The organism is Streptomyces hygroscopicus subsp. hygroscopicus (genome assembly GCF_030269125.1).
Classification (GTDB): Bacteria; Actinomycetota; Actinomycetes; order Streptomycetales; family Streptomycetaceae; genus Streptomyces; species Streptomyces hygroscopicus_C.
The window spans coordinates 57,672-113,658 of the sequence record NZ_BSSM01000021.1; the positions used below are offsets into that span (position 1 = coordinate 57,672).

Below are 55,987 nucleotides of genomic sequence, written 5' to 3' on the forward strand. Positions count from 1 at the left end.
GGCTCGAACAGCGGGGGCTGGGCGCCCGGCTCGGCCGCCCGCTGCGGTGGATCGGGCGGTACGGGGCCGCCCCGGAGGCGGGCCAGGGCGGCGGCGGCCGAGCGTGGTTCGCCGTACCGCCCCTCGTGGCCCAGCAGCAGGGTCTCGGCGACCTCGATGTCGTAGCACCGCTCCACTCGCACCCCCGTGGCGAGCAGACGCGGGTAGACGTCGGCGGTCGACCGCCACACCCAGCGCGTCACCTCCGGGCGGCTCCGCACCGCCCCGGCGAGATCTCTCTCGCGCAGCACCGGCCCGGCGGGCAGCCCGTCCGGGCCGAGGGGGGCGACGTCCACGCCACCGTCCTCGGCCGCGGCGAGCGCCCACCGGTCGGTCATGGCTGCGAGTGTGGCAGGCGGCACTGACAATCGCTCTTACCTGCGAGTTCAGTCCTCGGTGGGGGTATTCGAGTGCTTCTCCAGGAGCAGCGCGAGGACCTTGTCCACGTACTCCTCGGCCGCGGCCTTGGTCACGCCGAGCCCGCTGAGGACGCCCGCGCCGTTCTCGTGCTCCAGCAGGGCCAGCAGGAGGTGTTCGGTGCCGATGTAGTTGTGCCCGAGCCGCAGGGCCTCGCGGAAGGTGAGTTCCAGCACCTTCTTGGCCTCGGGGCCATAGGGCACGAGGTCGGGGACCTGCTCGGCCGCGGGCGGCAGCGCGGCGGTCGCGGCCTGCCGTACGGCGTCCAGCGGGACGTCCTGCGCGGTGATCGCCTTCGCCGCGAGGCCCTCCGGCTCGGCCAGCAGGCCGAGGACCAGGTGCTCGGGGCGGCCCTCCGGGTTGCGGGCGGCCACCGCCTCGTTGTGCGCGGCCATGACCACGTTCCGCGCGCGGGGGGTGTAGCGGTTGAAGCCCTGGCTGGGGTCGAGGTCGGCGGATTCCTTCGGCACGAACCGCTTCTGTGCCGCCTGCCGGGTCACGCCCATGCTCTTGCCGATCTCGGTCCAGGACGCGCCCGAGCGGCGGGCCTGGTCCACGAAGTGACCGATCAGGTGGTCCGCCACGTCGCCGAGGTGATCGGCCGCGATCACCGCGTCCTGGAGCTGGTCGAGGGGTTCGGGATGAACCTTCTTGATCGCCTCGATGAGGTCGTCGAGGCGCACGGAAGCCGTGATGTTCGGGTTGGTCGCCATGTGTCAACCGTAGGTTGCACCCCTCTAGGTGTCAACCGATGGTTGACAGTAGACGGACGGGTGGCGGTTCGCGCGGTAAGGGGACGGACTGGGCGAATTCGGGGTGGGTGGGCCGAGCGCGTCGCGCAGGAGTTGTCCACAGGCTGTGGACGGTGTGCGGGCGCCGTCGGCGGGGCGTGGCACGATCGGCGGTGTGACCAGTTCCGCCAGCACGGTCGAGCGGGCCTTTCGGGCCGCGCTCTACGACCACACCGACACGGGCCTCGACGCGGGCGCCTCCCTGCTCGCGGCCGACCCCGCCGCCGACGCCGAACTCGCCCGGCGCGGCGAGGAGTTCACCGCGGCCGCGTGGCGGCGCGGCTGGCAGCCCGCCGACGTCGTACGGCTGGTGCGGCGCGAGCTGGAGCAGCCGCACGTACACCTGGCCGCCGCGCTGATCCGGGCGCAGGCCGGCCGGGACCGGCCGCGCGGGCGCCGCTGGGCCGCGCAGCTCGACGAACTGCCGGCGGGCCCCGCGCGCGGAGCCGACCGCTTCTCCCATGCCACCGTCGTCCTGGAGCTGTACCGCCTGCTGCTGCGCCTGCCGAACCTCGAACCCCTGGAGGAGGAGACCCGCCGCGCCCACGACCCCGCCGCCTCCCGGACGCTCGGCCGGATCCGCGCGCTGCTCGCCAAGGCGGAGGCGACCGGCTACCCGGAGGAGGCCGAGGCGCTGACCGCCAAGGCGCAGGAGCTGATGGCGCGGCACAGCGTCGACGAGGCGCTGCTCGCCGCGGCGGCGCCCGCGCCGGACACGCCCGGGGCCTGCCGGATGGGTGTCGAGCCGCCGTACGAGCAGGCCAAGGCCGTCCTGCTGGACGCCGTGGCCACCGCGAACCACTGCAGAGCGGTGTGGAACGAACCGTTCTGCTTCTCCACCGTCGTCGGCTTCGAGGGGGACCTGGAAGCGGTCGAACTGCTCTACACCTCACTCCTGGTGCAGGCCACGCACGCCATGACCAAGGCCGAGGCGGCCCAGCGGGCCGCCGGGCGCAAGCGCACCAAGACCTTCCGGCAGTCCTTCCTCGCCGCCTACGCCCACCGGGTCGGCGACCGGCTCGCGGCCGCCGCCGAGAGCCAGGTCACCCGGGATCTGCTGCCGGTGCTGGCCACGCGCGAGATGGCGGTCAGCGGCCGCCTGGAGCGGATGTTCCCGCGGACCACCACCACTCGGCTGCGCGGGGTGAGCGACGCGGCGGGCTGGACGGAGGGCGCGGCCGCCGCGGACCGCGCCCAGGTCAGGGCACGGCCGCGGCTGGAGTGAGATCGTCCTCGGGCAGGCCGCGGAGGCTCAGTCGCCGGCCTGCTGGAAGGCGCTGACGGAGGCGTTCGGCTTGGTCGAGGCGCCCTGGCCGGCGATCGGGCCGTACCGCCAGGGGAAGCTCTGCGCCGTGTCGTCGCCCGGCAGGGTGATCTTCAGCTCGGTGGCCGCGAGGCTGCCGGCGTCGCCGTCCTTGCCGCGGACGTAGGTGATGGTGAAGGCCGCGGCGTCGCCCTTGGCGAGCTTCAGCGTCTGCGCCTTGGCGCCCTTCTGGGCGGCCAGCTTCGCGCTCGTGCCGTCCTTGCGCAGGACGACGCCGGGGAAGTTCTCCAGCGTGCAGGTCTTGCTGTGGTTGGTGATGCTGACCGGCACCTCGCCGGTGTCACCCGCCGCGGGCGCCACGCTCGCCGCCCCGACTTCCAGGGACACCCCGCCGATCCGGCAGGCGGAACCGTTCTTGCCGCCGCTGCCGCTGCCCCCGCCGCCGTTGCAGGCGGTCAGCAGCAGGGCGGCGGCAACGGCGGTGACGGTGAGCGGAATGGCGCGCATGAGCAGTCCCATCGAGGTCGTGACGGTGCTCCAGCATCATCGCGCCTGGAGCGCGGCCCCGTTCGCGCACCCCTCGCATATCACCGCTTCAGGTGTTTCCCGGCGGGAGCCGCACCCTGGCGGAGGGAGCGTCACCGCGCCGCCGCGGTCGGCAGTCCGGAGGGCAGCTTGCCGCCCTCCGCCTTGGTGTACGTCTCCTGGCCGACCTTGCCCGACCAGGTCACCTTCATGGTCGTGCCGTCGACCGAGTCGACCATTCCGGTGGTGCGGTCCTTGTCGCCCTTGGCGCAGGTCAGGTGGATCATCTGCATTCCGGACTCGGTGCCCGCGGTGCCGCTGCACACCGTCCCGCCGGTCGCGAAGACGCCGGCCTGCTTGCCGTTGATCACCAGGGCCACGATGGTGCCGCCGTTGGTGGCCAGCCAGCTTCCCTGGAGCTTGCCGGAGGCGCCGCCCGCGCCGGAGCCGCCCGCGCTGGAGGACGGCGCGGGATCGGCGCTCGCCGTGTTCGACGGGGTCGTGGAGCGGTGGTCGCCGCCGCCGCCGCCACCGCACGCCGTCAGCGCCAGTGCGCCCACCAGCCCCGCGGCCAGGGCCGCGATCCGCACCCGTGTACTGGTCGAAGCAGTCGCCGAAGTCACGTCAGGCTCCCAAGCTGTAGCGTCCGCCGCCCTCGGCCGGACGGCCCGCAGCAAGCTATCAGCAGTCACTGCCGGGAAGTCCGTACACCGGGACTTCCGCCCGACGCTCGCCGGGGAGGAACAGGAAGGGCTTCGCAAGCGTCTCTTACCTGTGCACGACAAATTCGACCCGGTGGTCCGGCGCGGCCGACGGGCGTGGAAGATCATGGGCGGAGGATGGTGGGGGCATGTACTGCCCACTCCGGGGCAGACGCTGGAACAGCTTCGGTGAAACGGCGGCATAGGGCCGCACATCGTCAGGTAAAGCGCGCGTCAAGGCTGTAACCGAGAGAACACCCCTCGTGCACGTGCATCTGCTCGTGCAGATGCACGTGACGTGGGGGTTATGATCCAGGTCAGTTGACCACCGCATCTATGGCCTCACCAGCCAGTGCACCACCGGGGAGCGACCTGTGGACCGCGACGTTGACGGCGTGTTCGGGGGGTACGACGTGTACAACGGCATGGCTGCCACGCAGCTGGACGGAGTGGCCTGGCAGAAGAGCAGGCACAGCAACTCGCAGGGGTCGTGCGTGGAGTTCGCGCGGTTGCCGGGCGGTGAGGTGGCCGTCCGCAACTCACGCTTCCCGGACGGTCCTGCGCTGGTCTACACGCGGGCCGAGATAGAAGCGATGCTGTTGGGGGTCAAGGACGGGGAGTTCGACCACCTGATCTCCGCCTGAGGCGGCTGCGGGCGTTGTCTCCAGGGGCTTCTCCCGCGCGCCGGACCGCCCGCCGGCCCACGGGGCCCGGCCCGCGACCTTGACCGCCGCCCCGCCTGGCCGATCGGCACGCCGTCCGCAGAGGGCTTCGCTCCGGCCTCGCGTCCGCCCCGAGCCGGGGGCTGTCCGGCAGGCCGGCTCGCCGGCGGGTGTCTGCCGGTCCGTCCTCCGCCTCCGGCCCCACAGCGGATCGAGACGGGTGGCAGGAAGAGGGAGACCGCAGGACGCCCTGCCCTGCCCGGTCGGTGTCGGCCCGAGCGGGGCGCCCGCACTGCCCTCCGCCCCGGCTCCGCGGGCGATCGAGGCGGGCGGGGTGGGAGGTGGTCGGGGCCCGGAGCGGCCGCGTCATGCGCCGGGTGCAGGCCCGCTGTCCGGTGCGGGCGGTCTGTCGGCGGGTGACGTCCGAAGCGCCCGTCCCCGGCCTCGTGCCCCACCGGGTCCGGTGGGTGGGCGGGAGAGGCGGTCGTGGGCGGGGGCGGCCCGTGCGCCGAGCCCGGCTCGTGGTGCGGTGCGGGCGGTCCCTTGATGGACCTTCCCAGGCGCCTCTTCCCCCCGGGTCGTGCACCGACCGGAACGGGATGGGCGGGCCGGAGACCAGGGAGCGGTCACGACGCGCGTAGAGGCTCAGGCCGACCGTTCCACGTGGAACATCGCCCAGACGACCTTCCCCTCCAGGGGCCCCGCCAGCGGATGCCAGCCCCAGCTGTCCGCGAAGGAGTCGACCAGGAAGAGCCCCCGGCCCGACTCGGCCGAGAAGTCGTCGGAGTCCCCCGGTACCGGAGTCTCGTGGCTCGGGTCGCGTACCGCGCAGACCAGTCGCTCGGCCCACCGCATCAAATGCAGTCGCACCGAGGCGGTGTACTCGTCCGGACACCCGTACTCACTCGGCAGCGCGTGCCGCAACGCGTTGGTGACCAGTTCGGAGACGACCAGGCAGACATCGTCGAAGTGCTCCGCCGCGCCCCACTCTTCGAGGGTGTCCCGGGTGAACCGCCGTGCCTCGCGCACCGCTTCGTACCGCGCCGGCAGCGCGCAGGACGCGGCGCTGGACACGGCCGCGGGGTCCAGCGGCGGAAGGCCCTGCCGTAACGGCTTGAGCATGGTCGATCCATTCGTCCCCATGCGAGGCACTCCCGGGAATTCGCGGTCGTTGCGATGCAGCGGTGGCGCGGCACCATGGTTTCGGATGGGAAGAGCAGATGCAAGGGCAGATGCACGTGCACGCGACCGAAATGGACAGTCCCGTACCGCTTCTTGGCCATTTTTTCTGCCATCTTTGTGGCGACCTCCGCCAGTGGTCCCTACCTTCGCCCCTCCTGCCCGCCATGAACGGTCCCGTTCTTTCCGTTTCCGTAACCGTACGAGTACTGCGCGGAGCGTTTTAGTGGCAGACTTCGGGCCCTGAAGACGGTTGGGGAGGCTGGCGAACGTGAGCGCGGGAGAGCCCGGATCGGTGGTGCGGCGGATGCTGCTCGGCTCGCAACTCAGGCGGCTGCGTGAAGCACGGGGGATCACGCGCGAGGCGGCGGGGTATTCCATCCGGGCGTCCGAGTCGAAGATCAGCCGGATGGAGCTGGGCCGGGTGAGCTTCAAGACGAGGGACGTCGAGGACCTGCTGACGCTGTACGGCATCACGGATGAGGCGGAGCGTCAGTCGCTGCTGTCCCTGGCCCGCGAGGCCAACGTGGCGGGCTGGTGGCACAGCTACAGCGACGTCCTGCCCAACTGGTTCCCCACCTACGTGGGCCTGGAGGGTGCCGCCACCCTGATCCGCGCCTACGAGGTGCAGTTCGTGCACGGCCTGCTCCAGACCGAGGAGTACGCCCGCGCGGTCGTCCGGCGCGGCATGAAGGGCGCGAGCGCGGACGACGTGGAGCGCCGGGTCGCGCTGCGCCTGGAGCGCCAGAAGTACCTGCTCTCCGACAACGCCCCCGAGTTCCACATCGTCCTGGACGAGGCCGCCCTGCGCCGCCCCTACGGCGACCGCGAGGTGATGCGCGGCCAGCTCCAGCACCTCATCGACGTCTCCGAGCGGCCCAACGTGCGGCTCCAGGTGATGCCGTTCAGCTTCGGCGGCCACTCCGGCGAGAGCGGCGCCTTCACCATCCTCAGCTTCCCGGAGTCCGATCTCTCCGACGTCGTCTACCTGGAGCAGCTGACCAGCGCCCTGTACCTCGACAAGCGCGAGGACGTGGCCCAGTACGAGCAGGCGCTGAAAGAGTTGCAGCAGGACAGCCCGGGGCCGGACGAGAGCCGGGATCTTCTGAGAGGGCTGCTCCAACTCTCCTGACCCGCAAGTAGGATGACGCGTGATCAGACTCAGACCGTGGCCGGGACCCGGCTCCGCTAGTGATTGAGGGATCACATGTCGTCCTACTTCAGCGACCTGGCCCAGCAGTACATCGACGGTGAATGGCGACCGGGCAGCGGCTCCTGGGACGTCATCGACTTCAACCCGTACGACGACGAGAAGCTGGCCTCGATCACCGTGGCCACCGTCGACGAGGTCGACCAGGCCTACCGGGCCGCCGCACGTGCCCAGAAGGCATGGGCCGACACCAACCCGTACGCGCGGCGGGCGGTGTTCGAGCGGGCGCTGAGGCTCGTGGAGGACCGTGAGCAGGAGATAGCCGACCTGATCGTCGCGGAGCTGGGCGGCACCCGGGTGAAGGCCGGCTTCGAGCTGCACCTCGCCAAGGAGTTCCTGCGCGAGTCCATCCACCTGGCGCTGCGTCCCGAGGGCCGCATCCTGCCGTCCCCGGGCGAGGGCAAGGAGAACCGCGTCTACCGGGTGCCGGTCGGCGTCGTGGGCGTGATCAGCCCCTTCAACTTCCCCTTCCTGCTGTCGCTGAAGTCCGTGGCCCCGGCGCTCGCGCTCGGCAACGGCGTGGTGCTCAAGCCGCACCAGAACACCCCGATCGCCGGCGGCACGCTGATCGCCAAGCTGTTCGAGGAGGCCGGGCTCCCCGGCGGGCTGCTCAACGTCGTCGTCACCGACATCGCCGAGATCGGCGACGCGTTCATCGAGCACCCCGTCCCGAAGGTCATCTCCTTCACCGGCTCCGACCAGGTGGGCCGGCACGTGGCCACGGTCTGCGCCGCGAACTTCAAGCGCTCGGTGCTCGAACTCGGCGGCAACAGCGCGCTGGTGGTGCTGGACGACGCGGACCTCGACTACGCGGTGGACGCGGCGGTCTTCAGCCGGTTCGTGCACCAGGGGCAGGTCTGCATGGCCGCCAACCGGGTGCTCGTGGACCGCTCGGTCGCGCAGGAGTTCACCGAGAAGTTCGTCGCCAAGGTGCGCACCCTCAAGGTGGGGGACCCGCGCGACCCGGAGACCGTCATCGGCCCGGTGATCAACTCCACGCAGGCGAACGCCGTTTCGAGCGTGGTCGAGCAGGCGCTCGCGGAGGGCGCGACGGCGCTGGTGCACGGCGGCACGACCAACAACCTGGTCGAGCCCTCGGTGCTCACCGGCGTGCCCGCCGACTCCCCGCTGCTCCACCAGGAGGTGTTCGGGCCGGTCGTCTTCCTCGTGCCGTTCGACGGTGAGGAGGAGGCGGTGCGGATCGTCAACGACACGCCGTACGGCCTCAGCGGCGCCGTGCACACCGGGGACATCGAGCGGGGCGTCTCCTTCGCCAAGCGGATCGACACCGGCATGTTCCACGTGAACGACGGCACCGTGCACGACGAGCCGATCGTGCCCTTCGGCGGCGAGAAGCACTCCGGCGTCGGCCGGCTCAACGGCGAGACGACGATGGAGGCCTTCACCACGGTGAAGTGGATCTCGGTGCAGCACGGCCGCAGCGGCTTCCCGTTCTGATCTCTCCTCGGAGGTGCCGGGCCCTTCGGGACGGCCTTTAGGACAGGATCCGACCTAGAGGGCCCGTAGCTTCCTCGGTGTCGGGGCGAACGCTCCGGCGAACCGAGGAAAGGCGGCCGGTCATGGTCACGCATGTGTCCGCGGAGGCGAAGGGCGACGAGCGCGGAGCGCTGCTGGCGTTCATCGAGGAGCAGCGCGGGGGGATCCGCCGGGCGCTGCTCGGGCTGACCGAGGAGCAGGCCCGCACCCGGCCGAGCGCGAGCGAGCTGTCGCTGGGCGGGCTGCTCAAGCATGTCGCCGAGGTCGAGCAGATATGGCTCGCGCGGGCCGCGCAGGAGTCGCCGGCGGTCCGGCGGGACGCGTCCAACTGGCACGAGAGCTTCGAGCTGGTCGGCGAGGAGACGGTGGCCTCGCAGCTCGCCCACTGGGAGCAGGTCGCCGCCGCGACGGAGAAGTTCATCCGCTCCGCCCCCAGCCTGGACGACACCTTCCCCCTTCCGCCGGACCCATGGTTCCCGCCGGAGGGCCGCGTCTCCCTGCGCTGGCTCTGCCTCCATCTGATCCGCGAGACGGCCCGCCACGCCGGCCACGCCGACATCCTGCGCGAGTCCCTCGACGGGAAGACGGCGTTCGAGCTGGTGGCCATGGAGAAGGCGGAGGGCTGACCGAGGCCCGGCCCGCCCCGGGGGCCCGCCGCGGGGCGGCCTCGGGGCCGCCCCGCAGGACTCCGGCCTAGTGGTGGAAGCTCGTCGCCGCCGACTTGTCCCGGGTCAGCGGATGCGGCTGGCGGCGCAGTTCCGGCAGGAGGCGGCTCAGGTCGTCCAGGAAGAGGTCGGCCAGGTCGTGGGAGAAGCCGTTGCGGGCGACGACGCGGAGGACGGAGAGGTCCTCGCGGTGGGCGGGGAAGGTGTAGGCGGGGACCAGCCAGCCGCTCTCCCGCAGGCGGCGGGAGACGTCGAAGACGTCGTACGAGGTGACGGCGTCCGCCGTGGTGAAGGCGAAGACGGGGAGTTCGTCGCCGCGGGTGAGGAGGCGGAAGTCGCCGAGGCCCTCGATGCGGTCGGCGAGGGAGCGGGCCACATCGCGGGTCGACTGCTGCACCGCCCGGTAGCCCTCGCGGCCGAGGCGCAGGAAGTTGTAGTACTGCGCGACGACCTGCGCGCCGGGGCGGGAGAAGTTGAGGGCGAAGGTCGGCATGTCGCCGCCCAGGTAGTTGACCCGGAAGACCAGCTCCTCGGGCAGCGCCTCCGCGTCCCGCCACAGGGCCCAGCCGACACCGGGGTACACCAGCCCGTACTTGTGCCCCGAGGTGTTGATGGAGGCCACCCGTGGCAGCCGGAAGTCCCAGACCAGGTCCTCGTCCAGGAAGGGCGCCACCATCGCGCCGGACGCGCCGTCCACATGCACCGGGATGTCGAGCCCGGTGCGCTCCTGGAGGGCGTCCAGGGCGGCGCACAGGTCGGCGATCGGCTCGTAGGACCCGTCGAAGGTGGAGCCGAGGATGCCGACGACGCCGATGGTGTTCTCGTCGCACAGCTCGGCCGCCGCCTGCGGGTCCAGGTGGAAGCGGTCGCCCTCCATGGGCACCTGGCGGGCCTCCACCTCCCAGAAGTTGCAGAACTTCTCCCAGCACACCTGGACGTTGATCCCCATCACCAGGTTGGGCCGGGCGCCCGGGTACCGGTCGGCGTTGCGCTGCGCCCAGCGCCGCTTGAGCGCCATCCCGGCCAGCATGCACGCCTCGCTCGACCCCGTGGTCGAGCAGCCCACCGCGGCCGCCGGGTCCGGCGCGTTCCACAGATCCGCGAGCATCGCCACGCAGCGCCGCTCCAGTTCGGCGGTGCGCGGATACTCGTCCTTGTCGATCATGTTCTTGTCCCGGCATTCCCCCATCAGCACGCCGGCCTGCGGCTCCATCCAGGTGCTGACGAACGTGGCCAGGTTCAGCCGGGAGTTGCCGTCCAGCATCAGCTCGTCGTGCACCAGCTGGTACGCGGTCGTCGGCGGCATCGGGGCGTCCGGGAGCCGGTGCGTGGGCGGGGCCTCGGTCATACCGCCGACCGGGTTCGCCTCCCCGAAGAAGGGGTTGACGGACAACGCCCGCTCCTGGTGCTTCTGCGGACCTTTGTGCAGGGCCATGGCTGCCTCCTCGCCCGCCACCTTATGCAAGGCCGCACCACCCCGACATCCGGAACGCCCCGGACGCCTACCCTGATCCACCCGTCCCCGCACCAGGGGCACCCCGGACTTGCACCTCACGCCACGTGAGGCCGCAGGCTGACTCTCGCAACGACGAACGAGCGGAAGGAGGCGGACGGTTGAGCCACTCCGTGGGACAGGTCGCCGGGTTCGCCGGCGTCACGGTGCGCACCCTGCACCACTACGACGAGATCGGCCTGCTGGTGCCGGGCGGGCGCACCCACGCGGGGCACCGCCGCTACACCGACGCCGACCTCGACCGGCTCCAGCGGATCCTCTTCTACCGGGAGCTCGGCTTTCCGCTCGACGAGGTCGCCGTCCTGCTCGACGACCCGGACGCGGACCCGCGTGCGCACCTGCGCCGTCGGCACGCGCTGCTGACGGCCCGGATCGAGAAGCTGAGCCGGATGGCCGAGGCCGTGGAACACGCCATGGAGGCACGCAGGATGGGCATCGATCTGACACCCGAGGAACGGTTCGAGGTGTTCGGGGACAAGGACCCCGAGCAGTACGCGGAGGAGGCGGAGGCCCGCTGGGGCGACACCCCGCAGTGGGCCGAGTCACGGCGCCGCGCCGCCGGCTACGGCAAGGAGGACTGGAAGCGACTGCGGGCCGAGGCGGACGACTGGAGCGAGCGCTACGCCCGCCTGGTGGCCGCCGGTGAGCCCGCGGCGGGGGAGGCCGCCAGGGCCATGGCCGAGGAACACCGGCGGCACATCAGCCGGTGGTTCTACGAGTGCCCGTACGAGATGCACCGGTGCCTCGCCGGGACGTACGTCTCCGACGAGCGCTTCAAGGCGTTCTACGACGCGGCGCACCCCGGTCTCGCCGAACACCTGCACGACGCGATCTTGGCCAACGCCGACCGTCGCACCTCCTGAGGGACGCCGGGGCCGGGACGGGCCGGCTCAGGTCGTCCGACGGCCCCGGCCCGTTCCGGCGCCGGGTCAGTCCCGGGACAACCCCACCGCCGTGCCGTAGGCGCACACCTCGGTGCCCACGTCCGCCGCTTCCGTGACGTCGAACCGGAACGCGAGCACCCCGTCGGCGCCCCGCGCGCGTGCCTGCTCCACCAGGCGCTCCATGGCCTGGTTGCGGGTCTGCACCAGCGTCTTGGTGAGTCCTCTGAGCTCGCCGCCGATCATGGACTTCAGTCCGGCGCCGATCTGACTGCCCAGGTGCCGGGAGCGCACGGTGAGCCCGAAGACCTCGCCGATCACCCGCTCCACCCGGTGGCCCGGCACGTCGTTCGTGGTCACGACCAGCACGTCCGACCGGGGGCCCTGCCCGCCGCCGAAGTCGTCGAGTCCCATGGATCACCGCTTTCTCCCCGTCGCCCCGGGGACCACCGGGGAACCCAGGGCGGCCATGTCACGTTGATAGCTTTGTGCGGCCCTACTCGGTCACCGTAGCCGCCCCTTCTCCCCCCTTCAGGAGCCCGGACCCGTGATGACTCTCGCCCTCGGCCCGAGCTGGCTCGATCCCAACTATCTGCTCGACACGTACAGCGTCTGGGGTCTGCTGCTCATAGTCTTCGCCGAGTCCGGCCTGCTCATCGGCTTCTTCCTGCCCGGCGACTCGCTGCTGTTCACCTGCGGTCTGCTGATCACCTCGCACCAGCTGGACTTCCCGCTGTGGGGCGCGATCGCCCTGATCTGCGTCGCCGCGATCCTCGGTGACCAGGCGGGCTACATGTTCGGCAAGAAGGTCGGCCCCTCCCTGTTCAACCGGCCCGACTCGCGCCTGTTCAAACAGGAGAACGTCGCCAAGGCGCACGAGTTCTTCGAGAAGTACGGCCCCAAGTCGCTGATCCTGGCCCGCTTCGTGCCGGTGGTGCGCACCTTCACCCCGATCATCGCGGGCGTGAGCGGCATGCGTTACCGCTCCTTCCTGATCTTCAACGTCATCGGCGGCAGCCTGTGGGGCGCGGGAGTCACCCTGCTCGGCTCCTGGCTCGGCAACATCGACTTCGTCAAGAAGAACATCGAGGCGATCCTCATCCTGATCGTCCTCGTCTCGGTGGTCCCGCTGGCGATCGAGTACCTGAGGGCCCGCAGCAAGAGCAAGAAGGCCCCCAAGGAGCAGCCCGGCCCCGCCGAGGCGCCCCAGTACCGGCAGCAGCAGCCGCTCATGGACGACGCCACGACCCGGCTGCGCCGCATCGAGCCGGACGACCGGTACGGGCAGTCGCACGGCGGACAGCCGCAGCACGGCGACCAAGGGCAGGCGTACGGCGACCAGGGGCAGGCGTACGGCGACCAGGGCTTCGGCGGCCGGGAGCACGGCCACCAGGGCTTCGGCGGCCACGAGCACGGCAACCAGGGCTACGACAACCGGTACCAGCAGCCTCAGCAGCAGCCGCAGTACCAGCAGCCTCAGCAGCAGCCTCAGTACCAGCAGCCCCAGCCGCAGCACCAGCAGCCCCAGCCGCAGCACCAGCAGCCCCAGCAGCACCCTCAGTACCAGCAGCCTCAGTACCAGCAGCCCCCGCAGCAGGACTGGAACCAGCAGCCGTACCACGACCGGCGGCGTCCGCAGCAGTCGTACCCCGACCAGCCGCAGCAGCCGGAGCAGGGCCCGTACCCGTACGACCACCGCGACCGGTAAGCCGCTCAGAATCCCCTGGTCCGCTTCGCCGCCCGGCGCTTCCCGGGGGAGCCGACCCGCAGGAACAGCCGGAAGACCTCCGATCCCAGGTTGACCCCGATCGCGATCGCCATGGCCAGCGACGCCGCGTTGGCCAGCGACACCAGACCCTTGTCCACCTGGTTCTGGGCCATGTTCAGGAGCCCGAAGTACGTGGCGGAACCGGGCAGCAGCGGACCGATCGCAGCCGTCGTGTAGGGCAGCGCGGAGGCGAAGCGGTAGCGGGACAGCAACTGCCCGAAGAGCCCGACCAGGCCGGCCGCCACCGCAGTGGAGGCCACCGGCGAGATGTCGGCGACATAGCGCATCGCGCCGTACACGCTCCAGGCGACGCCTCCGTTGAGGGTCACCCAGAGCACGGTGGACCGTTCCTGCTGGAGCAGCACCGCGAAGGTCAGCGACAGCAGCATGGAGGCCGCGATCTGGAGCAGGGGCCGGTGGGAGATGTGCAGCGCCGCCTCCGGGTTGAGCTTGCCGCCCACCTTCACCCCGAAGTACAGGACGAGCAGCACGCCGGTGACGATGCCGACGAAGAAGTACAGGACCTCCAGGAGGCGGGCCGAGGCGGTGATGTAGAAGCCCGTCAGGCCGTCCTGGACGCCCGCCACCAGCGCCCGTCCGGGCAGCAGCGCGAACAGTCCACCGGTGATCACGGCGGACGCCCTCACGTCCACATGGGCCAGCGCGAACGCCACGCCGATCGCCGCGGGCGGCATCGCGGCCACCGTGAACTGGTAGAACTCCGGCAGCCCGCGCCCCGCGCACAGCCAGGCCAGCCGGTCGCCGAGCATCGCGCCGATCGCCGCCGCGAAGAACACGATCAGATCGCCGCCCACGAGGATCGAGGCGGCGCCCGCGAGCAGCCCGCTGGCCAGGGTGAGCGCCCAGCCCGGGTAGGGGTGCCGGTTGCGGCGGATCTCCGCGAGGCGCCGGTACGCCTCCTCCAGGGAGACATGGGTCTCGGGGTCCGTCAGGTCGTCCACCAGGCGGAAGACGGCCGCCAGGCGGGTGTAGTCGGTGCCCCGGCGGCGCACCGTCCGCGACGCCGTCACCGGGTCCTCGACCAGGGACGGCTGGTGCGAGATGGACAGCAGGGTGAAGGTGACGTTGGGTTCGCAGCGGTCCAGGCCGTACGACCGGCACACCGCGAACATCGCGGCCTCCACGTCCTCGGCGCCCTCGCCGCCCGCCAGCAGCAGCTCGCCGATACGCAGCGTCAGGTCCAGCACCCGGGGGATGGCCGGGCCGCTCTCCTCCTCGTGCTGCACCGGCTCGGGCGCGGGCCGCTCGGCCACCGGCATGCGCAGCATGGTGCGCATCCGGTCCTGCCACGGCGCGTCCTTGACCAGGCTGACCAGCGGCACCCCGGTGGCCGGCGTGAACGCGGCCACCCCGCTCTGCGGGCCGTACGCGCTCGGCGTGCTGAACGCCGACCCCTCCGGCTCCCCGGCCGGCGGCTGCGGCGTGAGCAGCCCCTGCGGCACCTGGAACTCGGAGGTCGTCTCCGGCTCGCCCCCGGTCTTCGGGACCTCGAGCCCCTTGGGGATGGCGAACTCCGACGTGATCTCCGGGTCGTACCGCGCCTCGTCCGACCGGGGCTTGCGGTCGTCCGCCTCCGTCACCTCGCACCGTCCCTGAACGACACCTTCCGCTGGCCTCAGTATGCGCATGCGCCGCGGGCGGGCATGCAAACGGGCCGCACACGAAAGCGTGCGGCCCGTTCGGGGGACGGAGGGTCAGTGACCGCCCTGCTCCTTGAAGCGCTTGTAGGACCGCTCGATCTCCTGCTCGGCGTCCGCACGGCCCACCCAGTTGGCGCCCTCGACGGACTTGCCGGGCTCCAGGTCCTTGTAGACCTCGAAGAAGTGCTGGATCTCCAGGCGGTCGAACTCCGACACGTGGTGGATGTCGCGCAGGTGCTCCACCCGCGGGTCGGTGGAGGGCACGCACAGCAGCTTGTCGTCGCCGCCGGCCTCGTCCGTCATGCGGAACATGCCGATCGCGCGGCAGCGGATCAGGCAGCCCGGGAAGGTCGGCTCGTCCAGGATGACCAGCGCGTCCAGCGGGTCGCCGTCCTCGCCGAGGGTGTTCTCGACGAAGCCGTAGTCGGTCGGGTAGGCGGTCGAGGTGAAGAGGCGACGGTCCAGGCGGATCCGACCGGTCTCGTGGTCCACCTCGTACTTGTTGCGCGAACCCTTCGGGATCTCGATCGTGACGTCGAACTCCACCGGTGGCTCCTTCATGATCAGCACATAGTTCTGGTGGTTAAGTGTCCCTCACGCAGGTGTGTGATCGCGAAAGGGGCTGGTGGTCGTGCCAGAGCTCGGGCCTTGGCGAGCCGCGGGACCGCGGGTGAGGCGGATCGCGAGCGCCGTGCGACCGCGACTCGCGCGTGCCGTGAGAACGGCGAAACCGCAGGTCATGCGTCTGATGTCCACGGTACGACCGCTGCTCGCCGACCTCCCCCGTCCGCGTACTCCCAGCACCTTGCAGTACACCGCGGGCGCCGCCACCGCCGGCCTGGTGCTCGCGGCCGGCGTGGTGACCCTGGCCGGGCCGTGGGACGCCACCGGTCAGCGTACGGCCGAGCGGGACCGGGCGACCGCCCTGGAGCACGCACGTGGCGCAGATCACGGTCCGGGTCCGGCGGCGGGCGGGCCGCGACCCGCGCCGAGCGCGCCGGCGGTCCTGGCGGGACTGGGGGCCGCGACCGGCCCCGCGGACACCAGGCAGGCGCCGGCGAGCGGCGGTACGGCCCTGGCGGACGTCCTGGGGCCCCTCCTGGACGCGCCGGCGCTCGGCGAGGGGCACACGGCCGTGGTGGTCGACGCGGCCACGGGCAGGCGGCTGTACGGCGTCGACCCCGACAAGGGGCTCACGCCCGCCTCCACGACCAAGCTCGCGACCGCGGTCGCCGCCCTGGACGCGCTCGGTCCCGACCACCGCTTCGCCACCCGCGCCGCGCTCCGGGGCGGTACCCGTGAACTCGTCCTGGTCGGCGGCGGCGACCCCACGCTCACGGCGCACGCCGAGGCCGGCGGCTGGGCGAGCCTGCGGACGCTGGCCACGAGGACGGCGCAGGCGCTGCGGGCGCGCGGCATCCACGAGATCACCCTGTCGTACGACGCGACGCTCTACGCCGGCCCCGCGCTGCACCCCATCGGCGCCAACGACAACCTGGCACCGGTCAGCGCCCTGACCACGGACGAGGGGCGCACCGACGACTCCACCAGCGGGCCCGCGCCCCGGGTCGCCGATCCCGCCGAGGACACGGCGCGGAAGTTCGCGGGCTTCCTGAAGGGCGCCGGCATCGGCACGACCGCGCCCGCTCCGGCCAGGGCGACCGGCCGCGCCGAGACCCTCGCGACCGTCTCCTCGCCGCCGCTGTCCGCGCTGGTCGAACGCATGCTGACCAACAGCGACAACGACATCGCCGAGGCCCTCGCCCGGCAGACCGCCCTCGCGAGCGGGCGGCCCGCCAGCTTCGACGGCGGTGCCAGGGCGATCGCCGCGCGGCTCGGGAAGCTGGGCCTGCCGCTGGCCGGCACGTCCTTCCACGACGGCAGCGGCCTCGACCGCGCCGACCGCCTCACCGCCGACCTCCTCACCGCCATCCTGATCAAGGCCGGCACCCCCGGCCACCCCGGGCTCCGCCCGGTCCTCACCGGCCTCCCCATCGCCCACTTCACCGGCACCCTGGCCACCCGCTACGCCGACGGCGCGGCCGGCCTGGTGCACGCCAAGACCGGCACCCTGACCGGCGTCAACACCCTGGCGGGGACGGTGGTGGACCGGGACGGCCGCCTGCTGGCCTTCGCCTTCCTGGCCTCGGAGACGACGGACCCGATGGCCGCGCAGTCGGCGTTGGACAAGGCGGCGACGGCACTGGCGGCGTGCGGCTGCGGCTGACGGCGTCCGGCTCCCCCCACCGGACCCGATGCCACGGCCTGCCCCAAGCGGTGCCGCTCACGTACCGTTGACGCATGACAGGCTTCGGAGGCACCGCATCCCCCGGGATGGTCGACTGGAACCTCGCGGTGGCGACCGCGACACGGCTCGTACGGCCCGGCCCCGACGTCACCCGTGACGAGGCCCGGTCCGTCGTCGCGGAGCTGCGCCGGCACGCGAAGGCCTCGGAGGAGCACGTCCGCGGCTTCACCCGGCTGGCGACCGAGCAGAGCCACGACACCCCCGTCCTGGTCGTCGACCGCCCCGGCTGGGCCCGCGCCAACGTCGCCGGGTTCCGGGAGATCCTCAAACCGCTCCTGGACAAGATGCAGGAGCGCCGCGGCGCCACCCCCGGCGGTGCCGTCCTCGGCGCCGTCGGCGGCAAGGTCACCGGCGTGGAGCTGGGCATGCTGCTGTCGTTCCTCTCCTCCCGCGTCCTCGGCCAGTACGAGACCTTCGCCCCCTCCACCCGCGACCTTCCGGCCGGGAAGAACGGCGGCGGCCGCCTCCTCCTCGTCGCGCCCAACATCGTCCACGTGGAGCGCGAACTCGACGTCGAACCGCACGACTTCCGCCTGTGGGTGTGCCTGCACGAGGAGACCCACCGCACGCAGTTCACGGCCGTGCCCTGGCTGCGTGACCACCTGGAGGGCGAAATCCAGTCGTTCCTCGCGGAGACGGACGTCGACCCCATGACCTTCCTGGAGCGCGTGCGGGACGCCGCCCAGTCGCTCGCCGGGGGCCGCCCCGAGGCCGAGGAGGACGACGGCGGCCGCTCCTTCGTGGATCTGGTGCAGACCCCCGCCCAGCGCGAGATCCTCGGCCGCCTCACCGCCGTGATGTCCCTGCTGGAGGGCCACGCCGACTACGTGATGGACGGCGTCGGGCCCAGTGTCGTGCCGTCCGTGGCCGAGATCCGGGAGAAGTTCCAGCAGCGCCGGGCCAAGGGCGCCTCCCGGCTCGACCAGGCGCTGCGCAAACTGCTCGGCCTGGATGCCAAACTCAGGCAGTACCGGGACGGCGAACGGTTCGTACGGGCCGTCGTCGACCAGGTCGGCGTCGACGGCTTCAACCGCGTGTGGACCTCGCCCAACACCCTGCCCACCAAGGCGGAGATCGCCAAACCGGCGGACTGGGTCGCGCGGGTGCACCGCACGGCGGAGTCGTGAAACGCACGCCCCGGTCGTGAATCGAATCCGGCCGACGGCAGTCGAACGCCCCTCCAATCACCCGTCCGAGGGACCGTGAGCCATGCGTAGGCGTGCAATGCTCGGGGAACGGCCCGCTTCTGTCACCATCTACACACTCTGAGTGACCGAATCGGGCTCACCCCCCGGAAACTTCATGAAGGGAACCGGACATGGGTCCCCATCCTGCGGTCGCGGCGATACGCCTGGCGGTCCGCCGCGTCCTCCACGACATCCTGAACACCCTCCCGGCCGCCGGTGAGCGCCCGGACCGGCCGACCGAGCGGCTCCCCTCCCCGCTCGGGTCCACCCTCGTGTCCGCCCCCGCGAGCCCCCTGGTGCTCGTCGCGTGCTCCGGCGGCGCCGACTCCATGGCCCTCGCCTCCGCCCTCGCCTTCGAAGCCCCCCGGCTCTGCCTGCGCGCCGGCGGCGTCACCGTCGACCACGGACTCCAGCCCGGCTCGGACCTGCGCGCCGACGAGGTCGCCCTGCGGATGCGCGGCCTCGGCCTCGACCCCGTGGAGTCCGTCTCCGTCGACGTCGGCCGCGACGGCGGCCCCGAGGCCGCCGCCCGCGACGCCCGCTACGCCGCCCTGGACGCCGCGCTCGAACGCCACGGCGCCGCCGCGATCCTGCTCGGACACACCCGCGACGACCAGGCCGAGACCGTCCTGCTGGGCCTCGCCCGCGGCTCCGGCATCCGCTCCCTGTCCGGAATGGCCGCGGTCTCGGGGGCCGGCGGCCGTTACCGGCGCCCCTTCCTCCACCTCGACCGGCAGACCGCCCGCAAGGCATGCATGGTCCAGTCCCTGCCCGTCTGGGACGATCCTCACAACACCGACCCCGCGTACACCCGCTCCCGGCTGCGCCACGAGGGCCTGCCCGCCCTGGAGAAGGCCCTCGGAAAGGGCGTCGTCGAGGCGCTCGCCCGCACCGCCCAGCTGTCCCGCGACGACGCCGACGCCCTCGACTCCTGGGCCAGCCAGGCCGAGGCCTCCGTGCGCGACGCCGCGGGCCTGCTGGAGTGCGCCAAGCTCTACGCCCTGCCGCCCGCCGTGCGCCGCCGGATCCTGCGCCGGGCCGCCATCGCGGCCGGCGCTCCCGCCGGTTCCCTGTTCGCCCGCCACATCGAGGAAGTCGACCGCCTGATCACCGGCTGGCGAGGCCAGGGGGCCATCAATCTCCCGGGCCGGGTCGTCGCCCAGCGGCAGGGTGGCAGACTGGTGATTCGGCAAGGCTGAATCCCGACGGCCCGGAGCGAGTCTCCTCCGGCCGCCCGGGGCGGCCGGAGGCCGTGATTGCGGCCGTAAGTGCGGGACGACCGAAAGTGATGCGGGTGGACGCGAAAGACATGGGTGCCGACCTCGAGAAGGTGCTCATCACCAAGGAAGAGATCGACGCCAAGCTGGCCGAGCTGGCGGCGAAGATCGACGCGGAGTACGCGGGCAAGGACCTGCTGATCGTCGGTGTCCTCAAGGGCGCGGTGATGGTCATGGCCGACCTCGCACGGGCGCTGTCCACCCCGGTCACCATGGACTGGATGGCCGTGTCCTCGTACGGCGCGGGCACCCAGTCCTCCGGCGTCGTGCGCATCCTCAAGGACCTCGACACGGACATCAAGGGCCGGGACGTCCTGATCGTCGAGGACATCATCGACTCCGGTCTGACCCTGTCCTGGCTGATCAACAACCTCGGCTCGCGCGAGCCCGCCTCCCTCAAGGTGTGCACGCTGCTGCGCAAGCCGGACGCCGCCAAGGTCGCCATCGACGTGGAGTGGGTCGGCTTCGACATCCCGAACGAGTTCGTCGTCGGTTACGGGCTGGACTACGCCGAGAAGTACCGCAACCTGCCGTTCGTCGGTACGCTCGCGCCGCACGTCTACGGCGGCTGAAACCGAACCGGGCACGCGGGCCGAGCCAGTCGGCCCAAGCCCGGTGAGGCGATCGGGAACCCCGGCGGGTCCCGTGCCGTTGAAGCATGCAGAGACGGGTTTCCCAGCCGTCCGATCGGCTTCACGCGGCTTCGGGCGCCAAGGCTGGGGTACCGTCGGAAGAACTGTCTTATCAAACTCACTATGGCAGGAGGGACGGGGCGGCACCGCTCCGTATGGATGGACGTGAAGCGATACTTCCGTGGGCCGGTCATGTGGATCGTGCTGGCCGTCCTTGCCGTGGTCGTGTTGATGCAGGTCGTCGGCTCGTCCGGCGGCTACAAGTCGGTGGACACCGGCCAGGTCGTCGCGGCGATCAATGACAACAGGGTCCAGTCGGCCAAGCTGACCACCGGCGACGAGCAGACCGTCAAGGTCACGCTCAAGGACGGTCAGAAGGTCCAAGGCAGCTCCAAGATCCAGGCGAGCTACATCGGCGACCAGGGTGTGCAGCTCGCCAACAACCTGCAGAGCAAGTACCAGGAGAAGCAGATCCCGGACGGCTACACCGTGTCGCCGTCCAAGCAGAACCCGTTCGTCGGCGTCCTGCTCTCCCTCCTGCCCTTCGTCCTGATCGTCGTCGTCTTCCTGTTCCTGATGAACCAGATGCAGGGCGGCGGCTCCCGGGTGATGAACTTCGGGAAGTCCAAGGCCAAGCTCATCACCAAGGACACCCCGAAGACGACCTTCTCCGACGTCGCCGGCTGCGACGAGGCCGTCGAGGAGCTCCACGAGATCAAGGAGTTCCTCCAGGAGCCGGCCAAGTTCCAGGCCGTCGGCGCCAAGATCCCCAAGGGTGTGCTGCTCTACGGCCGCCCGGGTACCGGTAAGACCCTGCTCGCGCGCGCCGTCGCCGGCGAGGCGGGCGTCCCCTTCTACTCGATCTCCGGTTCCGACTTCGTCGAGATGTTCGTCGGTGTCGGTGCCTCCCGCGTCCGTGACCTGTTCGAGCAGGCCAAGGCGAACGCCCCGGCGATCGTCTTCGTCGACGAGATCGACGCGGTCGGCCGCCACCGCGGCGCCGGCCTCGGCGGTGGTCACGACGAGCGTGAGCAGACCCTCAACCAGCTGCTGGTCGAGATGGACGGCTTCGACGTCAAGGGCGGCGTGATCCTGATCGCCGCGACCAACCGGCCCGACATCCTGGACCCGGCGCTGCTGCGCCCCGGCCGCTTCGACCGCCAGATCGCCGTCGACCCGCCGGACCTCCAGGGCCGCCTGGAGATCCTCAAGGTCCACCAGAAGGGCAAGCCGGTCGCGCCCGACGTCGACCTGGCCGCGGTCGCCCGCCGTACTCCCGGCATGACCGGCGCCGACCTGGCCAACGTGCTCAACGAGGCGGCGCTGCTCACCGCCCGCAGCGACCAGAAGCTGATCGACAACAAGGCGCTGGACGAGGCGATCGACCGCGTGGTCGCGGGCCCGCAGAAGCGGACCCGGATCATGTCGGACAAGGAGAAGAAGATCACCGCGTACCACGAGGGCGGTCACGCCCTGGTCGCGGCGGCCTCGCCGAACTCCGACCCGGTCCACAAGATCACCATCCTGTCCCGCGGCCGCGCCCTCGGCTACACGATGGTCCTGCCGGACGAGGACAAGTACTCGACCACGCGCAACGAGATGCTCGACCAGCTCGCCTACATGCTGGGCGGCCGCGCGGCCGAGGAACTGGTCTTCCACGACCCGACCACGGGTGCCGCCAACGACATCGAGAAGGCCACCAACCTGGCCCGCGCGATGGTCACCCAGTACGGCATGACCGAGCGGCTCGGCGCCATCAAGTTCGGCGGCGACAACAGCGAGCCCTTCCTCGGCCGTGAGATGGCGCACCAGCGCGACTACTCGGAAGAGGTCGCCGCGCTGGTGGACGAAGAGGTCAAGAAGCTCATCGAGACCGCGCACAACGAGGCCTGGGAGATCCTGGTCGAGAACCGCGACGTGCTCGACCAACTGGTGCTCCAGCTGCTGGAGAAGGAGACGCTCGGCAAGGAGGAGATCGCCGAGATCTTCGCCCCGATCGTCAAGCGCCCGCCGCGGCCCGCCTGGACCGGCTCCTCGCGCCGCACCCCGTCCACCCGCCCGCCGGTGCTCTCCCCCAAGGAGCTGGCGCTGACCAACGGTGCGAACGGCACGACGGCCGCGATCAGCACGGTCAAGTCCACCGCCGCCGAGTCCGCCCCCGTGACGGACCCGACCCCGGAAGAGCGCCCGGAGAGCTGACCGCCCGGCGGCCGCTTTCCGGCCACCGAGGCCCGGAATGAACGCCGCGCCCCCCAGGTTCTAGCCTGGGGGGCGCGGCATTTTCCTTATGCACGCACGTGGGACGACAGGAACGAGGCACCAGATGACCGACCCGGTGACGCTGGACAGCGAGCGCCCCGTCGGCGAGTTCGACGAGAAGCGCGCCGAGAACGCCGTGCGCGAGCTGCTGATCGCCATCGGTGAGGATCCCGACCGCGAGGGGCTGCGCGAGACGCCGGCCCGGGTGGCGCGGGCCTACCAGGAGATCTTCGCCGGGCTGTGGCAGAAGCCCCAGGACGTGCTCACCACGACGTTCGACCTGGGCCACGACGAGATGGTCCTCGTCAAGGACATCGAGGTGTACTCGACCTGTGAGCACCATCTGGTGCCGTTCCGGGGCGTCGCCCACGTCGGCTACATCCCGTCGGTCTCCGGGAAGATCACCGGCCTGTCCAAGCTGGCCCGTCTGGTGGACGTCTACGCCCGCCGGCCCCAGGTGCAGGAGCGGCTCACCACACAGATCGCGGACTCCCTGATGGAGATCCTCGAGCCGCGGGGCGTCATCGTGGTGGTGGAGTGCGAGCACATGTGCATGTCGATGCGCGGCATCCGCAAGCCCGGCGCCAAGACCATAACGTCCGCGGTGCGCGGTCAGCTGCGGGACGCGGCGACCCGCAACGAGGCCATGAGCCTGATCATGGCGCGCTGAGCCGGCACGGGGCCCGGACGGGACCGGCGGTCAGGCCGCCGGTTCCGCGCCCTGGTGGTGGTCCTGGTCGTCGTCCTCGGGGAGCTTGCAGACGCGCTCCAGGAAGAGGGCGGCCGCTATCACGCCGATGCCCGCGAGGACGGAGAAACCGGCGTAGAAGGCCTGGTCGCGGCGCGGCGGCAGGTCGAGGAGCTCCAGCAGGAACACGCCCGTACCGCCGTACATCCCCGCGACGAGGGCGGCGACCAGGGCGCTGGCCTGGGCGAAGACGACCGCGCGGGCGGCCATCAGGGGGTCGACGCCCTTGGCACCCGGGCGCCGCTCGCGCTGCGCCTTGAAGCGGGCGCGCAGCGAGAGCGCCGTGGCGAGCAGGACCACGGCGATCAGGGCGAGCACGACGGGCGCGGCCAGGGGGACGCTCGGAAGGGTCCCGATCGAGTTCCAGAGGCGGGCGCCCGCCCAGGACAGGATGCCCGCCACGACGAACACGCCGGCCAGCACCCTGATGCGCAGCTCTCTCACGGTGTCCCTTCAGTTCCCCCGGACCGGGCCCCGGATGATGCCCGGATGTGCGACTGCCGGGTAGTCGTTGACCTTAACGACTACTCGGGCAGTCGGAGTTCCAGGTCGGCGCGCGGTTCGACGCCCTCGCGGGTGACGGCGGCGAGCAGTTCGGCCACGGCGCCGCGGCCGGGCAGCTGGGCCGCCGGGTCCACGTCGTGCCAGGGCGCGAGCACGAAGGCGCGCTCGTGGGCGCGCGGGTGGGGCAGGGTCAGCTGCGGGTCGTCGGAGACGACGTCGGCGTAGGCGACGATGTCCACGTCCAGGGTGCGCGGGCCCCAGCGCTCGTCGCGGACGCGGTTGAAGGCCTCCTCGATGGCGTGCCCGCGCTCCAGCAGGGAGGAGGGCGGCAGGGTGGTCTTCAGGGCCACGACCGCGTTGAAGTACGACGGCTGGCTGCCGGGCTCGACGCCCCAGGGCTCCGTCTCGTAGACCGGTGACACGGCCTTCACACGGACGCCGGGCGTGTCCTCCAGCGCGTCCACGGCGCCCTGGAGGGTCTCCAGGCGGTTGCCGAGGTTGGAACCGAGGGAGATCACGGCCCACTTGGGGTTCTGCAGGGTGGTGTCCGCCGCGTCCACCCGCTCGACGACCGAGGCGGGCACCGGCTGGACGGTCGGGTCACTGTGACCCTGGACGAAAGGTCGGGTCATACTCGGCTCCGGGTGATGGTGACGGTCACGTCGTCGAAGGGGACGGTGATCGGGGCGTCCGGCTTGTGCACGCAGACCTCGACCTCCTGGACCCCTTCGTGTTTCAGACAGGTCTGGGCGATCCGCTCGGCGAGCGTCTCGATGAGATTCACCGGCTCGCCCTCGACCACGGCCACGACCTCCTCGGCCACGATGCCGTAGTGGACGGTCTTCGACAGGTCGTCGTCGGCCGCGGCCGGCCGGATGTCCAGGCCCAGGACGAGGTCCACGAGGAAGGTCTGGCCCTCCTCGCGCTCCCTGGGGAACACGCCGTGGTGCCCGCGAGCCCTCAGGCCGCGCAGCGCGACACGATCCACGCGAATCACTCCTGCAATCGTCGGGAACGACCGGCCGTACCGCGTGCGAGCGACACACCGGTCGCACACGAATCTACCTGCGGGCACCGACAACACCGGGCCCCAGGGGCGTGGGCCCGGCCGGCGCCCGCAGGGTTCACCGGCCGTTTTCCCCGGTGAACCCGGCCGCGTCATGGGCTGGTAGCCGGTCATACCCGGGGGTAGGTGATTCCAACCACTTCTGGGAACCGCCGGGGCACCCGAGCTTCCCCCGCCCGCTCAGGCGAGGGGGCCCTCGTCGGGATCCAGGCCGTTCGTGCCCTCGTCGCCTTCGTCCTCGTCGTCCGTCTCCGCCAGCACCGGGGAGGCGTGGTGCGACCAGAGCTTCCAGCCCTCGGGTGTGCGCCGGAACACGTTGGTGGCGACGACGAGCTGGCCGACCAGCGGCCCGAGTTCGCCGCCCTCCGCCGGGGCGGGACCGCCGCTGAGGATGTTCTCGGTGCAGGTCACGAGCGCGGTGTCGCCGGTGACGGAGACATGGACGTCGGTGAGGAAGAACTGGATGTAGTCGGTGTTCGCCATGATCAGGGCGTACGACCTGAGGACCTCGCCGCGTCCGGTGAGCACCGGCCAGCCCGGGTGGACGCAGGAGATCACGCCGGTGTCGGCGGGGTCGTGGTACTCCTCGTCGACGCCCAGGTCGGCCGGGGTGAGCCAGAGGGCCGAGACCTCCTCGAAGTCGCCGCGTTCCAGCGCCTCGTAGAACGCGGTGTTGGCGGCCTCCACCTGTTCCACATCGGTGTGCGGGGCGCTCACCGGGCTCCGTCCGTCGTACGGGCCTCTTCCACGGCGCGCGCGACCCGCACGGCGTCCGCCGTGGCACGCACCTCGTGGACGCGTACGGCCCAGGCGCCGGCCTGCGCCGCGAGCGCGGAGACGGCGGCGGTGGCGGCGTCGCGCTCCCGGGCGGGCGGGGGCGCGCCCTCGGGGCCGGCGAGGACGCGCCCGAGGAACCGCTTGCGGGAGGCGGCCACCAGCAGGGGGCGGCCGAGGGCGTGCAGCCGGTCCAGGTGGGCGAGGAGGGCGAGGTCGTGCTCGGCCTCCTTGGAGAAGCCGAGGCCGGGGTCGATCACGATCCGGTCGGGCGCGATGCCGCCGGCCAGTACGGCGTCCACCCGGGCGCGCAGCTCGTCCACGACTTCCCCGACGACGTCCTCGTAGACGCCCTGGACGGCGGCGCCCTCCAGGAGGCCGCGCCAGTGCATGACGACGAAGGGGGCGCCGGCGTCGGCGACGACCGGGATCATCTCGGGGTCGACGAGGCCGCCGCTGACGTCGTTGACGAGGGCCGCGCCGGCCGCGAGGGACCGGGCCGCGACGGAGGCGCGCATGGTGTCGACGGAGACGACGACGCCCTCGGAGGCGAGGCCGCGCACGACGGGGATGACACGGCGCAGTTCCTCGGCCTCGTCCACCCGGGTGGCTCCCGGGCGGGTGGACTCGCCCCCCACGTCCACCAGGTCAGCGCCCTCGGCGACCAGGTCGAGGCCGTGCTTGACGGCCGCGGTGGTGTCGAACCAGCGGCCGCCGTCGGAGAAGGAATCGGGGGTGACGTTCACGACCCCCATGACCGCGCACCGGTCCCATGCCGGAAGGCCCGCCACTCGGCCGCGCCCGCTGTGGTTGTTCATACGTTCAGCGTAGGCCCCGGGCGGCGCCGCCACGGCCCGCGGGCCCGCGGCGCCGCCGGGAAGGGTGATCATGCCGCGCGGGCGTCCCGTTCGGTCACCGTGTGGGCGCACGCGCGTGCGGCGGCCGCGCGGCGGCGGCGCAGGAAGCGGGGGAGCGGCAGGGCCAGGGTGACGAAGCCCTCGGCCTGCATCGTGGCGAATCCGATGCGGGGCAGGTCGGTCGTGGCGCGGTAGACGATGAAGCGCGGCTCCCAGCGCGGCTGGAACTTGGCGTTGAACTTGTACAGCGACTCGATCTGGAACCAGCGCGAGAGGAACACCAGCAGTCCGCGCCAGGCGCGCAGCACCGGGCCCGCGCCGATCTTCTCGCCGCGCGCGAGGGCGGAGCGGAACATGGCGAAGTTCAGCGAGACGCGGCTGATGCCGAACCTGGGGGCGGCCTGGAGGGCGGCCACGATCAGCAGTTCGTTCATGCCGGGGTCGGCGCTGCGGTCGCGGCGCATCAGGTCCAGCGAGACACCGTCCTCGCCCCAGGGCACGAAGTGCAGGATCGCCTTCAGGTCGCCGTACTCGCCGGGCTCGTCGTCGGCCTTGTGCGCGGTGGCTATGAGACAGTCGCCGTCGGCCGGGTCGCCGATGCGGCCGAGCGCCATGGAGAAGCCGCGCTCGGTGTCGGTGCCGCGCCAGTCCTCCGCGGCCCGCCGGATGCGGTCGAGTTCCGTCTCGCCGAGGTCATGGATGCGCCGTACCCGGGTTTCGTAACCGGCCCGTTCGATGCGCTTGACCATTTGCCGGACGTTGCGCATGGCGCGTCCGGCGAGCGAGAAATCCGCAACGTCCACCACCGCCTCGTCGCCCAGTTCCAGGGCGTCCAGACCGGTCTCGCGGGTCCACACCTCGCCGCCCGTCTCGGAGCAGCCCACGACCGCGGGCGTCCAGGAGTGCGCCCTGGCCTCGTCCATGAAGCGCTCGATGGCGCCCGGCCAGGCCTCGACGTCGCCGATGGGGTCGCCACTGGCGAGCATCACGCCGGAGATGACGCGGTAGGTGACCGCGGCCTTGCCGCTGGGCGAGAAGACGACCGCCTTGTCGCGGCGCAGCGCGAAGTGGCCGAGGGAGTCGCGGCGGCCGTGCTTGGCCAGCAGCGCCCGCAGTTTCGCCTCGTCGTCCTCGGTGAGGTGGGCGGCCGGGTGCTCGGGGCGGAAGGCCAGGTAGATCGTGGTGACGGCGGTGAGCCAGCCGAGCGCGCCCAGCGAGAACGCCACGGTCCAGGAGGTGGCGCCCTGGTAGTCGACCGGGCCCTCGAAGCCGAACAGGCCGTAGACGACGTGGGTGAGCCGGTCCGCCAGGCTCGGGTCGCCGAGTGTGCGGTGCGGGTGGACGCTGACGATGATCATTCCGAGGACCAGCGAACCGGCGCTCATCAGCACGAAGTTGGCGAGTGCCCGCCAGCGGCTGCGCGGGTCCGGCAGGGCGGCGAACTCACGGCGGTGCCACACCAGCGGAACCAGCAGGACGACCGCGAACAGCACGCCGAGCAGGGAGTGCCGGTAGAGCAGTTGGGCCACCGCGCCGGCCGGCAGGAGCGCGACCGCGGCCCGCCACGCCCGGCGCTTGCGCCGCCTGAGCCCGTGCGCCAGCAGGAGCAGCAGCACGCCCGCGCTGAGCGAGAGCGCCGCCGCGAAGGGCCCGAAGGACCCGGGCAGCACCTCGGCGATGGCGTGCATGCGGCTGTGCCTGAACCGCGGGAAGACCCCGGCGGCAATGTCCAGGAGGCCGACGAGCGCGACCGCCCTGCCGACCAGGCCGGGGACGGCCTCGGGGCGCGGGCCGCGCAGTATGCGCCGCGCCCGGCTTGATCGGCCCGGAACCCCGCCCGACATTTCCCCATCTATCCTGACAGACATCGCATCCCGTAGTTCTGCGAGAGACCTTGAACCCGGGCCCGATCGGGCATCCGGTGACATTGCGCCCTCTAGGACGGTGTCTCGGGGAGAGAGGTTCACTCCCCACCGGAAAGTCGGGTCAAAGGCCGAGGAAAGTCCCGGGCGAACCCGCGCGACGAAGCGTGGTGAGCGACGGGCCGAGAGCGCAGGCAGGAACAGTCCATGGGTCTCACGAGCAACAAGGTCCTGATGCTGGCGGTGGTGTTCGCCGTGGTGCTGTTCGCGGGCACGGTGTGGCTGTGGCCGCGGCTCGCCCGGCGGAGCTGGCGGGCCGTCGGCGGGCGGGTCGGGCTGCTGCTCGCCACCCAGGTCGCCGTGTTCGTCTCGGTGGGGCTCGCCGCCAACCAGGCCTTCGGCTTCTACGCCACCTGGGCCGACCTGTTCGGGCAGGAGAACGGCGAGGGCGTGGTCGTCGACCACATAGCGGACGGCGCCGGCGATCCGGTCCGCGTGGTGTCCACCTCGCGGGTCGCCGGGGTGAGCAGCGGGGTGCCGCAGGTGGCCGGGCAGATCCAGAAGGTCGACATCCTGGGCCGTACGACGCGGATCGCCGCGCCGGCGTTCGTGTACCTGCCGCCGGAGTACTTCCAGGACCACAAGCGCAAGTTCCCGGTCTCGGTCGTGCTGACCGGCTACCCCGGCACCGCGCAGGCGCTGGTGGACAAGCTGCACTACCCGAGCACCGCCCAACAGCTCGCCAAGGGCGGCAAGATGCAGCCGATGATCCTGGTGATGCTGCGCCCGGCCGTGGCGCCGCCGCGGGACACCGAGTGCGTGGACGTGCCCGGCGGCCCGAGGACGGAGACGTTTTTCGCCAAGGACCTGCGTGACGCGGTGAAGGCTCGTTACCGCGTTGACGCCACGCCCGCGAGCTGGGGCATCATCGGCGACTCGACCGGCGGGTACTGCGCCCTGAAGATCGCCATGCACCACCCGAGGTCGTACGGAGCCGCCGTGGGCCTGTCGCCGTACTACAAGGCGCCGATCGACGCGACCACCGGGGACCTGTTCCACGGCGACAAGAACCTGCGCAATCGTGCCAACCTCTTCTGGGTGCTCAAGCACCAGTCGGCCCCGGAGACGTCACTACTGGTCACCAGCAGCAAAATCGGTGAGCACAACTACAAGGACACGCTTCGGTTCATCAAGAATGTGCAGGACACGAACGTGACCAGGATTTCTTCGATCATCCTTCCGAGTGGCGGGCACAACTTCAACACCTGGCGCCGTGAGATCCCGGCGGCGTTGCAGTGGCTCAGTGCCCGGTTGGTCTCCCACTGAGGACGCCGATCCTGACACCCTGTGAGGCGCGCGGTATGGCCGTGTTTTTACGGGGTGGGGGTCCATCATTCGCCTACGCGCGGTAAGTTTCTGGCCATGCCACGTGGACGCCACCGCCATTCCCCGCCTCTGCACCGGCTGTTGCCCCCCTCCGCGATCGCCGGCGTCTCCGTCGTGTGCGCGCTGGGTCCCTGGGTGTTCTCCGAGGCCGCGGTGCTGCGCGTGCTGGCCGGGGCCGCCGCGGCGACCGCGCTCGCCGGCGCGTTCGTGATGCGCCGCTGGGACATCCACGCGGGCAAACAGGTCGCCGACCTCGCCCGCGCGCGAGCCAGTGACGAGTGGCGCTTCGAGGAACGGGTCGCCGAGCTGGAGACCGACCTGGAGGAGTCGCGCGAGCTGCGCGTCAAGCTGGAGCAGCGGCTGCGCGCCAAGCGCGCCGAACTGGCCGGCCTGCGCAACGAGCACGCGGCCCTGCTGCGCCGGTACGCCACCGCGGAGACCGAGCGCGCCAGCGCCCTGGAGGGGCGCCGCCTGCTGGAGATCGAGTCCGGCGCGCCCGAGCTGCCGCCGGCCGCGACGCGCCCCTCGCCCCCGCTGCCGTCCCGGGCGGCCTCACCCGCGCTGCCGCCGGCACGGACCGCCGCCGAGGAGACGCCTCGGAAGGCGTACGACGTCTTCTCGGCCGAGGGCGCCAAGCTGTACGGGCAGGCGCTGCGGGCGCTCGCCGCCTTCGAGCGGGATTCGGCCGGGGCCGGCGCTGCCGCCGAGCCCGGGACGGCGGGGGAGAACGGCGCCGGTGCCAAAGGGGAAGGCGCCGAGGGTGACATAGCCGGGCGGAACGAGACGGGGACGCCGGAGGCCGGGGCCGCGCCGGAGGCCGAGCACGCGGCGGACGCCGAGGGCGCCTCGCGTGGCGGAGGCGTCGAGGCGGTCGAGGACGCACCCGACGGTGAAGGGGCGCAGGACCGGCCGCTGACGGCCGACGGACACGCGACGGCCGCCGAGCCCGCCTCGCCGGAGACCGCCGAGGCAATGGAGACCACCGTCGAGGCCGTGGAGACCGCCGAGGCCGCTGGGACCCCCGTGGTGTCCGAGGCCCCCGCGGCCTCCGGGACCCCCGTGGGCCAGCCCCGCGCCGGGCACTTCACGGTGCCGACCGCCGTGGCCGTCGTACCGGCCGCGCCCGCGCGGCGCCCGATGACCGCGGGTGGTTTCGACTTCTTCGGCACGCAGAAGGCGGCGCCGAAGGCCGCGCTGGACTCGGTGCAGAACGAGGACCTGGCCGATGTCGTCGGCCAGGAGGCGCTGGCCGTGCACAAGGCCGAGGCGGAGGCGGAGTTCAAGCCCGCCGACGCCACGGCGCACGGCGTCGGCCAGGTCATCGACCTGACGGCGCACGACGAGACCGAGGTGATCGACGTCCAGGGGCTGCGCAGCGCGGCCTCCTGACGCCGGCACGCCGCCCGCGGGCCCGGCCTCCCCACCGGGGGAGCCGGGCCTTTTCGCGCCCCGGCATGGGGGAAACTGGGGGCATGAGTCCTACGACGCAGACCACGGTCGGGATCGGTGGTGCCGCGGAAAGCACCGACATGGTGCTCAACATCGGGCCCCAGCATCCGTCGACGCACGGCGTGCTGCGGCTCAGGCTGGTGCTGGACGGGGAGCGCATCGTGCACGCCGAGCCGGTCATCGGCTATATGCACCGCGGCGCCGAGAAACTCTTCGAGGCGCGGGACTACCGGCAGATCATCATGCTGGCCAACCGCCACGACTGGCTGTCGGCGTTCTCGAACGAGCTGGGAGTGGTCCTCGCCGTGGAGCGGATGCTCGGCATGGAGGTGCCCGAGCGCGCGGTGTGGACGCGCACGCTGCTCGCCGAGCTGAACCGGGTGCTCAACCACCTGATGTTCCTCGGTTCCTACCCGCTGGAACTGGGCGGGATCACGCCGGTGTTCTACGCGTTCCGCGAGCGCGAGGTGCTGCAGAACGTGATGGAGGAGGTCTCCGGCGGGCGCATGCACTACATGTTCAACCGCGTCGGCGGCCTCAAGGAGGACCTGCCGGCCGGGTGGACGGGCCGTGCGCGGGCCGCCGTCGCCGCCGTGCGCTCGCGCATGGGCGTCTTCGACGACCTGGTGCTCGGCAACGAGATCTTCCGGGGGCGCACGCGCGGGGTCGGCGCGCTCGCGCCCGAGGCGGTGCACGCGTACGGCGTGAGCGGGCCCATCGCGCGCGGCTCGGGCGTCGACTTCGACCTGCGCCGCGACGAGCCGTATCTGGCCTACGGCGAGCTCCAGGACACGCTGAGGGTCGTCACACGGAGCGAGGGCGACTGCCTCGCGCGCTTCGAGGTGCTCCTGGAGCAGACGCACAACGCGCTGGACCTCGCGGACGCCTGCCTGGACCGGCTCGCCGAGCTGGCGCCCGGACCGGTCAACCAGCGCCTGCCGAAGGTGCTGAAGGCGCCCGAGGGCCACACCTACGCCTGGACCGAGAACCCGCTCGGCATCAACGGCTACTACCTGGTCAGCAAGGGCGAGAAGACCCCGTACCGGCTCAAGCTGCGCTCGGCGTCGTACAACAACATCCAGGCGCTCACCGAGCTGCTGCCCGGGACGCTGGTGGCGGACATGGTGGCGATCCTGGGCTCGATGTTCTTCGTGGTCGGCGACATCGACAAGTAGGCCGCGGCCCCGGCGGGCGGGCCCGGCTCAGGCCGGGGTGCCCGCGTTTGCCAGCGGGTCGGCGATGCCGCTCGGCCGGAGCAGCCAGCCGAAGTCGCCGAGGCCGCCGGGAGCGGTGAGTTCGGCGGCCTCCCCGGCGCCCGCGAGGGCGCGCACATAGGCGGCGGGGTCGGTGGAGGCGAGCGCGAGCGGGGGGCGTGCGCCGGTGATGCCGAGGGCGTGGAGGGCGGCGCGCTGGGTGATGAGGCGCGCCGGGGCCGGGCCTGCCGCCGCGCAGGCGTCCAGGGCGACATGGGCCGTGATGTCGCAGGTCCCGTCCGGTACGGGGGTCGTCTCGCGGCCCGCGCGGAAGCCCGTGAGGGTGCCGAACGAGGGGCGCGTGCCGACGGTGTGGGCGTAGTCCACGGCCACCGCGAGCCCGCGCACCACCCGGCGCGCTGCCGTCGCCCACGCCCGGTCCCGGGGCAGCCCGATCTCCGCCCGCAGCCCCTCCGCCCGCAGCGGCCACCAGCGCGCCAGCCAGTCCGCGTCCGCGCCGGTCACCGGATCGCCGAGCCGCTCGGTCCCGTCGTCGCCGACGAGCACGTACCGGGGCACGCCGGAGGAGTCCGCCTCGGCCACGTCCACGGGCACGTTGTCCAGCCACTCGTTGGCGAACAGCACCCCGGTGACCGCCTCCGGGGGCTCGCCGCGCCAGATGACGCGCGTGTCCAGGTCCGCGGGGCGGTCTGCGATCTCGACGGCGTACGGCCGCACGCGCGCCGCCACCTCGTCCGGCAGGGCGCCGAGCACACCGGTGACCAGCTCGCCCCGCCCGGCCGCCATGTCCACGAAGTCCAGGCTCCCGGGCCGCCCCAGCGCCGCGTCGACCCGGCACAGCAGCTCCGCCACGGCCCGCGCGAACAGCGGCGAGGCGTGCACGGACGTACGGAAGTGCCCGGCGGGCCCCTCGGGGCGCCGGTAGAAGCCGCGGGGGCCGTACAGGGCCTCCTCGGCCACCGCCCGCCAGCCCCGCGGACCCGCGCCCCGTGGTGTGTCCGGCCCCTGCCGCCGCCTCTCCCGCGTCACCGCACCAGACTAGGCGCACAGATGATCAACTCCTCCACCTTGGGGAGTACGTCCGGCGGGCCCGGATCGGTCCTCCGGTTGACCCGGGCGGGCATTCCGTTTCCCTACTCTGGGTTACGTGCAGCGCCTCTACGACTTCCTCCGCCGTCACCCGACCGGGGTCGACACCTTCTGGGCCGTCGTCCTGTTCGGGCTGTCGGTCATCAGCGAGGTCAACCTGCACGGGAAACCCGCGCACAAGGGGCCGATCGGCGCGGGGATCGCCGTCTCCGCCGTCCTGTGCGCCGTCGTCGCGCTGCGCCGCCGGTTCCCGGAGCAGATGCTGCTGCTCGCGCTCGCCACCGGCCTGTCCCAGCTGGTGCTGGACGTCCAGACGACCGTCGCCGACTTCGCCCTCCTGGCGATCGCCTACACGGTCGCCACGGTGGGCGCGCGCTGGGCCTCCCGGCTCGCCCTCGTCGCCAGTTTCTGCGCCGCGACCATGGCGCAGCTGCGCTGGCCGGCGGAGCACGCCAGCTTCCTCGGGAAGATCGCCATCGTGGTCTTCCAGACGGTGCCGTTCACGCTGGCCTGGGTGCTCGGCGACTCCATGCGCACCCGGCGCGCCTACTTCGCCCAGCTGGAGGAGCGCGCGGCCCGCCTGGAGAAGGAGCGCGAGGCCCAGTCGAAGGTCGCGGTCGCCGCCGAGCGCGCCCGGATCGCCCGGGAACTGCACGACGTCGTCGCGCACAACGTGTCCGTGATGGTCGTCCAGGCCGACGGCGCCGCCTACGTCCTGGACGCCGCCCCCGACCAGGCCAGGAAGGCCCTGGAGACGATCTCCTCGACCGGCCGGCAGGCCCTCGCCGAGATGCGCCGCCTGCTGGGCGTGCTGCGCACCGGGGAGCACCAGGAGGGCGGGGAGTACGTCCCGCAGCCCGACGTCGAGCAGATCGACGAACTGATCGAGCAGTGCCGCGCCTCGGGCCTGCCCGTCGACTTCAAGGTGGAGGGCACCCCGCGCCCGCTGCCCAGCGGGGTCGAGCTGACCGCGTACCGCATCGTGCAGGAGGCGCTCACCAACACCCGCAAGCACGGCGGTCCGAACGCGGGGGCGAGCGTCCGCCTGGTCTACTTCGACGACGGGCTCGGCCTGCTCGTGGAGGACGACGGCAAGGGCGCCCCCCAGGAGCTGTACGAGGAGGGCGGTGCCGACGGCCGGGGGCACGGCCTGATCGGCATGCGCGAGCGCGTCGGCATGGTCGGCGGCACCCTGGACGCCGGCCCGCGTCCCGGCGGAGGCTTCCGCATCAGCGTCCTGCTGCCGCTCAAACCGGCGCACTGAGTTACCGACCGATGGAAGAAGGACCCCGATGACGATCCGCGTGATGCTCGTCGACGACCAGGTGCTGCTGCGCACCGGGTTCGGGATGGTGCTCGCCGCCCAGCCCGACATGGAGGTCGTCGCCGAGGCGGGTGACGGTGTCGAGGCCCTGGAGGCGCTGCGCTCGACCGCGGTCGACGTCGTCCTGATGGACGTCCGCATGCCCAAGCTCGACGGTGTGGAGACCACCCGGCGGATCTGCGCGCAGCCCGATCCGCCCAAGGTGCTGATCCTGACCACGTTCGACCTGGACGAGTACGCCTTCTCCGGGCTGAAGGCGGGCGCCTCCGGATTCATGCTCAAGGACGTGCCGCCGGGCGAGCTGCTGGCCGCCATCCGCGCCGTGCACAGCGGTGACGCGGTGGTGGCGCCCTCCACCACGCGGCGCCTGCTGGACCGGTTCGCGCCGATGCTGCCCTCGGGCGGCCAGGAGCCCCGGCACAAGGAGCTGGAACGGCTCACCGAGCGGGAGCGCGAGGTGATGGTGCTGGTCGCGCAGGGGCTGTCCAACGGCGAGATCGCGGCGCGGCTCGTGCTGTCCGAGGCGACCGTGAAGACCCATGTGGGCCGCATCCTGACCAAGCTGGGGCTGCGGGACCGGGTGCAGGTGGTGGTGCTGGCCTACGAGACCGGGCTGGTGCGGGCGGGCGGCCGCGGCCTGGGATGACGCGCGGGGCCGGCCGCCGCGGCCCGGGGTGACGGCCCGGGTGGTGTCCTTCGGGAGACGAACCCACCGGCGCTCGGCGGCGTCACCGCCCACCCCTCCGCCGGGACGCCGGCCGCCGGCTCCCCGGCGACCCGCCGACGGTGCCCCGGGCCCGCGCTCCCGGGGCACCGCCCCGCTCACCCCCGGTCCGGCAGCCGCCCCACGAAGTCCCGTACGGCCGCCCGCACGTCCTGCGCCGTCCACCCCAGCCCGGGTTCGCGCACCGAGACCTCCGTCCAGGCCAGGCACGGGCCGGAGTCGCCGGACCAGTGGTCGGGGAAGAGGGCCACCGAGGTCTCCTCGGCCTGGCGCAGCGCCGCCTCGGCCACCACCTCGGGCGGATACGGCAGCCAGACCTGGAACTCGTGCGTGTGCGGCACCTCGGGGTGGACCCGCGCCCACGGGAGACCCGCCTCGGCGAACCCCTCGCGCAGCGCGGCGGCGACCACGCGCGCGTGGCGGACGTACGCGGGCAGCCGGGGCAGCGCGCGCTCCAGGCCGATCAGCGCGGACAGCGCGGTCGGGAACTGCTGGAAGATCTGTCCGCCGTACCGGTGCCGCCAGGTGCGCGCCTCCTCGACCAGCGTCCGCGGCCCGGCGAGCGCGGCGCCGCCGAGGCCGTCGAGGGACTTGTAGAACGACACGTAGACGCTGTCGGCCAGGCCCGCGATCTCCTCCAGGGGGCGCCCGAAGTGCTCGGTGCACTCCCACAGGCGCGCCCCGTCGAAGTGCACCACCGCCTCGCGCTCCCGCGCCGCCTCCACCGCCTCCGTCAGCTCCTCCCAGGCGGGCAGCACGAAACCGGCGTCCCGCAGCGGCAGTTCGAGCATCAGCGCGCCGAAGGGCTCCCCGACGTCGCGTATCTCCGCCGCCGTCGGCTGCCGGGGCCCGCTGCCGACGTGGACCGGGCGCAGCCCGCTGACCTGGCTGAGGGCGTCGCGCTCGTGCACCTCGGGATGGGACATGGGGTGCAGGGCCACCGCGGGGTTCCCGGTGCGGCCCGCCCAGCAGCGCAGCGCCACCTGCTGGGCCATGGTGCCGCTCGGGAAGAACGCGGCGGCCTCCATGCCGAGCAGCGCGGCGACCTTCTCCTCCAGGGCGGCGACGATGCGGTTGCCGTAGACGTCGGCGGGCTCGTCCAGGTCGTACACCCCGGCGCCCGCCTCCGCCAGGTACGCGAGGCGTTCGCCGACCGAGCCGGTCCAGCCCGCGCGGTCCAGCCCGCGCGCCCCCTGCCGTCGTACCGCCGCCCACCGCTCCTTGGCCGTAGGTCCCGTGTCCTGCCCAGATGTATCGGTCATGCCCGGGATCATGCCGCGCCGGAACCGCCCGGGGCACCGGATATCCGCGCGCGGCCGCGTGGGGAAACCCACAGCCTGTGGACGACCGGTCGGCGACGGACCGAGATAGCGTTAACATGACGAGAAATCGTCCGGTACATCGTCCGGTACCCGAAGCGGACTGGAACGGGAAGGCCGCCGTCGCGTGAGTACAGTCCACCAGCAAGACCTCAGGGACCGCCCCGCGCGGCTCACCGTCGGCGTCGTGGGCGCCGGCCGCGTGGGCCCCGCGCTGGCCGCGTCCCTCCAGCTCGCCGGGCATCGCCCGGTGGCCGTCTCCGGCGTCTCCGACGCCTCCCGCAGACGCGCCGAGACCCTGCTCCCCGGGGTGCCCCTGGTGCCGCCCGCCGAGGTCCTCCAGCGCGCCGACCTGGTGCTGCTCACCGTCCCCGACGACGTGCTGCCCGGACTGGTCACGGGCCTCGCCGAGACCGGTGCCGTGCGGCCCGGCCAGCTGCTCGTGCACACCTCCGGCCGGTACGGCGCCAAGGTGCTCGACCCCGCCCTGCGCGCGGGCGCCCTGCCGCTCGCCCTGCATCCCGCGATGACCTTCACCGGCACCGCCGTGGACGTCCAGCGCCTCGCGGGCTGCTCCTTCGGCGTCACCGCGCCCGAGGAGCTGCGGCTGGCCGCGCAGGCCCTGGTGATCGAGATGGGCGGCGAGCCGGAGTGGATCAGCGAGCAGAACCGCCCGCTCTACCACGCGGCCCTCGCCCTCGGCGCCAACCACCTGGTCACCCTGGTCGCCCAGGCCATGGAGCTGCTGCGCACGGCCGGTGTCGAGGCCCCCGACCGGATGCTCGGCCCGCTGCTCGGCGCCGCCCTCGACAACGCCCTGCGCTCCGGCGACGCCGCCCTGACCGGCCCGGTCGCCCGCGGGGACGCCGGCACCGTCGCCGCCCACATCACCGAACTGCGCAGGCACGCCCCGGCCACCGTCGCGGGCTACCTCGCGATGGCCCGCGCCACCGCCGACCGCGCCCTCGCGCACGGCCTGCTCAAGCCCGAACTCGCCGAGGACCTGCTCGGCGCGCTGGCCGACGGCACGCAAGGCACGCAAGGCACGGACGGCCCGCCCGGCCTCAAGGACGACGGCACCGACGGCACGAACGGCACCGAGGGGAACGACCGATGACCACCGCCCTGCTCAGCACCGCCCAGGAGCTGCACGCCCGCACCCGCGAGGGCCGCCGCGCCGTCGTGATGACCATGGGCGCCCTGCACGAGGGCCACGCCACCCTCATCCGCTCCGCGCGGCGGATCGCGGGCCCGGACGGGGAGGTCGTCGTGACCGTCTTCGTGAACCCGCTCCAGTTCGGCGCCGGCGAGGACCTGGACCGCTACCCGCGCACCCTGGAAGCCGACCTGAAGATCGCCGAGCAGGCCGGCGCCGACGCCGTGTTCGCGCCCTCCGTGGACGAGGTCTACCCCGGCGGCGACCCCCAGGTCCGCGTCACCGCGGGCCCCATGGGCGAACGCCTGGAGGGCTCCTCGCGCCCCGGGCACTTCGACGGCATGCTCACCGTCGTCGCCAAGCTGCTCCACCTCACCCGCCCCGACGTCGCCCTCTACGGACAGAAGGACGCCCAGCAGCTCGCCCTGATCCGGCGCATGGTGCGGGACCTGAACTTCGGCATCGAGATCGTCGGCGTGCCGACCGTGCGCGAGGAGGACGGGCTCGCGCTGTCCAGCCGCAACCGCTTCCTGTCGCCCGACGAGCGCCGCACCGCCCTCGCCCTGTCCCGCGCGCTGTTCGCGGGCCGCGACCGGCACGCCGCCCAGGAGGCGCTGCGCGCGCGGGCCCGCGAGGTGCCCGCCACCCAGGCGCGCGCCGAGGCGCTGAGCGCGATAGGGGAGTCCCGCGCGGCCGCCGACGCCCACGCGGTGGCCACGTCGTCCCCCGGCGGCCCGGCCGCGGTCCGCGCGGCCGCCCGCCAGGTCCTGGACGAGGCCGCCCACTACGACCCGCCGCTCGACCTGGACTACCTCGCCCTGGTCGACCCGTCGGACTTCACCGAGATCGGCGACGACTTCACCGGCGAGGCGGTCCTCGCCGTCGCCGCCCGGGTCGGCGCCACCCGGCTGATCGACAACCTCCCGCTCACCTTCGGAACCTTCGGAGCCGCCTCGTGACCAGCACAGGCATACGACTGCACGCGCCCGCGCCCGGGTGGGACATCGCCGCGGACGTGGTCGTCGTCGGCTCCGGGGTGGCCGGCCTGACGGCCGCGCTGCGCTGCGAGGCCGCCGGGCTCACCACGGTGGTCGTCACCAAGGCGCGCCTGGACGACGGCTCCACCCGCTGGGCCCAGGGCGGCATCGCGGCCGCCCTCGGCGAGGGCGACACCCCCGAGCAGCACCTGGACGACACCCTGGTCGCGGGCGCGGGCCTGTGCGACGAGACGGCCGTACGCCTCCTCGTCACCGAGGGCCCGGACGCGGTACGGCGGCTCATCGACACCGGCGCCCACTTCGACGAGTCCTCCGAGGGCGGCCTCGCCCTCACCCGCGAGGGCGGCCACCACCGGCGCCGGATCGCGCACGCGGGCGGCGACGCCACCGGCGCCGAGATCTCCCGCGCGCTGGTCGAGGCGGTCCGCGCGCGCGGCCTGCGCACCATCGAGAACGCGCTCGTGCTGGACCTGCTCACCGACGCCGAGGGCCGCACGGCCGGCGTCACCCTGCACGTCATGGGCGAGGGCCAGCACGACGGTGTGGGCGCCGTGCACGCCCCCGCGGTGGTGCTCGCCACCGGCGGCATGGGCCAGGTGTTCGCCGCCACCACCAACCCGTCGGTGTCCACCGGCGACGGCGTGGCCCTCGCGCTGCGCGCCGGCGCCGAGGTCAGCGACCTGGAGTTCGTGCAGTTCCACCCGACCGTGCTGTTCCTCGGCCCGGACGCGGAGGGCCAGCAGCCGCTGGTCTCCGAGGCGGTGCGCGGCGAGGGCGCCCACCTGGTCGACGCCGACGGCGTGCGCTTCATGGTGGGCCAGCACGAGCTGGCCGAGCTGGCGCCCCGGGACATCGTCGCCAAGGGCATCATGCGGCGGATGCAGGAGCAGGACGCCGAGCACATGTTCCTCGACGCCCGGCACTTCGGCGCCGAGATGTGGGCACACCGCTTCCCGACCATCCTGGCCGCCTGCCGCGCCAACGGCATCGACCCGGTCACCGAGCCCATCCCGATCGCGCCGGCCGCCCACCACGCCTCCGGCGGCGTGCGCACCGACGACCACGGCCGCACCACCGTGCCCGGCCTGTACGCGTGCGGGGAGTGCGCCTGCACCGGCGTGCACGGCGCCAACCGGCTCGCCTCCAACTCCCTGCTGGAGGGACTGGTCTACGCCGAGCGGATCGCCGCGGACATCGCCGCCGAGCACGCCGCGGACGGCCTGCGCGCACGGGTTCCCCAGCCGGTCCCGCACCCCGACAAGCCGGCGCACCCGCTGCTCGCGCCCGAGTCCCGGTTCGCCATCCAGCGGATCATGAGCGGTGGCGCCGGGGTGCTGCGCAGCGCGGAGTCCCTCGCGGGAGCCGCCGAGCAGTTGCACCGGCTGTACACGGACGCCCAGGACGCCCTGGACGAGAACGGCAAGACCGCCGAGCCCGGCGTGGACACCTGGGAGGCCACCAACCTCCTGTGCGTGGCCCGCGTCCTGGTCGCCGCCGCCCGGCTGCGCGAGGAGACCCGCGGCTGCCACTGGCGCCAGGACCACGCCGAGCGCGACGACACGCGCTGGCGGCGCCACATCGTCGTACGGCTCGATCCGGACCGTTCGCTGGCGGTGCGCCCCACCGACACCGCAGACTTCCCCCCTACCCGGTAACACCCAGCGCCTCAGGAGCAGTGACAGACGTGAGCACCGACGACCTTCCCCTCGTGACGACCGGTGGCTGCGGCGACGGCTGTGGCTGCGGCGCGGAGCACGACGAGGAGTACCTGGAGTGCGGGCTCGACCCCGTGCTCGCCGAGCTGCTGGCCGCCGCCGGGCTCGACCCGATCGAGGTCGAGGACATCGCCACCGTGGCCATCCAGGAGGACCTGGCCGGCGGGGTGGACGTGACCACGGTCGCGACCATCTCGGAGGAGGCCGTGGCCACCGGCGACTTCACCGCGCGCGAGGCGGGCGTCGTGGCCGGGCTGCGGGTCGCCGAGGCCGTGCTCTCCGTCGTCTGCACGGACGAGTTCGAGGTCGAGCGGCACGTGGAGGACGGCGACCGCGTGGAGGCCGGGCAGAAGCTGCTGTCCGTCACCACCCGCACCCGCGACCTGCTCACCGCCGAGCGCAGCGCGCTGAACCTGCTGTGCCGGCTGTCCGGCATCGCGACCGCGACGCGCGCGTGGGCGGACGTCCTGGACGGCACGAAGACCAAGGTCCGCGACACCCGCAAGACGACCCCGGGCCTGCGCGCCCTGGAGAAGTTCGCGGTCCGCGCGGGCGGTGGCGTCAACCACCGCATGTCCCTGTCGGACGCGGCCCTCGTCAAGGACAACCACGTGGTCGCCGCCGGCGGCGTCGCCCAGGCCTTCACGGCCGTACGGGAGTCCTTCCCGGACGTGCCGATCGAGGTCGAGGTCGACACCCTGCACCAGCTGCGCGAGGTCGTGGAAGCGGGCGCCGACCTGATCCTGCTCGACAACTTCACGCCCGGCGAGTGCGCCGAGGCCGTCGGCATCGTGAACGGCCGGGCGCTCCTGGAGGCCTCCGGCCGCCTCACGCTCGCCACCGCGCGCGCGTACGCGGAGACCGGCGTCGACTTCCTCGCCGTGGGCGCGCTCACCCACTCCTCGCCGATCCTGGACATCGGCCTGGACCTGCGGGAGGCGAAGTAACGGCCATGCTGCTCACGATCGACGTCGGCAACACGCAAACCGTCCTCGGTCTGTTCGACGGCGAGGACATCGTCGAGCACTGGCGCATCTCCACCGACGCCCGCCGCACGGCCGACGAGCTGGCGGTGCTGCTCCAGGGCCTGATGGGCATGCACCCGCTGCTCGGCGACGAACTGGGCGACGGCATCGACGGGATAGCGATCTGCGCCACGGTCCCGTCGGTCCTGCACGAGCTGCGCGAGGTCACCCGGCGCTACTACGGCGACGTCCCCGCGGTCCTCGTGGAACCGGGCGTCAAGACCGGCGTGCCCATCCTCACCGACAACCCCAAGGAGGTCGGCGCCGACCGCATCATCAACTCCGCGGCGGCGATCGAGCTGTACGGCGGCCCGGCCATCGTCGTGGACTTCGGTACGGCGACCACCTTCGACGCGATCTCCGCCCGCGGCGAGTACGTCGGCGGCGTCATCGCCCCGGGCATCGAGATCTCCGTCGAGGCGCTCGGCGTCAAGGGCGCCCAGCTCCGCAAGATCGAGGTCGCCCGTCCCCGCAGTGTGATCGGCAAGAACACGGTCGAAGCCATGCAGGCGGGCATCGTGTACGGCTTCGCCGGCCAGGTCGACGGCGTGGTGAGCCGCATGGCCCGCGAGCTGGCCGACGACCCCGACGACGTCACGGTGATCGCGACGGGCGGCCTGGCGCCGATGGTGCTGGGCGAGTCGGCGGTGATCGACGAGCACCAGCCGTGGCTGACGCTGATCGGACTGCGGCTGGTGTACGAGAGGAACGCTTCACGGCTCTAGGAAGCCCCCCGGGGGCTTCTCCGGCCGGCCCACGGCCCCGGGCTCCTCGGTTCCCGCGGGCGTCGGCGGGGAGGCGGTGAGTCCCGCCGCCGGTTCGACCGGCCCGCCGGTTCGCGCGGTCCGCCAAAGGCTCCGGTGCGGGGCGGAATCCGGCGGTGTGGGCCGCTTGGCCGAGCGGGAGCGGGAAACGTGGCCCCGGTCGGGGGAAAGGCGCGCGACACATCATCCCGTTGTGTCACTTTTGTCCGATTAGCGGTAGCGTCGCCGCATGCCCACGCCATACGGATCCCGCGGCGGCATGGCGTTCGGCGCGGAGGAGCTGCGTGTGCTCCGCCGCGCCCTCGCCCTCGCCCTTCACCCCGGCCACACGTCCGCCGAGGACGTCCAGGACTGCCTCCGGCTCGCCGAGTCGCTCGACGAGGCGATCCACGAGGGGGTGAGACTGCGCGCCTTCCTGCTGGCCGACCTGGACCGCTACCGGGCCGCGCTCCCGGGTACGGCGGCCGGTTACCTCGCCCTGCTGGAGGAGGCGCTGGGCGCCGCGTACCGGCCGGTGCCGGACGACCTCGCGGCGCTGCGGGCGCTGCGGGGCAACCCGCGGGCGGCGGCGCTGCTGGAGCGCTGCCAGGCACTGGCGGAACAGGACGTACGGGCCCGCTTCGCCCAGGGCGCCCGCAGGGTCCCGGCGCCGTCGGTGCCGCCCGCGAGGACGCGCCTGCTGGCCCTGTCGGGAGGCGCGGCCCCCCGGTCGCAGGACGCGGACAAGCGGCCCCCCGCGCCCGCCCCGAAGCCGGCCCCGGCCGAGCGCCCCGCCGCCCCCGGCCCCTCCGCCCCCAAGCGCCCCATCCCCACCCCCGGCGAGGTCTTCCCCCGCCGCAAGCCCCCGGCCCCGCCCCGCCAGCTGGTCGGCTGACAGCCGTCCCCGGCCGCCCCCGGCGCGCCCCGCCCCGGCGATCCCGTCACCCCCTCGCCGGACCGGCCGGGCGCGCACCGCGCCGAGCGGATCAGGGAAAGCCCGGCGACCCGCCGGTGTTCACCCACCCCGCCCCATTCGCCCGGTCCGCCGTGGCTACTCTGGTCGCATGGACTATGTCTCCGCGCTTGTGCCCCCGGTCGTGATGGCCGTGTTCTTCATCGGTCTGGTCCGGGTGATCGTGAAGACCCAGGGTGGGGCGGCCAAGACCAAGGAGGACGCGGCCGTCGACGCCGCGATCGCCGCCGAGGCGGCACGGGGCCGATCCGCTGCCGCCGGGGACGCCTGAGGCCCCGAGGGAACCGCCGCGGGCCGGGGTGTGCACCGCTTTCCCTTCTTGCGTCCCTTTTGTCACGATTCGCAAGTTTCCGCACGTCCAATGCGTCATTGGCCGGTTCTGCCACTATTGTTCTGAGTTGTGCCTCGCCCCTTGGGAGAACTCGAAGACGCGGTCATGACGCGGGTGTGGAAGTGGAACCGCCCGGTGACCGTTCGAGAAGTCCTGGAAGACCTCCAGCAGGAACGCACCATCGCGTACACCACCGTGATGACCGTCCTGGACAATCTCCATCAGAAGGGCTGGGTCCGCCGCGAGGCGGAAGGACGCGCCTATCGATATGAGGCGGTCTCCACCCGCGCCGCCTACGCCGCCGCCCTCATGAACGACGCCTGGTCGCAGAGCGACAACCCCGCCGCCGCACTCGTCGCCTTCTTCGGGATGATGAGCGAGGAACAGCGCCAGGCCCTCCAGGACGCCGTACGCATCGTGCAGGGACCGGAAACCCGGCAGGCCCCCGAAGCCGGGGAACCGCGAGCCGCACAAGCGGAGCAACGGGAGAACCCCGGCTCGGCGGAGGGCGCCGGCGGGCGATAGCGTCCGCTCATGTCCGCAGAGCGTCCCGAAGTCCCCGCAAAAGCCATCACGGTCCGCCGGGCCCGCACCGGCGATGTGCCGGCCGTGCGCCACCTCCTCGACGCCTACGTCCGCGACCGCATCCTGCTCGACAAAGCCACGGTCACCCTTTACGAGGACATCCAGGAGTTCTGGGTCGCGGAACGGGACGACAACGCCGAGGTCGTCGGCTGCGGTGCGCTGCACGTCATGTGGGAGGACCTCGCGGAAGTCCGCACTCTCGCGGTGAAGCCCGGCCTCAAGGGCGCGGGCGTCGGTCATCAGTTGCTGGAGAAGTTGCTGCACACGGCACGTTGGCTCGGTGTTCGCCGGGTTTTCTGCCTCACCTTCGAAGTCGACTTCTTCGGGAAGCACGGCTTCGTCGAGATCGGCGAGACACCGGTCGACACGGATGTCTACGCGGAGCTGCTGCGTTCCTATGACGAGGGCGTCGCGGAGTTCCTCGGACTCGAACGGGTGAAACCGAACACCTTGGGCAACAGTCGGATGCTTCTGCATCTGTGATCGTCATTGCCCGGCGACTATGCGCGGTGCCCCTATGTCCGAAACGCGTATCTTTCCGGCCCGTGGGCCCTCCGCGGTCCTCTCCGGGGGGTTTGTGTTTTTCCCGCAAAAGCGGTTTGCTTTCCGACGTACTGCAGTACTGCATATAACAGGGGCGGCGAAACGGGCGGACGCGCGCACCCTGGCCCTCAACGTTATCGATGAAAGGAAATCCGGTGGCACAGAAGGTTCAGGTCCTTCTTGTCGACGACCTCGACGGCGGCGAGGCGGACGAGACGGTGACGTTCGCGCTGGACGGCAAGACCTACGAGATCGATCTCACGACCGCCAATGCCGACAAGCTGCGCGGCCTTCTCGACCCTTATGTCAAGGGCGGGCGTCGTACCGGTGGCCGTGCCTCCGGCGGACGCGGAAAGGCCCGCGCCGCCGTCGGCGGCAACCAGGACACCGCGGCGATCCGCGCCTGGGCCAAGGAGAACGGCCTTGAGGTCAACGACCGCGGCCGCGTCCCCGCGTCCATCCGCGAGGCGTACGAGAAGGCCAACGGCTGATCAGCCGAAACACTCGAATTCCGGTATGACAATCAGTACGACGCTACGGCGAGACAGGCTCCCCGCCGCATTCCCGCCGCAGCCGGATCCGGTGACACCACATCGCCACCGTGTCCACCAGCCGTACGAGATCAGGGGCGTTCCCCTCGCGCCCCATGCCCGGCATCGCGGGCAGTGAGGCCCCGGCCTCGCGCCCCGGTCCAGGGGGCCGCAGCCACACGGCGGCCCCCTCCAGGCTCCCGGCCGACGGCTGGGGCCATCCGGGCGGCAGCGGCGCCTCCAGCGCGTCCCCCGCCCCCAGGGCCCGCAGATCGAGCGCTACGGCGCCCCACTCAAGCCAGTCCAGCAGCCCCGGCAGCTCCTCCGCGCCGCCCGCCGCCACCAGCAGCGCCATCCGGTCGCCCCGCAGGGCCACCGGCGAGCCCGGCGCGAGATGCCGCAGCGCCCGCGCGCCCGCCCCGGCCGGCACGTCCAGGACATCGAAGCGCACCCCGGCGGGCAGCCGGGGCGGCGATCCGGGCAGGGTCGCCCAGCCCACCTCTTCCTCGTACCAGCGCCGGACGTCGTACCAGCGCCGGACGTCGTGCCTGCGCCCGGTGGCGCGCCGCCGCGCGCCGGGTGCTCCCGGTTCGACGGGGCGGCGCGGAAGGGGGACCGTGGAGGGCGTGGAGACCGTGCCAGCCATGCCAGGTGCAACAGGCGGGACAGGCGCCAAGTTACGCTGAGTCCTCCGCCGATCGCACCCTGTGCCCGGGATGACGGCATCCGGCGGTGGGAAGAGCCGCAAGGTTGTTCGCCCATAGCGGAGGGAACCGGTGCGCGCGGCATGGAGTGTCAGTCCCTGCGGGTAAGACATGCCTAGTGGGAGGGGGCGACGTGCGGGCGCGGCGGCCTCCCGTTCGCCATCGGCGTAGTGGCGAGTGGGGTAACTGCCTGGCCTGCGGGAACATCGTCTCGCACCATCGGGTTGGAGCAGATGTCGGCGTTCGGGGTCAGGAGGCCAAGGACGGTGTCGGCAGTTGGAATGAGCGGTCCCCGCTTGCGGGACTAAGCTGCGGAAGGACAGGGAGGGGAAGTTCCCCCCACTGCCTGACCGCTCTGAGGAGCGATTAACGATGTTCGAGAGGTTCACCGACCGCGCGCGGCGGGTTGTCGTCCTGGCTCAGGAAGAAGCCCGGATGCTCAACCACAACTACATCGGCACCGAGCACATCCTCCTGGGTCTCATCCACGAGGGCGAAGGTGTCGCCGCTAAGGCCCTGGAGAGCCTCGGCATTTCGCTCGAGGCGGTCCGCCAGCAGGTGGAGGAGATCATCGGCCAGGGCCAGCAGGCCCCGTCCGGCCACATCCCCTTCACCCCCCGTGCCAAGAAGGTCCTGGAGCTGTCGCTCCGCGAGGCCCTTCAGCTCGGCCACAACTACATCGGCACGGAGCACATCCTGCTCGGCCTGATCCGTGAGGGCGAGGGCGTCGCCGCCCAGGTCCTGGTCAAGCTGGGTGCCGACCTCAACCGGGTGCGGCAGCAGGTCATCCAGCTGCTCTCCGGTTACCAGGGCAAGGAGACCGCCACCGCCGGCGGCCCGGCCGAGGGCACCCCCTCGACCTCCCTGGTCCTGGACCAGTTCGGCCGGAACCTCACCCAGGCCGCCCGCGAATCCAAGCTCGACCCGGTCATCGGGCGCGAGAAGGAGATCGAGCGGGTCATGCAGGTGCTGTCCCGCCGTACCAAGAACAACCCGGTGCTGATCGGTGAGCCCGGCGTCGGCAAGACCGCCGTCGTGGAGGGCCTCGCCCAGGCCATCGTCAAGGGCGAGGTGCCCGAGACGCTGAAGGACAAGCACCTCTACACGCTGGACCTCGGCGCCCTGGTCGCCGGCTCCCGCTACCGCGGTGACTTCGAGGAGCGCCTGAAGAAGGTCCTCAAGGAGATCCGCACCCGCGGCGACATCATCCTGTTCATCGACGAGCTGCACACGCTGGTCGGTGCGGGCGCCGCCGAGGGCGCGATCGACGCCGCGAGCATCCTCAAGCCGATGCTGGCCCGCGGTGAGCTGCAGACCATCGGTGCGACCACGCTGGACGAGTACCGCAAGCACCTGGAGAAGGACGCGGCCCTGGAGCGCCGCTTCCAGCCCATCCAGGTCGCCGAGCCGTCCCTGCCGCACACCATCGAGATCCTCAAGGGCCTGCGCGACCGGTACGAGGCGCACCACCGCGTCTCCATCACCGACGAGGCGCTGGTCCAGGCCGCCACCCTGGCCGACCGCTACATCTCGGACCGCTTCCTGCCGGACAAGGCCATCGACCTGATCGACGAGGCCGGCTCCCGGATGCGCATCCGCCGGATGACCGCGCCGCCGGACCTGCGCGAGTTCGACGAGAAGATCGCCGCCGTGCGCCGGGACAAGGAGTCCGCGATCGACTCGCAGGACTTCGAGAAGGCCGCCTCCCTGCGCGACAAGGAGAAGCAGCTCCTGGCCGCCAAGGCCAAGCGGGAGAAGGAGTGGAAGGCCGGCGACATGGACGTCGTCGCGGAGGTCGACGGCGAGCTGATCGCCGAGGTCCTCGCCACGGCCACCGGCATCCCGGTCTTCAAGCTGACCGAGGAGGAGTCCAGCCGCCTGCTCCGCATGGAGGAGGAGCTGCACAAGCGGGTCATCGGCCAGAACGACGCCGTCAAGGCGCTGTCGAAGGCGATCCGCCGTACGCGTGCCGGTCTGAAGGACCCGAAGCGCCCCGGTGGCTCGTTCATCTTCGCCGGCCCCTCCGGTGTCGGTAAGACCGAGTTGTCCAAGGCGCTCGCCGAGTTCCTCTTCGGCGACGAGGACGCGCTGATCTCCCTCGACATGTCGGAGTTCAGCGAGAAGCACACGGTCTCCCGTCTCTTCGGTTCGCCCCCCGGCTACGTGGGCTACGAAGAGGGCGGCCAGCTTACCGAGAAGGTGCGCCGCAAGCCGTTCTCCGTCGTCCTGTTCGACGAGGTCGAGAAGGCCCACCCGGACATCTTCAACTCGCTGCTGCAGATCCTGGAGGACGGTCGCCTGACCGACTCCCAGGGCCGGGTCGTGGACTTCAAGAACACGGTCATCATCATGACGACCAACCTCGGCACCCGGGACATCTCCAAGGGCTTCAACCTGGGCTTCGCGGCCTCGGGTGACACGAAGACCAACTACGAGCGCATGAAGAACAAGGTCCAGGACGAGCTGAAGCAGCACTTCCGGCCCGAGTTCCTCAACCGCGTCGACGACGTGGTCGTCTTCCCGCAGCTGACGCAGGAGGACATCCTGCGGATCGTCGACCTGATGATCGGCAAGGTGGACGAGCGCCTGAAGGACCGGGACATGGGCATCGAGCTGTCCCAGTCCGCCAAGGAGCTGCTGTCGAAGAAGGGCTACGACCCCGTGCTGGGCGCCCGGCCGCTGCGCCGCACCATCCAGCGCGAGATCGAGGACAGCCTCTCCGAGAAGATCCTCTTCGGCGAGCTGCGTCCCGGTCACATCGTGGTCGTCGACACGGAGGGCGAGGGCGACTCCGCGACGTTCACCTTCCGCGGCGAGGAGAAGTCGGCACTGCCGGATGCTCCGCCGATCGAGCAGGCGGCGGGTGGCGGTCCGAACCTCAGCAAGGACGCGTGAGCCTGCGACGCTCCGACTGAAAGGGGCCGGTGCCTTCGGGCACCGGCCCCTTTCGGATGTCCGCCGGGCGTTCGGAGCCGGGGAAGAGTTCTCGGCAGCGGGACGCCGGGGAGACCGTGTCGAGTACCACGAGAGGGCCGGCCCCGGCCGGGTCCGCCGGTTCGGCGAGCCTGTGCCGGACCGGCTCAGGACAGCTGGCCGTCGTAGTCCGGCAGCTTGAACGTCCGGTCGGCGTGGCCGCCGGACAGGTCGGTGGCGCTGTTGCCGATGTTGGCGATGATGTCGTAGCCCTTGTTCTCGATGTCGACGCGCTGGGCCGTCTTGTAGTCGGCGACGTTCTTGAAGAGGTCGAACAGACCGCGCACGTAGAGGCCGGAGACCTGGTAGCCGTCGTACTTCAGGTTCCACTCGGTGGGCTCTTCGATGATGCCCGGACGGGCGGTCACGAAGAAGAGCGCGACGCCGTGCTCCTGGGCGTACCGGGCGACGTTCAGCACCGGCTTGTTGGCCGCCTGGGGGATCTGGAAGCCCAGGTCGGTGGCCAGCGCGGTGTTGTCGATGTCGAAGACGATGGCCTGCTTCGCGCCCGGCGCGGCACCGTCGATGCGCTGCTTGAGGTAGGGCAGGGCCTGGTCCATGACCGACTGGCAGTCGTTCTGCCAGGTGGCGAAGTCGACCTTGCCGGTCGTGTCGCTCGTGGTCGCCGTGGCCGGCGCGGTGGTGGCCGGGGCCGTGGTGGCGTCCGCCGCCTGGGCCGGGGCGGCCAGGGCGGCGAGGGCGGCCGCGGAAGCGGCGGTCACGGTGAGTCGGCGTGCCAGGAGGCTGGTCATCGGTGGGGGTTCCTCTCACGTCACGTACGAGGTGCCGGGATGGCAGGTGCATGATCTGTGGTGCGGATGGCGCGAGGGGAACCGTAGGGTTACTGAACGGTAGGTGCATAGAGGGCTGCGTCACATTCCTCGCCCCGCGGGTGCGGGGTGCCGGTGACATGCCGCACAGGCGATTTGTCCCTTACTAGGCCCGATAGTGGGATACGCCAGGCGGGTAAAGGGAGGGCAAAAGACTGTTTGGTCCTCGGCTCCGCGGTGAAAAGAGCGCCCCGCAGGGGGGTGTGCCGGGGGGATGACGGGGCTGTCAAGACGCCGGCCGGCTTCCGGCTCGTCTACTACCGGGTGCCGTAGAAGCGCCGCTTTCGTCCGGGTGGGGGCATCGGTTACCAAGGGATGGCCGCCGCGGCGAACGTCCGTCCGCCGGGCGGCCGATTCTGTCCCCGACTCCACGAGGTCCCGATGTCCAAGCGCTTCACGTCCCGCGCCCCCCGTACGTCCTCGCTCCGTAACCGCGCCGCCGTCCTGGCCGCCGGTGTCGCTGTCCCGGTCGTGCTGGGCGCCGGAGTCGCGAGCGCCGCTCCGTCGGCCGCCTCGTGGGTCGACCCGGTGAAGAAGTACACGCTGTCCGCGAGCTTCAACGAGTCCGGCGCCCACTGGGCCGCCAAGCACAGCGGCCAGGACTTCGCCGTCGCGACCGGCACCGAGGTCTTCGCCGTGCACGGCGGCACCGTCGTCAAGGCCGGCCCCAACGGCGCCGGTGACGGCCCCGCGTACGGCAACGCCGTGGTGATCAGGCACGAGAACGGCGTCTACTCCCAGTACGCGCACCTGTCCCGCGTCGACGTCAGGGTCGGCCAGACCGTGCGGACCGGCCAGCACATCGCCCTGTCCGGCTCCACCGGCAACTCCACGGGTCCGCACCTGCACTTCGAGATCCGCCAGACCCCGAACTACGGCTCCGCCCTCAACCCGGTGCCCTTCCTGAAGGGCAAGGGCGTCCAGGTCTGAGGCCGGGCCCGCGGCTACCGGCGTGCGTGCTCGTGCGCCTGGGTGACCAGGTCCAGGGCGACCTCGAGGACGGCCTTGCGCTTCTTCTCGGCGTCGCCCACCAGGTCCTGCATCACGAACATCCCCGCGTGCAGGGTGAACATCGCGCTGAGCGACCGCACCTGGTCGACCAGTTCGGCGTCCGGGTCGAGGAGTATCTCCCGCAGGCCGTGCATGCGGTCCTTGAAGGTCTCGCCGATGCGCAGTTCCCGCACCGTCGCCTGGTTCTCCTGCATGAACCGGAACAGCGGTTCCGCGTGCGAGAGCGCCTCGCTGTAGCGCCGTACGATCTCCTGCTTCGTCTCCAGGGTGTGCGGCTGGCCGCGGCCCCACTCGATCAGGTCGGCGATCGGCTGCGTCAGGTCCTCGAAGAGGCTGACGATGATCTCTTCCTTGGATTTGAAGTGGTAGTACAGGGCCGCCTTGGTGACGTCGAGGCGCTCGGCGATCTCGCGCAGCGAGGTCTTCTCGTACCCCTGCTCGGCGAAGAGTTCGAGCGCGACGTCCTGGATGCGCTGGCGGGTGTTGCCGCGGCGCTGTTGCTTGGTGCCGTCCATGGTGACGCCCATCCTCGTACTCCTCGCACTCCCGCGGAAACCTGCCTGTCGACCGGCTAAGAGTGCCTGACCCTCCGGGGGCACCACCAAACTTACTTGACGCCCGGCTAGTAGACCTCTACCTTGCCCAGTGTAGTAACTAGCCGGGCGGCAAGTAAGTAGTCGCCGAGGGGGAGTGGGAAGAGATGGTGGACACGGTGGCAGGCGCCCAGGAGGGTGGGAAACAACGAAGCGTGCGCGTCGTCCTGCTCGCGCTCATGATCGCGATGATGCTCGCGATGCTGGACAACATGATCGTGGGTACGGCGATGCCCACCATCGTCGGCGAGCTGGGCGGCCTGGAGCACCTGTCGTGGGTGGTCACCGGCTACACCCTGGCCACCGCGGCCTCCACCCCGATCTGGGGCAAGCTCGGTGACATGTTCGGGCGCAAGGGCGCCTTCCTCAGCTCGATCGTGATCTTCCTGATCGGCTCCGCGCTGAGCGGCATGGCCCAGAACATGGGCGAGCTGATCGGCTTCCGGGCCGTACAGGGCCTCGGCGCCGGCGGTCTGATGGTCGGCGTCATGGCGATCATCGGTGACCTCGTGCCGCCGCGGGAGCGGGGCAAGTACCAGGGCATGATGGCCGGCGTGATGGCGCTGGCGATGATCGGCGGTCCGCTGGTCGGCGGCACCATCACCGACAACTGGGGCTGGCGCTGGTCGTTCTACATCAACCTGCCGCTCGGCGCGGTCGCGCTGGTGCTGGTCAGCGTGGTGCTGCACCTGCCGAAGAAGCGGGCCGAGGCGGGCATCGACTACCTCGGTGTCGCGCTGCTGACCGTCGGCATCACCTCGATCGTGCTCGTCACCACCTGGGGCGGCAGCGAGTACGCCTGGACCTCCGCACGGATCATGGAACTGATCGCCGTCGGTGTGGTGGCGCTGGTCGGGTTCGTGGTCTGGCAGACGAAGGCCCCCGAGCCGGTGCTGCCGCTGCACATCTTCCGCAGCCGTAACTTCACCCTGATGTCGGTCATCGGCTTCATCACCGGCTTCGTGATGTTCGGCGCGACGCTGTTCCTGCCGCTGTACCAGCAGGCGGTGCAGGGCGCGTCGGCGACCAACTCCGGTCTGCTGCTGCTGCCGATGCTCGGCGCGATGCTGGTGACGTCGATGGTCGCGGGGCGGGTCACCACCAACACCGGGCGCTACAAGGTGTTCCCGATCGTCGGCGGCGCGCTGATGATCACGGGCCTGTACCTGCTGTCGCTGATGGACACCGGCACGAGCCGCTTCACCTCGGGCGTCTACATGGCGGTGCTGGGCCTCGGCATGGGCTGCCTGATGCAGATCACCATGCTGGTGGCGCAGAACAGCGTGGAGATGAAGGACATGGGCGTCGCGTCCTCGTCCACGACACTGTTCCGCACGCTCGGCTCCTCGTTCGGTGTGGCCGTCATGGGCGCGCTGTTCAACAACAAGGTCAAGGACGTCATGTCCGAGCGGGCCGGCGCGCTGGGCAAGGGCATCACCGAGAAGTCGGCTCAGCTGGACGCCAAGAGCCTGGCGAAGCTGCCGCCGCTGGCCCGGGAGGCGTACCAGCACGCCGTCTCGGCCGGTACGCACTCCGCGTTCCTGCTGGGCGCCGTGATCGCCGTCCTGGTCCTCCTCGCGGCCTTCTTCGTCAAGGAGGTCCCCCTGAAGGGCGGACCGCAGACGCCGAAGGCGCAGGAGCCGGTCGCTCCGCTGGTCGAGGCGGTCTGACCGACGGCCCCGGCCCGACGAAGGCCCCCGGCGTCCGCCCCGGGGGCCTTCGGCATGTCAGGGGATGTCCGTCAGGGGCGGGCGCCGGTACGCCACCGGCCGCGATGCGCCGTGGGCCGCTCGCGCCCACGCGGCGGAGCCGCCCACGGACACCACCCCGACCGGCCCCGTACGGACCGGACTCAGCCCGAGCTGCCCGACAGCGGCAGCATCGGATAGCTCCCGGTGCTGGTGGGCGCGTGCTCCGGGAGCCACAGCACGGCCACCGCGCCCTCGGCGGGGAGACCGGCCGGGCGGATGTTGCGGAAGGTGAGGCGGGCGCCGAGGACGCGGGCCTGGCCGGCGGCGATGGTGAGGCCGAGGCCGTGGCCCTGGCCGGAGCGGTCCATGCTGCCGGTGCGGAAGCGGCTCGGGCCCTCCGCGAGGAGTTCCTCGGGGAAGCCGGGGCCGTGGTCGCGGATCCGGATCACCCGGCCCTCGACGCTCACCTCGATCGGCGGCCGGCCGTGCCGCGCGGCGTTCGCGAGGAGGTTGAACAGCACCCGCTCCAGGCGGCGCGGATCCGTCGTCACCTCCGACTCGTGGACGATCCGTACGACGATCTCCGGGTCCTTGGCCGCGACCCGCCGCGCCACGAACTCGCCCAGCATGATGTCCTGGAGCTCGGCCCGCTCCGAGGCGCTGTCCAGGCGGGCCACCTCCAGCACGTCCTCCACCAGCGTGCGCATCGCCTTGGCCCGGTCCAGCACCAGCTCCGTGGGCCGGCCGGGCGGCAGCAGTTCGGCGGCGGTCAGCAGCCCGGTCACCGGGGTGCGCAGCTCGTGCGCGATGTCCGCGGTCACCCGCCGCTCGGCCTCGAGGCGTTGCCGCAGCGCGTCCGCCATCGCGTCCACCGCCCGCGCGAGATCGTCGGTCTCGTCCCGTACGACACCGCCGATCGCCTCCCGCACCCGTACGTCGGTATCGCCCCCCGCGACCCGGTTCGCCGCGGCCGCGGCCTTGCGCAGCCGCCCGGACAGCTGTCCGCCGATCAGCACCCCGAGCGCGCTGCCGCCGAGGACCACCGCGATGGACCCGATGACCAGGGCCTGGTCCAGGTCCTTCATCACGTCCATGGAGCGGTCCGGGAAATGGCTGTGCAGCGACAGCACATGCCCGTCCTTCGCCGGGACCGCCGCCCAGATGTCCGGTGGTCCCGAGCCGCGGTCGGAGACGTCGCTCGCCCGGCGCCCGGCCATCACCTTCTCGCGCACCGCCGGCGGCATCCCCGGATCATCGATCTTGATGTTCGGGAAGTTCGTCCGCCCGTACAACTCGTAGTTGCGCTGGGCGAGCTGGACCCGGTCGTTGGCCAGGTCGCGCGCGTTGTCCAGCATCGAGACCCGGGCCGCGTTGTGCACGACCAGGCTCAACGCGATCGCGACCAGACCGGCGACCAGCGCGATCGCCGCGCTGAGCTTCCACCGGATGCCGGTGTGCAGGCCCACGCGCTCCATGCGCCGGACCGGGTGCCGCAGAAACCCCCGCATGCCGCTCCGTTCAGGCCTTCAGCTTGTAGCCGAAGCCGCGGACCGTCTCGATCCGGTCCTGGCCGATCTTCTGCCGCAGCCGCTGCACATGGACGTCGACCACCCGGGTGTCCCCGCCCCAGCCGTAGTCCCACACCCGCTCCAGGAGCTTGTCGCGGGAGAGCACGGTCCCGGGCGCCGAGGAGAACTCCAGCAGCAGCCGCATCTCCGTCGGGGTGAGCGCCACCGGCCGTCCCGCCCGGAGCACCTCCATGCCGTCGGTGTCGATCCGCAGATCGCCGAAGGTCAGCGTGCCGCCCTGCACCGCGGACGCGGGCTCCTCAGGGTGCGCGGTGCCGCCGGCGTGCCCGAAGCGGCGCAGCACCGCGCGGATGCGGGCGACCAGCACGGCGCCGTCGAACGGCTTGGTCACGTAGTCGTCCGCGCCCGCCTCCAGGCCGAGGACCACGTCGATGCTGTCGGCGCGCGCCGACAGCATGATCACCGGCACGGTCGACTCGTCGCGGATCCGGCGGCACAGGCTGACCCCGTCGAGGCCCGGCACCATCACGTCGAGCAGCGCGATGTCGGGACGGTTCGCGCGGAACGCCTCAAGGCCCGACAGCCCGTCGGGCATGGCGGTGACCGCGAAGCCGTCCCGCTCCAGGGCGAGCTGTGTGGCCTCGCGGATGACGTCGTCGTCCTCGACGAACAGGACGTGGGTCTGGTCTGCCATCCCGGTGCTTTCCGTCCTCGTGAAGTGCTGCTGTCTCTCGCGCCGCGCGGTTCAGCTGTCCGGCACGGGCGTCGGGACCTGCCCGGCCGACTTGCTGTACTCGTTGCGCACGCTCTTGCCCGGCGCGAACCGTCCCGCCTTCCAGCTGTACGGCGTCACGATCTCACCGGACGGGCTGGAGATGGGATCGCCCTTCTCGTAATACTGCCTGGTCACCGACAGTCGCCCCTGGTCGATCTCCGCGTAGACCGGGGACTCCTCGGTGCGGAAGACGTTCTTGAAGGTGCCGGAGTCGTCCTGGTACACGTACGAGCCGATCCCGACCGCGTCCGCGCAGGTGAGCACGTTGACCACGACGTCGTCGACCGCGGACCCGGTCAGATCGCCGTAGGAGACGTCCACCGGGTACTCGTCACCGCTGCACGGCTTCAGCTCCCGCTTGACCGTGGCGGACACCGCCGGGTCGTGCTTGATCAGCTGTACCGCGTCCACCTTCCGGTACTTGTCCGGGTCACTCGGCGAGGGCGACGGCGAGGCCACCGCGCCGGCCCCGGCCACCGCCGAGGCGTGCGCCGGGCCCTCGTCCCGGGCACCCAGGCCGCCCGTGCCGC

At 71.9% G+C, this 55,987-nt stretch carries 54 protein-coding genes (2 of these 54 only partly in view); 31 read left to right on the top strand and 23 right to left on the bottom strand.

The genetic code is table 11. The features are described 5' to 3' along the window. Positions 1 to 377, bottom strand: partial view of a bifunctional 3'-5' exonuclease/DNA polymerase gene (locus QSK45_RS33665; protein WP_285562703.1) — the start only. It extends 1,330 nt beyond the left edge of the window; only the first 377 of its 1,707 coding nucleotides appear in the window; it begins with the start codon at positions 375 to 377; its stop codon lies off the left edge, out of view. A gap of 48 nt (positions 378 to 425) precedes the next feature. After that, positions 426 to 1,169 (bottom strand): Clp protease N-terminal domain-containing protein, encoded by a 744-nt coding sequence (locus tag QSK45_RS33670; RefSeq protein ID WP_285562704.1) that lies wholly within the window; start codon positions 1,167 to 1,169, stop codon positions 426 to 428. Positions 1,170 to 1,362: 193 nt separating this feature from the next. Between QSK45_RS33670 and QSK45_RS33675 the strand changes: the two genes are divergently transcribed. Next, positions 1,363 to 2,472 carry a DUF2786 domain-containing protein gene (locus tag QSK45_RS33675; protein ID WP_285562705.1) on the top strand — a complete coding sequence of 370 codons (1,110 nt, stop codon included), beginning with the start codon at positions 1,363 to 1,365 and terminating at the stop codon, positions 2,470 to 2,472. Between the two features lie 27 nt (positions 2,473 to 2,499). Here the strand turns inward: QSK45_RS33675 and QSK45_RS33680 are convergent, their stop codons facing one another. Both QSK45_RS33680 and QSK45_RS33685 read right to left on the bottom strand, forming a co-directional pair. Then, entirely contained in the window at positions 2,500 to 3,018 is a 519-nt protein-coding gene (locus QSK45_RS33680) for a DUF4232 domain-containing protein (protein ID WP_285562769.1), read from the bottom strand. Positions 3,019 to 3,149: 131 nt separating this feature from the next. Beyond that, a complete protein-coding gene (locus QSK45_RS33685) occupies positions 3,150 to 3,659 on the bottom strand; it encodes a hypothetical protein (protein WP_285562706.1) in 510 nt (169 codons plus the stop codon). A 452-nt stretch (positions 3,660 to 4,111) separates the two neighbouring features. Between QSK45_RS33685 and QSK45_RS33690 the strand changes: the two genes are divergently transcribed. Next, the gene (locus tag QSK45_RS33690; RefSeq protein WP_395483487.1) at positions 4,112 to 4,381 is read left to right on the top strand and encodes a DUF397 domain-containing protein; all 270 of its coding nucleotides are present in this window, start codon (positions 4,112 to 4,114) and stop codon (positions 4,379 to 4,381) included. A 663-nt stretch (positions 4,382 to 5,044) separates the two neighbouring features. Here the strand turns inward: QSK45_RS33690 and QSK45_RS33695 are convergent. Then, entirely contained in the window at positions 5,045 to 5,521 is a 477-nt protein-coding gene (locus tag QSK45_RS33695; RefSeq protein WP_285562707.1) for an ATP-binding protein, read from the bottom strand. A gap of 352 nt (positions 5,522 to 5,873) precedes the next feature. Here QSK45_RS33695 and QSK45_RS33700 point away from each other — a divergent pair, with 352 nt between their 5' ends. The 3 genes from QSK45_RS33700 to QSK45_RS33710 all read left to right on the top strand — a co-directional run bounded on the left by QSK45_RS33700 (position 5,874) and on the right by QSK45_RS33710 (position 8,911). Continuing rightward, positions 5,874 to 6,710: a Sco1979 family transcriptional regulator gene (locus tag QSK45_RS33700; RefSeq protein WP_490993658.1), complete on the top strand. Its 837-nt coding sequence runs from the start codon at positions 5,874 to 5,876 to the stop codon at positions 6,708 to 6,710. A 75-nt stretch (positions 6,711 to 6,785) separates the two neighbouring features. Beyond that, complete coding sequence (locus QSK45_RS33705) at positions 6,786 to 8,246, top strand: aldehyde dehydrogenase family protein (RefSeq protein ID WP_285562708.1); 1,461 nt, start codon at positions 6,786 to 6,788, stop codon at positions 8,244 to 8,246. A gap of 122 nt (positions 8,247 to 8,368) precedes the next feature. Beyond that, a complete protein-coding gene (locus QSK45_RS33710; protein WP_285562709.1) occupies positions 8,369 to 8,911 on the top strand; it encodes a DinB family protein in 543 nt (180 codons plus the stop codon). Positions 8,912 to 8,978: 67 nt separating this feature from the next. Here QSK45_RS33710 and gad read toward each other — a convergent pair whose 3' ends face one another. Next, entirely contained in the window at positions 8,979 to 10,385 is a 1,407-nt protein-coding gene (gene gad, locus QSK45_RS33715) for a glutamate decarboxylase (RefSeq protein ID WP_285562710.1), read from the bottom strand. A gap of 179 nt (positions 10,386 to 10,564) precedes the next feature. Here gad and QSK45_RS33720 point away from each other — a divergent pair, with 179 nt between their 5' ends. Beyond that, positions 10,565 to 11,326 carry a MerR family transcriptional regulator gene (locus QSK45_RS33720; RefSeq protein ID WP_285562711.1) on the top strand — a complete coding sequence of 254 codons (762 nt, stop codon included), beginning with the start codon at positions 10,565 to 10,567 and terminating at the stop codon, positions 11,324 to 11,326. Positions 11,327 to 11,392: 66 nt separating this feature from the next. Here the strand turns inward: QSK45_RS33720 and QSK45_RS33725 are convergent, their stop codons facing one another. Next, positions 11,393 to 11,758 (bottom strand): YbjQ family protein, encoded by a 366-nt coding sequence (locus QSK45_RS33725; protein WP_285562712.1) that lies wholly within the window; start codon positions 11,756 to 11,758, stop codon positions 11,393 to 11,395. Positions 11,759 to 11,891: 133 nt separating this feature from the next. On the opposite strand from QSK45_RS33725, the gene QSK45_RS33730 reads away from it, so the two are divergent. Then, positions 11,892 to 13,052, top strand: coding sequence for a DedA family protein (locus QSK45_RS33730; protein WP_285562713.1), 1,161 nt, complete (start codon positions 11,892 to 11,894; stop codon positions 13,050 to 13,052). Positions 13,053 to 13,057: 5 nt separating this feature from the next. On the opposite strand, the gene QSK45_RS33735 is transcribed toward QSK45_RS33730, so the two are convergent. Both QSK45_RS33735 and QSK45_RS33740 read right to left on the bottom strand, forming a co-directional pair. Then, positions 13,058 to 14,713, bottom strand: a complete 1,656-nt coding sequence (locus tag QSK45_RS33735; RefSeq protein WP_285562714.1) for a threonine/serine exporter family protein — start codon at positions 14,711 to 14,713, stop codon at positions 13,058 to 13,060. A 114-nt stretch (positions 14,714 to 14,827) separates the two neighbouring features. Next, the gene (locus QSK45_RS33740) at positions 14,828 to 15,319 is read right to left on the bottom strand and encodes an inorganic diphosphatase (RefSeq protein ID WP_285562715.1); all 492 of its coding nucleotides are present in this window, start codon (positions 15,317 to 15,319) and stop codon (positions 14,828 to 14,830) included. A gap of 124 nt (positions 15,320 to 15,443) precedes the next feature. On the opposite strand from QSK45_RS33740, the gene dacB reads away from it, so the two are divergent. The 6 genes from dacB (at position 15,444) to folE (ending at position 23,106) form a co-directional block, all read left to right on the top strand. Beyond that, positions 15,444 to 17,000 carry a D-alanyl-D-alanine carboxypeptidase/D-alanyl-D-alanine endopeptidase gene (dacB, locus tag QSK45_RS33745; RefSeq protein WP_285562716.1) on the top strand — a complete coding sequence of 519 codons (1,557 nt, stop codon included), beginning with the start codon at positions 15,444 to 15,446 and terminating at the stop codon, positions 16,998 to 17,000. A 74-nt stretch (positions 17,001 to 17,074) separates the two neighbouring features. Beyond that, entirely contained in the window at positions 17,075 to 18,208 is a 1,134-nt protein-coding gene (locus QSK45_RS33750) for a zinc-dependent metalloprotease (RefSeq protein WP_285562717.1), read from the top strand. A gap of 191 nt (positions 18,209 to 18,399) precedes the next feature. Then, complete coding sequence (gene tilS / locus QSK45_RS33755) at positions 18,400 to 19,467, top strand: tRNA lysidine(34) synthetase TilS (protein WP_285562718.1); 1,068 nt, start codon at positions 18,400 to 18,402, stop codon at positions 19,465 to 19,467. Between the two features lie 89 nt (positions 19,468 to 19,556). Next, positions 19,557 to 20,117: a hypoxanthine phosphoribosyltransferase gene (gene hpt, locus QSK45_RS33760; protein ID WP_037660361.1), complete on the top strand. Its 561-nt coding sequence runs from the start codon at positions 19,557 to 19,559 to the stop codon at positions 20,115 to 20,117. Positions 20,118 to 20,336: 219 nt separating this feature from the next. After that, a complete protein-coding gene (gene ftsH, locus QSK45_RS33765) occupies positions 20,337 to 22,376 on the top strand; it encodes an ATP-dependent zinc metalloprotease FtsH (RefSeq protein ID WP_285562772.1) in 2,040 nt (679 codons plus the stop codon). Positions 22,377 to 22,500: 124 nt separating this feature from the next. Further along, the gene (gene folE, locus QSK45_RS33770; protein WP_285562719.1) at positions 22,501 to 23,106 is read left to right on the top strand and encodes a GTP cyclohydrolase I FolE; all 606 of its coding nucleotides are present in this window, start codon (positions 22,501 to 22,503) and stop codon (positions 23,104 to 23,106) included. Between the two features lie 30 nt (positions 23,107 to 23,136). Here the strand turns inward: folE and QSK45_RS33775 are convergent, their stop codons facing one another. The 6 genes from QSK45_RS33775 to QSK45_RS33800 form a co-directional block, all read right to left on the bottom strand. After that, positions 23,137 to 23,628, bottom strand: a complete 492-nt coding sequence (locus QSK45_RS33775) for a DUF3180 domain-containing protein (protein WP_285562720.1) — start codon at positions 23,626 to 23,628, stop codon at positions 23,137 to 23,139. A gap of 80 nt (positions 23,629 to 23,708) precedes the next feature. Continuing rightward, entirely contained in the window at positions 23,709 to 24,320 is a 612-nt protein-coding gene (folK, locus tag QSK45_RS33780; protein WP_285562721.1) for a 2-amino-4-hydroxy-6-hydroxymethyldihydropteridine diphosphokinase, read from the bottom strand. Beyond that, a complete protein-coding gene (gene folB / locus QSK45_RS33785) occupies positions 24,317 to 24,676 on the bottom strand; it encodes a dihydroneopterin aldolase (protein WP_285562722.1) in 360 nt (119 codons plus the stop codon). The genes folK and folB overlap by 4 nt, the downstream gene beginning before the upstream one ends. Positions 24,677 to 24,934: 258 nt before the next feature. Further along, a complete protein-coding gene (locus tag QSK45_RS33790) occupies positions 24,935 to 25,471 on the bottom strand; it encodes a nuclear transport factor 2 family protein (RefSeq protein ID WP_285562723.1) in 537 nt (178 codons plus the stop codon). Then, positions 25,468 to 26,346, bottom strand: coding sequence for a dihydropteroate synthase (gene folP / locus QSK45_RS33795; RefSeq protein WP_285562724.1), 879 nt, complete (start codon positions 26,344 to 26,346; stop codon positions 25,468 to 25,470). The genes QSK45_RS33790 and folP overlap by 4 nt, the downstream gene beginning before the upstream one ends. A 68-nt stretch (positions 26,347 to 26,414) precedes the next feature. Further along, the gene (locus tag QSK45_RS33800) at positions 26,415 to 28,229 is read right to left on the bottom strand and encodes a phosphatidylglycerol lysyltransferase domain-containing protein (protein ID WP_285562725.1); all 1,815 of its coding nucleotides are present in this window, start codon (positions 28,227 to 28,229) and stop codon (positions 26,415 to 26,417) included. Positions 28,230 to 28,454: 225 nt separating this feature from the next. Here QSK45_RS33800 and QSK45_RS33805 point away from each other — a divergent pair, with 225 nt between their 5' ends. The 3 genes from QSK45_RS33805 (at position 28,455) to QSK45_RS33815 (ending at position 32,257) form a co-directional block, all read left to right on the top strand. After that, on the top strand, positions 28,455 to 29,573 hold the full coding sequence (locus tag QSK45_RS33805; RefSeq protein WP_285562726.1) for an alpha/beta hydrolase: 1,119 nt from the start codon (positions 28,455 to 28,457) through the stop codon (positions 29,571 to 29,573). Between the two features lie 96 nt (positions 29,574 to 29,669). Beyond that, complete coding sequence (locus QSK45_RS33810) at positions 29,670 to 31,022, top strand: hypothetical protein (RefSeq protein ID WP_285562727.1); 1,353 nt, start codon at positions 29,670 to 29,672, stop codon at positions 31,020 to 31,022. Between the two features lie 83 nt (positions 31,023 to 31,105). Next, entirely contained in the window at positions 31,106 to 32,257 is a 1,152-nt protein-coding gene (locus QSK45_RS33815) for an NADH-quinone oxidoreductase subunit D (protein ID WP_285562728.1), read from the top strand. A gap of 27 nt (positions 32,258 to 32,284) precedes the next feature. Here QSK45_RS33815 and QSK45_RS33820 read toward each other — a convergent pair whose 3' ends face one another. Next, the gene (locus QSK45_RS33820) at positions 32,285 to 33,325 is read right to left on the bottom strand and encodes an SAM-dependent methyltransferase (RefSeq protein ID WP_285562729.1); all 1,041 of its coding nucleotides are present in this window, start codon (positions 33,323 to 33,325) and stop codon (positions 32,285 to 32,287) included. Positions 33,326 to 33,443: 118 nt separating this feature from the next. Between QSK45_RS33820 and QSK45_RS33825 the strand changes: the two genes are divergently transcribed. Both QSK45_RS33825 and QSK45_RS33830 read left to right on the top strand, forming a co-directional pair. Further along, on the top strand, positions 33,444 to 34,649 hold the full coding sequence (locus QSK45_RS33825; RefSeq protein WP_285562730.1) for a sensor histidine kinase: 1,206 nt from the start codon (positions 33,444 to 33,446) through the stop codon (positions 34,647 to 34,649). A 28-nt stretch (positions 34,650 to 34,677) separates the two neighbouring features. Then, positions 34,678 to 35,355, top strand: a complete 678-nt coding sequence (locus tag QSK45_RS33830) for a response regulator (RefSeq protein ID WP_285562731.1) — start codon at positions 34,678 to 34,680, stop codon at positions 35,353 to 35,355. Positions 35,356 to 35,531: 176 nt separating this feature from the next. On the opposite strand, the gene QSK45_RS33835 is transcribed toward QSK45_RS33830, so the two are convergent. Beyond that, the gene (locus QSK45_RS33835) at positions 35,532 to 36,707 is read right to left on the bottom strand and encodes a threonine aldolase family protein (RefSeq protein ID WP_490993656.1); all 1,176 of its coding nucleotides are present in this window, start codon (positions 36,705 to 36,707) and stop codon (positions 35,532 to 35,534) included. A 172-nt stretch (positions 36,708 to 36,879) separates the two neighbouring features. Here QSK45_RS33835 and QSK45_RS33840 point away from each other — a divergent pair, with 172 nt between their 5' ends. The 10 genes from QSK45_RS33840 to QSK45_RS33885 all read left to right on the top strand — a co-directional run bounded on the left by QSK45_RS33840 (position 36,880) and on the right by QSK45_RS33885 (position 45,312). Then, positions 36,880 to 37,869 (top strand): Rossmann-like and DUF2520 domain-containing protein, encoded by a 990-nt coding sequence (locus QSK45_RS33840; RefSeq protein ID WP_285562733.1) that lies wholly within the window; start codon positions 36,880 to 36,882, stop codon positions 37,867 to 37,869. After that, positions 37,866 to 38,867, top strand: a complete 1,002-nt coding sequence (panC, locus tag QSK45_RS33845) for a pantoate--beta-alanine ligase (RefSeq protein WP_285562734.1) — start codon at positions 37,866 to 37,868, stop codon at positions 38,865 to 38,867. Before QSK45_RS33840 ends, panC begins: the two co-directional genes overlap by 4 nt. Next, positions 38,864 to 40,561, top strand: a complete 1,698-nt coding sequence (locus QSK45_RS33850) for an L-aspartate oxidase (protein ID WP_285562735.1) — start codon at positions 38,864 to 38,866, stop codon at positions 40,559 to 40,561. Before panC ends, QSK45_RS33850 begins: the two co-directional genes overlap by 4 nt. A 29-nt stretch (positions 40,562 to 40,590) precedes the next feature. Further along, the gene (gene nadC / locus QSK45_RS33855) at positions 40,591 to 41,568 is read left to right on the top strand and encodes a carboxylating nicotinate-nucleotide diphosphorylase (protein WP_285562736.1); all 978 of its coding nucleotides are present in this window, start codon (positions 40,591 to 40,593) and stop codon (positions 41,566 to 41,568) included. Between the two features lie 5 nt (positions 41,569 to 41,573). Beyond that, a complete protein-coding gene (locus tag QSK45_RS33860; protein ID WP_285562737.1) occupies positions 41,574 to 42,371 on the top strand; it encodes a type III pantothenate kinase in 798 nt (265 codons plus the stop codon). A gap of 298 nt (positions 42,372 to 42,669) precedes the next feature. Beyond that, positions 42,670 to 43,284, top strand: coding sequence for a hypothetical protein (locus QSK45_RS33865; RefSeq protein ID WP_285562773.1), 615 nt, complete (start codon positions 42,670 to 42,672; stop codon positions 43,282 to 43,284). Positions 43,285 to 43,453: 169 nt separating this feature from the next. Then, positions 43,454 to 43,633, top strand: a complete 180-nt coding sequence (locus QSK45_RS33870) for a hypothetical protein (protein WP_285562738.1) — start codon at positions 43,454 to 43,456, stop codon at positions 43,631 to 43,633. Between the two features lie 165 nt (positions 43,634 to 43,798). Then, positions 43,799 to 44,218 (top strand): BlaI/MecI/CopY family transcriptional regulator, encoded by a 420-nt coding sequence (locus tag QSK45_RS33875; RefSeq protein ID WP_395484894.1) that lies wholly within the window; start codon positions 43,799 to 43,801, stop codon positions 44,216 to 44,218. A 9-nt stretch (positions 44,219 to 44,227) separates the two neighbouring features. Then, positions 44,228 to 44,761, top strand: a complete 534-nt coding sequence (locus QSK45_RS33880) for an amino-acid N-acetyltransferase (RefSeq protein ID WP_285562740.1) — start codon at positions 44,228 to 44,230, stop codon at positions 44,759 to 44,761. Positions 44,762 to 44,976: 215 nt separating this feature from the next. Further along, entirely contained in the window at positions 44,977 to 45,312 is a 336-nt protein-coding gene (locus tag QSK45_RS33885; protein ID WP_285562741.1) for a histone-like nucleoid-structuring protein Lsr2, read from the top strand. 43 nt (positions 45,313 to 45,355) lie between these two features. Here the strand turns inward: QSK45_RS33885 and QSK45_RS33890 are convergent, their stop codons facing one another. After that, positions 45,356 to 45,997 (bottom strand): SCO3374 family protein, encoded by a 642-nt coding sequence (locus tag QSK45_RS33890; protein ID WP_285562742.1) that lies wholly within the window; start codon positions 45,995 to 45,997, stop codon positions 45,356 to 45,358. 430 nt (positions 45,998 to 46,427) lie between these two features. On the opposite strand from QSK45_RS33890, the gene QSK45_RS33895 reads away from it, so the two are divergent. Next, positions 46,428 to 48,950 carry an ATP-dependent Clp protease ATP-binding subunit gene (locus QSK45_RS33895; RefSeq protein WP_285562743.1) on the top strand — a complete coding sequence of 841 codons (2,523 nt, stop codon included), beginning with the start codon at positions 46,428 to 46,430 and terminating at the stop codon, positions 48,948 to 48,950. 185 nt (positions 48,951 to 49,135) lie between these two features. Here the strand turns inward: QSK45_RS33895 and QSK45_RS33900 are convergent, their stop codons facing one another. Beyond that, complete coding sequence (locus QSK45_RS33900) at positions 49,136 to 49,780, bottom strand: HAD family acid phosphatase (protein WP_285562744.1); 645 nt, start codon at positions 49,778 to 49,780, stop codon at positions 49,136 to 49,138. A gap of 459 nt (positions 49,781 to 50,239) precedes the next feature. Between QSK45_RS33900 and QSK45_RS33905 the strand changes: the two genes are divergently transcribed. Next, positions 50,240 to 50,788 carry a M23 family metallopeptidase gene (locus QSK45_RS33905; RefSeq protein WP_285562745.1) on the top strand — a complete coding sequence of 183 codons (549 nt, stop codon included), beginning with the start codon at positions 50,240 to 50,242 and terminating at the stop codon, positions 50,786 to 50,788. Positions 50,789 to 50,802: 14 nt separating this feature from the next. Here the strand turns inward: QSK45_RS33905 and QSK45_RS33910 are convergent, their stop codons facing one another. Further along, complete coding sequence (locus QSK45_RS33910) at positions 50,803 to 51,396, bottom strand: TetR/AcrR family transcriptional regulator (protein ID WP_285562746.1); 594 nt, start codon at positions 51,394 to 51,396, stop codon at positions 50,803 to 50,805. Between the two features lie 173 nt (positions 51,397 to 51,569). On the opposite strand from QSK45_RS33910, the gene QSK45_RS33915 reads away from it, so the two are divergent. Further along, positions 51,570 to 53,132 (top strand): MDR family MFS transporter, encoded by a 1,563-nt coding sequence (locus QSK45_RS33915; RefSeq protein ID WP_285562747.1) that lies wholly within the window; start codon positions 51,570 to 51,572, stop codon positions 53,130 to 53,132. Between the two features lie 182 nt (positions 53,133 to 53,314). Here QSK45_RS33915 and cseC read toward each other — a convergent pair whose 3' ends face one another. The 3 genes in view from cseC to QSK45_RS33930 are tightly spaced (at most 51 nt apart) and all read right to left on the bottom strand, a layout consistent with a single transcriptional unit that may run on beyond the window. Further along, entirely contained in the window at positions 53,315 to 54,661 is a 1,347-nt protein-coding gene (gene cseC, locus QSK45_RS33920; RefSeq protein ID WP_285562748.1) for a two-component system sensor histidine kinase CseC, read from the bottom strand. A gap of 10 nt (positions 54,662 to 54,671) precedes the next feature. Continuing rightward, positions 54,672 to 55,376, bottom strand: a complete 705-nt coding sequence (cseB, locus tag QSK45_RS33925) for a two-component system response regulator CseB (RefSeq protein WP_285562749.1) — start codon at positions 55,374 to 55,376, stop codon at positions 54,672 to 54,674. Between the two features lie 51 nt (positions 55,377 to 55,427). Next, positions 55,428 to 55,987: the 3' portion of a hypothetical protein gene (locus tag QSK45_RS33930; RefSeq protein WP_490993657.1), read on the bottom strand. Its footprint extends 106 nt past the window's final position; the window shows 560 of its 666 coding nt (coding positions 107–666); its start codon lies off the right edge, out of view; its stop codon occupies positions 55,428 to 55,430.

Bases quoted from the DNA above. Each gene is read 5' to 3' on its own strand.
- QSK45_RS33815 (WP_285562728.1), top strand. From the start codon at position 31,106: ATGAGTCCTACGACGCAGACCACGGTCGGGATCGGTGGTGCCGCGGAA.
- QSK45_RS33670 (WP_285562704.1), bottom strand. From the start codon at position 1,169: ATGGCGACCAACCCGAACATCACGGCTTCCGTGCGCCTCGACGACCTC.
- folP (WP_285562724.1), bottom strand. From the start codon at position 26,346: ATGAACAACCACAGCGGGCGCGGCCGAGTGGCGGGCCTTCCGGCATGG.
- QSK45_RS33900 (WP_285562744.1), bottom strand. From the start codon at position 49,780: ATGACCAGCCTCCTGGCACGCCGACTCACCGTGACCGCCGCTTCCGCG.
- QSK45_RS33710 (WP_285562709.1), top strand. From the start codon at position 8,369: ATGGTCACGCATGTGTCCGCGGAGGCGAAGGGCGACGAGCGCGGAGCG.
- QSK45_RS33830 (WP_285562731.1), top strand. From the start codon at position 34,678: ATGACGATCCGCGTGATGCTCGTCGACGACCAGGTGCTGCTGCGCACC.
- QSK45_RS33800 (WP_285562725.1), bottom strand. From the start codon at position 28,229: ATGTCGGGCGGGGTTCCGGGCCGATCAAGCCGGGCGCGGCGCATACTG.
- QSK45_RS33835 (WP_490993656.1), bottom strand. From the start codon at position 36,707: ATGATCCCGGGCATGACCGATACATCTGGGCAGGACACGGGACCTACG.
- ftsH (WP_285562772.1), top strand. From the start codon at position 20,337: ATGGACGTGAAGCGATACTTCCGTGGGCCGGTCATGTGGATCGTGCTG.
- cseC (WP_285562748.1), bottom strand. From the start codon at position 54,661: ATGCGGGGGTTTCTGCGGCACCCGGTCCGGCGCATGGAGCGCGTGGGC.
- QSK45_RS33865 (WP_285562773.1), top strand. From the start codon at position 42,670: ATGGCGTTCGGCGCGGAGGAGCTGCGTGTGCTCCGCCGCGCCCTCGCC.
- hpt (WP_037660361.1), top strand. From the start codon at position 19,557: ATGCGGGTGGACGCGAAAGACATGGGTGCCGACCTCGAGAAGGTGCTC.
- QSK45_RS33905 (WP_285562745.1), top strand. From the start codon at position 50,240: ATGTCCAAGCGCTTCACGTCCCGCGCCCCCCGTACGTCCTCGCTCCGT.
- folK (WP_285562721.1), bottom strand. From the start codon at position 24,320: ATGACCCGACCTTTCGTCCAGGGTCACAGTGACCCGACCGTCCAGCCG.
- QSK45_RS33805 (WP_285562726.1), top strand. From the start codon at position 28,455: ATGGGTCTCACGAGCAACAAGGTCCTGATGCTGGCGGTGGTGTTCGCC.
- folE (WP_285562719.1), top strand. From the start codon at position 22,501: ATGACCGACCCGGTGACGCTGGACAGCGAGCGCCCCGTCGGCGAGTTC.
- QSK45_RS33695 (WP_285562707.1), bottom strand. From the start codon at position 5,521: ATGCTCAAGCCGTTACGGCAGGGCCTTCCGCCGCTGGACCCCGCGGCC.
- QSK45_RS33705 (WP_285562708.1), top strand. From the start codon at position 6,786: ATGTCGTCCTACTTCAGCGACCTGGCCCAGCAGTACATCGACGGTGAA.
- QSK45_RS33875 (WP_395484894.1), top strand. From the start codon at position 43,799: ATGACGCGGGTGTGGAAGTGGAACCGCCCGGTGACCGTTCGAGAAGTC.
- QSK45_RS33895 (WP_285562743.1), top strand. From the start codon at position 46,428: ATGTTCGAGAGGTTCACCGACCGCGCGCGGCGGGTTGTCGTCCTGGCT.
- QSK45_RS33725 (WP_285562712.1), bottom strand. From the start codon at position 11,758: ATGGGACTCGACGACTTCGGCGGCGGGCAGGGCCCCCGGTCGGACGTG.
- cseB (WP_285562749.1), bottom strand. From the start codon at position 55,376: ATGGCAGACCAGACCCACGTCCTGTTCGTCGAGGACGACGACGTCATC.
- QSK45_RS33680 (WP_285562769.1), bottom strand. From the start codon at position 3,018: ATGCGCGCCATTCCGCTCACCGTCACCGCCGTTGCCGCCGCCCTGCTG.
- QSK45_RS33880 (WP_285562740.1), top strand. From the start codon at position 44,228: ATGTCCGCAGAGCGTCCCGAAGTCCCCGCAAAAGCCATCACGGTCCGC.
- gad (WP_285562710.1), bottom strand. From the start codon at position 10,385: ATGGCCCTGCACAAAGGTCCGCAGAAGCACCAGGAGCGGGCGTTGTCC.
- QSK45_RS33910 (WP_285562746.1), bottom strand. From the start codon at position 51,396: ATGGGCGTCACCATGGACGGCACCAAGCAACAGCGCCGCGGCAACACC.
- QSK45_RS33915 (WP_285562747.1), top strand. From the start codon at position 51,570: ATGGTGGACACGGTGGCAGGCGCCCAGGAGGGTGGGAAACAACGAAGC.
- QSK45_RS33870 (WP_285562738.1), top strand. From the start codon at position 43,454: ATGGACTATGTCTCCGCGCTTGTGCCCCCGGTCGTGATGGCCGTGTTC.
- panC (WP_285562734.1), top strand. From the start codon at position 37,866: ATGACCACCGCCCTGCTCAGCACCGCCCAGGAGCTGCACGCCCGCACC.
- tilS (WP_285562718.1), top strand. From the start codon at position 18,400: ATGGGTCCCCATCCTGCGGTCGCGGCGATACGCCTGGCGGTCCGCCGC.
- QSK45_RS33860 (WP_285562737.1), top strand. From the start codon at position 41,574: ATGCTGCTCACGATCGACGTCGGCAACACGCAAACCGTCCTCGGTCTG.
- QSK45_RS33810 (WP_285562727.1), top strand. From the start codon at position 29,670: ATGCCACGTGGACGCCACCGCCATTCCCCGCCTCTGCACCGGCTGTTG.
- QSK45_RS33750 (WP_285562717.1), top strand. From the start codon at position 17,075: ATGACAGGCTTCGGAGGCACCGCATCCCCCGGGATGGTCGACTGGAAC.
- QSK45_RS33890 (WP_285562742.1), bottom strand. From the start codon at position 45,997: ATGGCTGGCACGGTCTCCACGCCCTCCACGGTCCCCCTTCCGCGCCGC.